This window comes from Luteibacter sp. CQ10, from assembly GCF_040900725.1.
GTDB lineage: Bacteria > Pseudomonadota > Gammaproteobacteria > Xanthomonadales > Rhodanobacteraceae > Luteibacter.
On sequence record NZ_JAEUYM010000001.1, the window covers coordinates 1922711 to 1980381 of the forward strand.

At 66.2% G+C, this 57671-nt stretch carries 49 protein-coding genes (2 of these 49 running past the window's edge); 29 read left to right on the forward strand and 20 right to left on the reverse strand.

Annotated features, from left to right (window positions below):
- Together JNG39_RS08525 and JNG39_RS08530 are read left to right on the forward strand one after the other, a co-directional pair.
- A protein-coding gene (locus JNG39_RS08525; protein ID WP_368310713.1) for a DUF6531 domain-containing protein crosses the window boundary here: on the forward strand, window positions 1–186 show its final stretch. 1407 nt of this gene lie to the left of the window's left edge; only the last 186 of its 1593 coding nucleotides appear in the window; its start codon lies off the left edge, out of view; it ends in the stop codon at window positions 184–186.
- 12 nt (window positions 187–198) lie between these two features.
- Window positions 199–3126 carry an RHS repeat-associated core domain-containing protein gene (locus tag JNG39_RS08530; protein WP_368310714.1) on the forward strand — a complete coding sequence of 976 codons (2928 nt, stop codon included), beginning with the start codon at window positions 199–201 and terminating at the stop codon, window positions 3124–3126.
- A gap of 1004 nt (window positions 3127–4130) precedes the next feature.
- On the opposite strand, the gene JNG39_RS08535 is transcribed toward JNG39_RS08530, so the two are convergent.
- On the reverse strand, window positions 4131–6239 hold the full coding sequence (locus tag JNG39_RS08535; protein ID WP_368310715.1) for a phosphocholine-specific phospholipase C: 2109 nt from the start codon (window positions 6237–6239) through the stop codon (window positions 4131–4133).
- Between the two features lie 2 nt (window positions 6240–6241).
- Window positions 6242–7033, reverse strand: a complete 792-nt coding sequence (gene hisN / locus JNG39_RS08540; RefSeq protein ID WP_368310716.1) for a histidinol-phosphatase — start codon at window positions 7031–7033, stop codon at window positions 6242–6244.
- Window positions 7034–7224: 191 nt separating this feature from the next.
- Here hisN and JNG39_RS08545 point away from each other — a divergent pair, with 191 nt between their 5' ends.
- The 6 genes from JNG39_RS08545 to JNG39_RS08570 all read left to right on the forward strand — a co-directional run bounded on the left by JNG39_RS08545 (window position 7225) and on the right by JNG39_RS08570 (window position 16738).
- A complete protein-coding gene (locus JNG39_RS08545; protein WP_368310717.1) occupies window positions 7225–8229 on the forward strand; it encodes an extracellular solute-binding protein in 1005 nt (334 codons plus the stop codon).
- 29 nt (window positions 8230–8258) lie between these two features.
- The gene (locus JNG39_RS08550; RefSeq protein ID WP_368310718.1) at window positions 8259–9260 is read left to right on the forward strand and encodes an ABC transporter ATP-binding protein; all 1002 of its coding nucleotides are present in this window, start codon (window positions 8259–8261) and stop codon (window positions 9258–9260) included.
- Window positions 9257–10912: an ABC transporter permease subunit gene (locus tag JNG39_RS08555; RefSeq protein ID WP_368310719.1), complete on the forward strand. Its 1656-nt coding sequence runs from the start codon at window positions 9257–9259 to the stop codon at window positions 10910–10912. The genes JNG39_RS08550 and JNG39_RS08555 overlap by 4 nt, the downstream gene beginning before the upstream one ends.
- Window positions 10902–11657 (forward strand): DeoR/GlpR family DNA-binding transcription regulator, encoded by a 756-nt coding sequence (locus JNG39_RS08560; RefSeq protein ID WP_368310720.1) that lies wholly within the window; start codon window positions 10902–10904, stop codon window positions 11655–11657. The genes JNG39_RS08555 and JNG39_RS08560 overlap by 11 nt, the downstream gene beginning before the upstream one ends.
- 90 nt (window positions 11658–11747) lie before the next feature.
- Window positions 11748–14765 (forward strand): TonB-dependent receptor plug domain-containing protein, encoded by a 3018-nt coding sequence (locus JNG39_RS08565; protein ID WP_368310721.1) that lies wholly within the window; start codon window positions 11748–11750, stop codon window positions 14763–14765.
- On the forward strand, window positions 14765–16738 hold the full coding sequence (locus JNG39_RS08570) for a CocE/NonD family hydrolase (RefSeq protein WP_368310722.1): 1974 nt from the start codon (window positions 14765–14767) through the stop codon (window positions 16736–16738). Before JNG39_RS08565 ends, JNG39_RS08570 begins: the two co-directional genes overlap by 1 nt.
- A gap of 85 nt (window positions 16739–16823) precedes the next feature.
- On the opposite strand, the gene JNG39_RS08575 is transcribed toward JNG39_RS08570, so the two are convergent.
- The 4 genes from JNG39_RS08575 to JNG39_RS08590 all read right to left on the reverse strand — a co-directional run bounded on the left by JNG39_RS08575 (window position 16824) and on the right by JNG39_RS08590 (window position 24231).
- Window positions 16824–17372 (reverse strand): hypothetical protein, encoded by a 549-nt coding sequence (locus JNG39_RS08575; protein ID WP_368310723.1) that lies wholly within the window; start codon window positions 17370–17372, stop codon window positions 16824–16826.
- A 2-nt stretch (window positions 17373–17374) separates the two neighbouring features.
- Window positions 17375–17947: a hypothetical protein gene (locus JNG39_RS08580; RefSeq protein WP_368310724.1), complete on the reverse strand. Its 573-nt coding sequence runs from the start codon at window positions 17945–17947 to the stop codon at window positions 17375–17377.
- A 294-nt stretch (window positions 17948–18241) separates the two neighbouring features.
- Window positions 18242–18796, reverse strand: coding sequence for a hypothetical protein (locus JNG39_RS08585; protein ID WP_368310725.1), 555 nt, complete (start codon window positions 18794–18796; stop codon window positions 18242–18244).
- 2 nt (window positions 18797–18798) lie between these two features.
- Entirely contained in the window at window positions 18799–24231 is a 5433-nt protein-coding gene (locus JNG39_RS08590) for an autotransporter outer membrane beta-barrel domain-containing protein (protein ID WP_368310726.1), read from the reverse strand.
- A gap of 336 nt (window positions 24232–24567) precedes the next feature.
- On the opposite strand from JNG39_RS08590, the gene asd reads away from it, so the two are divergent.
- Together asd and JNG39_RS08600 are read left to right on the forward strand one after the other, a co-directional pair.
- Complete coding sequence (asd, locus tag JNG39_RS08595) at window positions 24568–25419, forward strand: archaetidylserine decarboxylase (RefSeq protein ID WP_368310727.1); 852 nt, start codon at window positions 24568–24570, stop codon at window positions 25417–25419.
- A 135-nt stretch (window positions 25420–25554) separates the two neighbouring features.
- Window positions 25555–26001, forward strand: a complete 447-nt coding sequence (locus JNG39_RS08600) for a hypothetical protein (RefSeq protein WP_368310728.1) — start codon at window positions 25555–25557, stop codon at window positions 25999–26001.
- A gap of 6 nt (window positions 26002–26007) precedes the next feature.
- On the opposite strand, the gene JNG39_RS08605 is transcribed toward JNG39_RS08600, so the two are convergent.
- Window positions 26008–27537, reverse strand: coding sequence for a transglycosylase SLT domain-containing protein (locus tag JNG39_RS08605; RefSeq protein ID WP_368310729.1), 1530 nt, complete (start codon window positions 27535–27537; stop codon window positions 26008–26010).
- Window positions 27538–27676: 139 nt separating this feature from the next.
- On the opposite strand from JNG39_RS08605, the gene JNG39_RS08610 reads away from it, so the two are divergent.
- From JNG39_RS08610 to greB, 3 genes are read left to right on the forward strand one after another with little or no spacing between them, the layout of a single operon-like run.
- The gene (locus JNG39_RS08610; RefSeq protein ID WP_368310731.1) at window positions 27677–29176 is read left to right on the forward strand and encodes a helicase HerA-like domain-containing protein; all 1500 of its coding nucleotides are present in this window, start codon (window positions 27677–27679) and stop codon (window positions 29174–29176) included.
- Window positions 29173–30417: a hypothetical protein gene (locus JNG39_RS08615; RefSeq protein WP_368310732.1), complete on the forward strand. Its 1245-nt coding sequence runs from the start codon at window positions 29173–29175 to the stop codon at window positions 30415–30417. Before JNG39_RS08610 ends, JNG39_RS08615 begins: the two co-directional genes overlap by 4 nt.
- Window positions 30414–30914 carry a transcription elongation factor GreB gene (greB, locus tag JNG39_RS08620; protein ID WP_368310733.1) on the forward strand — a complete coding sequence of 167 codons (501 nt, stop codon included), beginning with the start codon at window positions 30414–30416 and terminating at the stop codon, window positions 30912–30914. The genes JNG39_RS08615 and greB overlap by 4 nt, the downstream gene beginning before the upstream one ends.
- Window positions 30915–30936: 22 nt before the next feature.
- Here greB and JNG39_RS08625 read toward each other — a convergent pair whose 3' ends face one another.
- Window positions 30937–34491 carry a transporter substrate-binding domain-containing protein gene (locus JNG39_RS08625; RefSeq protein ID WP_368310734.1) on the reverse strand — a complete coding sequence of 1185 codons (3555 nt, stop codon included), beginning with the start codon at window positions 34489–34491 and terminating at the stop codon, window positions 30937–30939.
- 84 nt (window positions 34492–34575) lie between these two features.
- On the opposite strand from JNG39_RS08625, the gene JNG39_RS08630 reads away from it, so the two are divergent.
- Window positions 34576–35211 (forward strand): response regulator, encoded by a 636-nt coding sequence (locus JNG39_RS08630; protein ID WP_368310735.1) that lies wholly within the window; start codon window positions 34576–34578, stop codon window positions 35209–35211.
- Between the two features lie 58 nt (window positions 35212–35269).
- Here the strand turns inward: JNG39_RS08630 and JNG39_RS08635 are convergent, their stop codons facing one another.
- From JNG39_RS08635 to JNG39_RS08645, 3 genes are all read right to left on the reverse strand, one after another.
- Window positions 35270–36061: a DUF3025 domain-containing protein gene (locus JNG39_RS08635; RefSeq protein ID WP_368310736.1), complete on the reverse strand. Its 792-nt coding sequence runs from the start codon at window positions 36059–36061 to the stop codon at window positions 35270–35272.
- 5 nt (window positions 36062–36066) lie between these two features.
- Window positions 36067–37389: a 30S ribosomal protein S12 methylthiotransferase RimO gene (rimO, locus tag JNG39_RS08640; RefSeq protein ID WP_368310737.1), complete on the reverse strand. Its 1323-nt coding sequence runs from the start codon at window positions 37387–37389 to the stop codon at window positions 36067–36069.
- A 198-nt stretch (window positions 37390–37587) separates the two neighbouring features.
- The gene (locus JNG39_RS08645; protein WP_368310738.1) at window positions 37588–37968 is read right to left on the reverse strand and encodes a UDP-N-acetylglucosamine-peptide N-acetylglucosaminyltransferase; all 381 of its coding nucleotides are present in this window, start codon (window positions 37966–37968) and stop codon (window positions 37588–37590) included.
- 143 nt (window positions 37969–38111) lie between these two features.
- Between JNG39_RS08645 and JNG39_RS08650 the strand changes: the two genes are divergently transcribed.
- From JNG39_RS08650 to JNG39_RS08670, 5 genes are all read left to right on the forward strand, one after another.
- Window positions 38112–38264, forward strand: coding sequence for a hypothetical protein (locus tag JNG39_RS08650; RefSeq protein WP_368310739.1), 153 nt, complete (start codon window positions 38112–38114; stop codon window positions 38262–38264).
- Window positions 38265–38360: 96 nt separating this feature from the next.
- A complete protein-coding gene (locus JNG39_RS08655; protein ID WP_368310740.1) occupies window positions 38361–39149 on the forward strand; it encodes a helix-turn-helix domain-containing protein in 789 nt (262 codons plus the stop codon).
- Between the two features lie 73 nt (window positions 39150–39222).
- On the forward strand, window positions 39223–39612 hold the full coding sequence (locus JNG39_RS08660; RefSeq protein ID WP_368310741.1) for a VOC family protein: 390 nt from the start codon (window positions 39223–39225) through the stop codon (window positions 39610–39612).
- 95 nt (window positions 39613–39707) lie between these two features.
- Window positions 39708–40379, forward strand: a complete 672-nt coding sequence (locus JNG39_RS08665; RefSeq protein WP_368310742.1) for a dienelactone hydrolase family protein — start codon at window positions 39708–39710, stop codon at window positions 40377–40379.
- Complete coding sequence (locus JNG39_RS08670; RefSeq protein WP_368310743.1) at window positions 40376–40792, forward strand: HIT domain-containing protein; 417 nt, start codon at window positions 40376–40378, stop codon at window positions 40790–40792. Before JNG39_RS08665 ends, JNG39_RS08670 begins: the two co-directional genes overlap by 4 nt.
- Window positions 40793–40988: 196 nt before the next feature.
- On the opposite strand, the gene JNG39_RS08675 is transcribed toward JNG39_RS08670, so the two are convergent.
- The 3 genes from JNG39_RS08675 to apbC form a co-directional block, all read right to left on the reverse strand.
- Window positions 40989–41495 carry a hypothetical protein gene (locus JNG39_RS08675; RefSeq protein WP_368310744.1) on the reverse strand — a complete coding sequence of 169 codons (507 nt, stop codon included), beginning with the start codon at window positions 41493–41495 and terminating at the stop codon, window positions 40989–40991.
- An 86-nt stretch (window positions 41496–41581) separates the two neighbouring features.
- Window positions 41582–42148, reverse strand: coding sequence for a dCTP deaminase (gene dcd / locus JNG39_RS08680; protein ID WP_368310745.1), 567 nt, complete (start codon window positions 42146–42148; stop codon window positions 41582–41584).
- A gap of 58 nt (window positions 42149–42206) precedes the next feature.
- Window positions 42207–43292 (reverse strand): iron-sulfur cluster carrier protein ApbC, encoded by a 1086-nt coding sequence (gene apbC, locus JNG39_RS08685; protein WP_368310746.1) that lies wholly within the window; start codon window positions 43290–43292, stop codon window positions 42207–42209.
- A gap of 165 nt (window positions 43293–43457) precedes the next feature.
- Here apbC and JNG39_RS08690 point away from each other — a divergent pair, with 165 nt between their 5' ends.
- The 4 genes from JNG39_RS08690 (at window position 43458) to nth (ending at window position 47444) form a co-directional block, all read left to right on the forward strand.
- Entirely contained in the window at window positions 43458–43904 is a 447-nt protein-coding gene (locus JNG39_RS08690; protein WP_368310747.1) for a DUF2147 domain-containing protein, read from the forward strand.
- Between the two features lie 158 nt (window positions 43905–44062).
- A complete protein-coding gene (gene metG / locus JNG39_RS08695) occupies window positions 44063–46174 on the forward strand; it encodes a methionine--tRNA ligase (RefSeq protein WP_368310748.1) in 2112 nt (703 codons plus the stop codon).
- Window positions 46175–46200: 26 nt separating this feature from the next.
- On the forward strand, window positions 46201–46809 hold the full coding sequence (locus JNG39_RS08700) for an RnfABCDGE type electron transport complex subunit B (protein WP_368310749.1): 609 nt from the start codon (window positions 46201–46203) through the stop codon (window positions 46807–46809).
- Complete coding sequence (gene nth / locus JNG39_RS08705) at window positions 46806–47444, forward strand: endonuclease III (RefSeq protein WP_368310750.1); 639 nt, start codon at window positions 46806–46808, stop codon at window positions 47442–47444. The genes JNG39_RS08700 and nth overlap by 4 nt, the downstream gene beginning before the upstream one ends.
- Before the next feature lie 108 nt (window positions 47445–47552).
- Here the strand turns inward: nth and JNG39_RS08710 are convergent, their stop codons facing one another.
- The 3 genes from JNG39_RS08710 to JNG39_RS08720 all read right to left on the reverse strand — a co-directional run bounded on the left by JNG39_RS08710 (window position 47553) and on the right by JNG39_RS08720 (window position 50243).
- The gene (locus tag JNG39_RS08710; RefSeq protein WP_368310751.1) at window positions 47553–49070 is read right to left on the reverse strand and encodes a SulP family inorganic anion transporter; all 1518 of its coding nucleotides are present in this window, start codon (window positions 49068–49070) and stop codon (window positions 47553–47555) included.
- 12 nt (window positions 49071–49082) lie between these two features.
- A complete protein-coding gene (locus JNG39_RS08715) occupies window positions 49083–49772 on the reverse strand; it encodes a carbonic anhydrase (RefSeq protein WP_368310752.1) in 690 nt (229 codons plus the stop codon).
- A 129-nt stretch (window positions 49773–49901) separates the two neighbouring features.
- Window positions 49902–50243 carry a hypothetical protein gene (locus tag JNG39_RS08720; protein WP_368310753.1) on the reverse strand — a complete coding sequence of 114 codons (342 nt, stop codon included), beginning with the start codon at window positions 50241–50243 and terminating at the stop codon, window positions 49902–49904.
- A 390-nt stretch (window positions 50244–50633) separates the two neighbouring features.
- Here JNG39_RS08720 and rnt point away from each other — a divergent pair, with 390 nt between their 5' ends.
- The 6 genes from rnt (at window position 50634) to phoU (ending at window position 56046) form a co-directional block, all read left to right on the forward strand.
- Window positions 50634–51293, forward strand: coding sequence for a ribonuclease T (rnt, locus tag JNG39_RS08725; RefSeq protein WP_368310754.1), 660 nt, complete (start codon window positions 50634–50636; stop codon window positions 51291–51293).
- Window positions 51294–51460: 167 nt separating this feature from the next.
- Window positions 51461–52462 carry a phosphate ABC transporter substrate-binding protein PstS gene (gene pstS / locus JNG39_RS08730; RefSeq protein ID WP_368310826.1) on the forward strand — a complete coding sequence of 334 codons (1002 nt, stop codon included), beginning with the start codon at window positions 51461–51463 and terminating at the stop codon, window positions 52460–52462.
- A 119-nt stretch (window positions 52463–52581) separates the two neighbouring features.
- Window positions 52582–53613 (forward strand): phosphate ABC transporter permease subunit PstC, encoded by a 1032-nt coding sequence (pstC, locus tag JNG39_RS08735; RefSeq protein WP_368310755.1) that lies wholly within the window; start codon window positions 52582–52584, stop codon window positions 53611–53613.
- Window positions 53613–54482, forward strand: a complete 870-nt coding sequence (gene pstA, locus JNG39_RS08740; RefSeq protein ID WP_368310756.1) for a phosphate ABC transporter permease PstA — start codon at window positions 53613–53615, stop codon at window positions 54480–54482. Before pstC ends, pstA begins: the two co-directional genes overlap by 1 nt.
- Window positions 54483–54564: 82 nt before the next feature.
- Complete coding sequence (pstB, locus tag JNG39_RS08745) at window positions 54565–55308, forward strand: phosphate ABC transporter ATP-binding protein PstB (protein WP_368310827.1); 744 nt, start codon at window positions 54565–54567, stop codon at window positions 55306–55308.
- 24 nt (window positions 55309–55332) lie between these two features.
- The gene (gene phoU / locus JNG39_RS08750; RefSeq protein WP_368310757.1) at window positions 55333–56046 is read left to right on the forward strand and encodes a phosphate signaling complex protein PhoU; all 714 of its coding nucleotides are present in this window, start codon (window positions 55333–55335) and stop codon (window positions 56044–56046) included.
- Between the two features lie 118 nt (window positions 56047–56164).
- On the opposite strand, the gene sugE is transcribed toward phoU, so the two are convergent.
- The 3 genes from sugE to rlmB all read right to left on the reverse strand — a co-directional run.
- Entirely contained in the window at window positions 56165–56482 is a 318-nt protein-coding gene (sugE, locus tag JNG39_RS08755) for a quaternary ammonium compound efflux SMR transporter SugE (RefSeq protein ID WP_368310758.1), read from the reverse strand.
- 237 nt (window positions 56483–56719) lie between these two features.
- Window positions 56720–56992: a hypothetical protein gene (locus tag JNG39_RS08760; RefSeq protein WP_368310759.1), complete on the reverse strand. Its 273-nt coding sequence runs from the start codon at window positions 56990–56992 to the stop codon at window positions 56720–56722.
- Window positions 56989–57671, reverse strand: partial view of a 23S rRNA (guanosine(2251)-2'-O)-methyltransferase RlmB gene (rlmB, locus tag JNG39_RS08765; protein WP_247367224.1) — the 3' portion only. The gene runs 64 nt beyond the window's last position; only the last 683 of its 747 coding nucleotides appear in the window; the start codon falls outside the window, past its right edge; the stop codon is at window positions 56989–56991. Before rlmB ends, JNG39_RS08760 begins: the two co-directional genes overlap by 4 nt.

Below are 57671 nucleotides of genomic sequence, written 5' to 3' on the forward strand. Positions count from 1 at the left end.
CAGCCCGGCGGCGTCGGTTGCGCCGCCTCGGCACGCGCCATCGAATACGACGACGGCGGCAATGTAGCGAAGCTCACCGACTTCGACGGCCGCGTGACGTCGTTCGCCCATGATGCCGACGGCCGCGAAACCGAGCGTACCGACGCCTTCGGCACGCCACAGGCTCGCACCACCCGCACCGAGTGACACGCGGACCTGATGAAGCCCACGAAGGTCACGCGACCGGGCCGGGAGGACCGCTTCACCTACAACGACCGCGGCCAGATCACCCACTACGAGGCTTGGGGTGCCGTCGATCCCACGCAGCCCAACGCTCCGCTGACGATCTCGCGCATCTGGCAGTTCACCTACGACACCGACGGCCGCCTGCTGCTCGAAGAAGGCCCCCGCAGCGATAGCGGCAAGCTCGGCACGTTGAACCGCTACACCTATCGCCCTTCCGATGCCACCAACTGCGCCAGCGGCCCGTGCGACTACCGCAAGGGCGACCTATGGAAGGTCGAAAACGCGCTGGGCCATGTCGACGAGGTGCTGCGTTACGACGGTGCCGGCCGTGTGCTCTCCCGCCGCAATGCCCTCGGCCTGACCACCACGTACCACTACGACGCCCGTGGCCGCGTCCTCGACATGACCGAAACCGCACCGGAAGGATGGGTCGGCAAATCCAGCTTCACCTACACCCCGCACGGCGAAGTCGATACGGCCACCGACGCCGACGGCGTCACCCTCCGCTTTACCTACGACGCCGCCCGCCGCCTCGTCTCGATCCACAACCCGTCGAACCACTGGCTCCGCTTCGGCTACGACGCCATGGACCGGGTCACCCGCGAGGAAAGCTACGACGGCTTCAACCAGCTACGCAGCCAGCTGATCCGCACGTACGATGCCCTGGGCCGGATCGCCGCCGAGCGAGACGGTTACGGCGTCGATACCACCTTCACCTACGACGAACTGGGTCGCCCCACCGGCATCACCGACGGCGACAAACGCCACAGCAGCACGGCCTACGACGCCCTCGGCCGCCTGCGCGAGCGCATCGGCGACACCGACGGCATCAAGGCGAAGGTGACAGCGAGCCACGATCCACTCGACCAATTGACCGGCATCGTCGATCCCAAGGGCCTGTCCACCGACTACCTCGTCACCGGCCTCGGCGACGTGGCCGCCACCACGAGCCCGGATACCGGTGAATCGGTGGACGAGCACGACGTGAACGGCCTCGTTATCCGCCACGAAGGCGCGGGCGACGTGGGCAGTTACGACCTCACCCGCGACGCGCTGGGTCGCCCCTTGCACGTGGCGTATCGTGATGCCGCGATGGACGTGCGCTACACCTACGACACGGCCGACGCCCAATGCCCGGCCAGCGAACGCCATGCCGCCGGCCTCTTGTCGAAGGCGATCACGGCCCAAGGCAACACGGTCTACTGCCACGACGCCCACGGCCGCCTGACCCGGAAGATCCAGACGTGGGGCAGCACGAGCACAGCGGTGGCCTACCGCTACACCGCCGCCGGGCGCCTGGCGGGCACGACGGTGGTCGGCGGCACGGGCGTGGATTACCGCTACGACAAGGACGGCGAGATGTCCGGCGTCGATGTCACCCCATCCGGCGGCACCACGACGCCACTCATCGGCAAGACTTTCTACCGGGCCTTCCAGATCGACAACTGGACTTACGGCAACGGTCGCCAGGTCATCACCAACCGTGACAAGAACGGCCGTCCCACCGTGTGGAACGACCAAAGGCCCGACGGCCTGTTCCTGTCGCTGCGCTACAGCCCCGGCGGCGAACTCACCACCTGGTACGGCCCGAGCCGCGGCTACCAGATCGGCTACGACGGCCTCGGCCGTCTCACCACCGTGTCCGATTTCGACACGTACAAAGAACTTCGTCGCTTCGACTACGACGCCACCGGCAACCGTACGGCCATGACCGAGGGCGCGATCACCGACCGCTACGTCTACGAACCGAACAGCCACCGGCTGACCACGCAGGACGGGAAGCTTCGCACCTACGATGCGCCAGGCAACACCACCGCCATCGGCAACCTGATGCTCACCTACGACGCCGCGGGACGCCTCGCCTCGGCCAGCGAGAACGGACGCCAGCGCGTCAGCTACGGTTACGACGGCGAAGGTCAACGCATTGTCCGCACCGAGACCGATAGCAACGCCACCACCATGTACCTGATCGACCCGGACGGCCGCTGGCTGGCTGACATCGACCGTACCGGCAAGGTCGTTCGCCAGGGCATATGGATGGGCGACATGCTGGTCGGCCTGATGGATGGAGGAACGCTTTACTACGTCGAGCCCGATCACCTCGGCACACCGCGTGTCATCGTCGATCCGGTGCGGAATGTGACCGTGTGGAAGTGGATGTCCAGCGACGATCCGTTTGGTACGAATGCACCCGAGGAAGACCCGGATGGCGATGGCGTGCGTATGGTTTTCGATCTGCGGTTCCCGGGGCAGCGGTACGACGCGATCACGGGGCTGCATGCCAATGGGGCGCGTGACTATGACCCCGAGAGCGCGAGGTACATCCAGAGCGATCCGGCTGGTTTGAGCGGAGGGATCAGCACTTATCTTTACGTCGGTGGCTCGCCACTCCTATACATCGATCCCCTGGGTCTCTGGAGATTCGGCGATCCGCTGCCTCAATACGTTGTCGATTTTTCCGCTGGATTCGGCGACACCATACTGTTCGGGCAAGGGCACAGAATTCGGAAGTGGCTCGGAACTGATGGAGAGGTTAACAGCTGCTCTTCGGCCTACAGCTATGGCGAATTGGCAGGCATTGGTGCCAGCACGGTCACCGGCCTGGCGGGCGGATTGCGCGCAGCCGGAAAGAAAGCTGTCGGTAGAGAGTTTTCCCACTGGATACCGAAAAGGCATGGCGGACCCCGCTCCATCTGGAATGGAAACTTTGTTACCACGAAAGTCCACGCGTTATCCGATCCATACCGATATCAATTCATGCCATCAACTTGGAAGAAAGCCAACCGCATGTACTCACGTCCCGTGCAACAATGGATAAGACTTCCTAATGTTTATAAGGGAATTGGCTCGGGTGCTGCATATGGCGTAGCGGGATCGGCACTAGACAACTACGGCAATTAATCGGAGAGCAGCCATGTGGCGCGAGCTTTTAGGCATCGAACGTTTGAGTCGGTTGGAACTTCGAATCTTGCGCGACGTCTGCGATCAACTGGACGACCCAGCGAAATCGATCGCTACCGACCAGTTGAATTCCATCAAGACTGTTCGACACAAGCCACGTCGCATGGGTGTCTACATTTACTTACGAGAATCAGCGCCCTCCTTGGTTGGAGCACTACCCTTACAGCTCGCCGACAAAGAAGAACTTATCCTTGCAGAGGTTCGCTCGACGATGGAGGGAACAAATCTAAGCGTCACTACAAGAGTATGGTGCGTCACCGGCACGATATTCGAGCTGGCTCATGAAGCACGGGGCCATGCTTTCATCAACTCTGTCAAGGATAACGACATAGACTCGCTTAATGTAATCGTACGAACTTTTCCTCAGCTTCGTGACATCCAAAAATCCAGGCCATGAATCCACGCAGTGCGGAAAGTCCTTTGGAACTACGTTCCGACGTGGGATGAGGCATAAATCCCTTTCGTCGCGACTGCGTAGGCCGGTGCCCACGCCAATCGCGTGAGCGAGCGGTAGCTCGGCATCGGCTTTCCCCACACGCCACCGCCACGCCGACAGCACCCCAACCACCCGCCCTGTCGGCCGCGGTAGGCGCCCGAGGGCCTCGGAGCGGAGAAGACCCCGAAGGGGCGACGGTCAGGATGAGCGTCGTTTTCCGCCGAGACAGGATGTCGAGTCGGAAAATCCCGCGCAGAGGCCCGTGCCCCGAAGGGGACGGGTGACGTGCGGCCGACAGGGCGGGTGGTTGGGGTGCTTGCCTCGGTCGGCACGCTTTCCGCGCCGGCATGGCGCGTCGGCACATGCACTCGCCTGGCGAGTGGGCCGATGTGACGGTGAGGTGCTGCAACGACCGAGGCGCTAGGCTCCTGCGTGCGCAGGAGCGACGTGAGGCGAAAATCATGCGGCGCGCCGTGGGCACAGGCCTGCGCCGGTGCGACGTGACGAGTTACGTGGGGCCCGGGTCGCTCGTGGAGGGTTTACCGTCTTCGTGGTGGCCAGCGAAGCGGCGCAGGTAGCGTGGGGACGTGGGCGTGGTGATGGCGATGTCGTACCAACCCGCGCTGGCGGTGAGATCAAGCCGCAGCGTGCTCGTCTGTGCGTTTGGCACGACGAGTTGCCGCGTATCGCCGTATGCATTGGCGATACGGCATGCCACGGGAACCTTGCCCGCATTGCTTACCGTCACCTCGACGGCGCGCTGCCCCGCTACACCACGTACCACCACGTCGAGGGTATCGTCGGCAAAACCACGCAAGGCGGCGAAATAACCGTTGGGGCCATGAATGCGCCTGTCGTAAGCGTCGCCCTTGGTTGCCAGCGACCACGCATCCTCGATCGTGTCGTTGGCCGTCACCGCGTAGCGGCGAGGCGGCGCATCACGATCGAGTCCGTCGTAGACAAGGAATGCCGCACCCAGCGTGCCGGTGTTGGCGAAGCCGATATGGCTCTTGCCACCGTCGAGCCGATGCTCGACCGTCCATGCGTAACCCAACGGTCGCGACGGCCGCGTACCCGGCTCCTGCTCCGGCATGCGTTGCGTCGGCGGCACGACGATGGGTGCCTTGCCCAGAAAACCGCCCGGCACGCCGATCTTCGGTACATCGGTGTCCATATGCCCGGCGAAATCGAAGCAACTGGTGAGATCGCCGCACACCGCCCGACGCCATTCGCTGATGTTCGGCTCATGCACGCCGAAACGCTTCTCGAGGAAGCGCAGCACCGAGGTATGGTCGAAGGTTTCCGAGCATACCCAGCCGCCACGCGTCCACGGCGAGACCACGATCATCGGCACGCGATTGCCCAGGCCCACGACCTGCTTCCCCTTCGGATCGGCACCGGGCACCACGGGCGACGAAATCCTCGGGTGCGCGTCGAGGTCGAGAACCTCGTCACCCAGGCTTTCGGCCAGCGACGCGGACACCATCCCGCCCTGCCCGTTCGCCAACGGCGGCGTGGGCGGTACGACGTGGTCGAAGAAGCCGTCGTTCTCGTCGTAGTTGAGGAACAGCACCGTGCGGCTCCACACCTTCGTGTTCGCCGTGAGCGCATCGAGTACGCGACGGATGTAGAAAGCGCCGTCGGAAGGCGATGCCTTGGGATGCTCGCTGTATTCGTAAGGCGCGACGATCCAGGTGACCTGTGGCAGGCGATCGTGGATCACGTCGTCGCGCAGGTCGCGCAAGGTGTGCGTGGATACGCCATTGCGCACCAGTGAACCCTTCGGATCGGCACCCTCCGCGACCTGGTAGGCGGCGAAGAATTCCAGCGAATTGTCGGTGTAGTTGTCGGTGGGCGAGCCCGGATCGCCCGTGCCGCCCTGGTAGACGCGCCACGTGACGCCCGCCTTTTCCAGGCGCTCGGGATAGGTCGTCCACGTGTAGCCGTTGCGCGTGCCCCGCTCTTCGGTGCCCGGGCCGTTGTCCTTCGTACCCAGCCGTCCGCTGGGATCGCAGGTGCCGCTCCACAGGTAGATGCGGTTGGGTGCCGTATCAGCCAGCACCGAGGCATGGTAGGCGTCGCAGACGGTGAACGCGTCGGCCAAGGCGTAGTGGAACGATGCATCCTCGCGGCGCAGGTGGCCCATGGTGAGCACGTCCTGCTTGTGTTCGATCCAGCGATCGTTGCGGCCGAGGTTCCAGGCTCCGTGACCACTGCTCCAGCCGTGGTCGGTGCCTTCGTGATGGTCGCCGCTGGCACGGGTGTCAAGATGGAAGGGATACACCCAGGCCACGTCGTCGGCGACGCCGCGGGCTTTCCAGTATTTGGTGTGCGTGGTCGCGACCGGCTGGCGCCAGACGGGATCGCCGTTGCCCAGCTCCAGCACGCGCGGATCGGCGAAGCCGCGCACGCCGCGCAGGTTGCCGAAGTAGTGATCGAACGAGCGATTCTCCTGCATGAGGATCACCACGTGCCCCACGTCGTCGAGCGTACCGGTGCGGCGGTCCGGCGCCGTGGCGAGCGCGCGGGCGATGCTCGCGGGAAAACCTTGGGCGATGAGCGACGCCGCCACCGTCGCGCCGGCGGCATGGAGGAAGCGGCGGCGTTCGATGTCCATGGTCAGTCCCGGGCGAGCGATTCGATCAAGGCCGCGTGCAGTTCCGGCGTGGCCGCGGCGACGACGCGCTTACCGCTGTTCAGTCCCACCGGGCGCCCTTCCCAGTCGGTGACGACGCCACCCGCGGCTTCCACCACCGGCGCGATGGCGAGGAAGTCGTAAGGCATGAGGTTGGACTCAATCACCGCATCGATGTGGCCCGAGGCGAGCATGCCGTAACCATAGCAGTCGCCGCCGAAGCGGCGCGCGTGCGCGGCGCGGCTGGTACGGTCGAAGCGCGCCCATTCGTCGGTGGTGAACATGTCCGGCGTGGTGGTGTAGAGCGTGGCCTCGGCGAGGGCACGGCACCGGCTCGTGCGGCAGCCTGCGCCGTTCATGGTGGTGCCCACGCCCGCATGGCCGATCCAGCGCTCGTTCAACGCGGGCATGTCGAGCACGCCGAGCACGGGCTTGCCGTTGCGAAGCAGGGCGATCAGCGTGCCCCACAGCGGCCAGCCGGAAATGAAGCTTCGCGTGCCGTCGATGGGGTCGATCGACCACACGTATTCCGCGTCGGTGTGCTCCGCGCCGTATTCCTCGCCGAGCACGCCGTGCATGGGCCATGCCGCCTCGATGCGTTCGCGCAGCATCGATTCGACGCCACGATCGACCTCGGTGACAGGGCTTTCGTCACCTTTCATCGATACGCTCATCGGCTGGCGAAATCGCGGCAGCGACAGCGCGCGGGCGCCGTCGGCGATAGCCGAGGCAAAGGCCTCGAACTCCTCCCGCCTTTCGGCGGACAACGCTCCCATCAAGGCGACACTCCCAGGCAAGAATCGTGCGCAATTAACTAGGGCACGTTTCGGATTGATGACAAAAATGAAAATTTTCCAGTGGACTCGGACGCCACAGGTTTGCAAATATACCCAAAACGCCACACACCTGGCGACACCTGCACCGCCGATTTTCGCAGTAACGACACGCCCGTACCGAGCAGCCGCCCATGCGTCCACAACGCCACATCGCCGCAAGCTTCCTGGCGCTCGCCCTGGCGTCGGGCGTGGCGCATGCCGGGTCCATCACGGTGTATTCGGCGCTGGAAAGCGATGAAATCGATACCTACCTCGCCGCGGCCCGCAGGGCCCTGCCCGATGTCGACATCCAGGTGCTACGCCTGTCCAGCGGCGATCTCGCCGCCCGGCTCGTCGCCGAATCGACCCAGCCGCGCAACGACGTGATCTGGGGCATGGCGGTCACCGACATGCTCGACCCACGCATTGCCGGCCTGCTCGCGCCGGTGCATGGCGGTGACATCGACCGCATGCCGGCCACCTTTCGCTCGCCGGATGCGCGCTGGTTCGCGCCGACCGGCTTCCTGGCCGCGCTGTGCGTGAATCGCCTGGCGCTGGCCGAAGCCGGCCTGCCGGTACCCACCACCTGGCGCGACCTGGCGTCGCCGGTCTACCGCGGGCAGATCGCCATGCCCGATCCGTCGTCGTCGGGCACCGGTTACATGGTGCTTTCCGCGCTCACCGCGAACGGCACCGACGAAAGGGCCATGAAGCGCATGGTGGACATCGCGGGCAACATCGGCCAGGTGACGCTGTCCGGCTCGGCGCCATGCAAGCTCGCGCGCATCGGCGAGTTTCCCATCGGCGTCTCGTTCGCGTTCGCGGCGATGCAGTCGATTCGCCAGGGCTACCCCATCGACATGGTGCTGCCCACCGATGGACGCATCTATGAACTCGAAGGCTCCGGCCTCATGGCGAAGTCGGCCAACCCGGCCGACGCCAGACGCTTCCTCGCATGGACCGCGTCGCCCGAGGCCGCCGCCCTGTACCGCGGCTACAAGGAAATCGTCGCCGCGCCCGGCAGCGTGCCCACGGCCGAACAGCAACGCGAAGGACTGCCCGCCGACCTCGTCTCCACGTTGCCCGTGCGCGATTTCGCCGCGGCGGCGCGCGAGCGAACGTCGCTCATCGCGCGCTTCAAGCGTCTGACGCGCTGACACGCCGGGCCCAGGGGACAAATAAGCGCATGCATCTTCGCATCGACAAGCTCGCCAAGGCGTGGAACGGACACGTGGTGCTCGACGGCGTGTCGTTCACCGCCGCGGAGAACGACTTCGTCTGCCTGCTCGGCCCCAGCGGCTGCGGCAAGACCACCCTGCTCCGCATCGTGGCCGGCCTGACGTCGGCCGACAGCGGCCAGGTCTGGCTCGACGGCCGCGACATCACCGCCCTGCCCGCGAGCGATCGACGGATGGGCCTGGTGTTCCAGTCGTATTCGCTGTTTCCCGACCGTACCGCCGCCGCGAACATCGCTTATCCCATGCACCTGCGCCGCCGGCCGGCCGCCGACATCGCGCATCGTGTCGACGAACTGCTGCGCCTGGTCGGCCTGGGTGAACTCGGCGCGCGGTATCCCGGCGAACTGTCCGGCGGTCAGCAGCAACGCGTGGCGCTGGCCCGCGCCCTCGCCGCCGAGCCGGAACTGCTGCTGCTCGACGAACCGCTGTCGGCGCTCGACCCGGCCCTTCGCACCCAGCTTCGCCTGGACATCCGCAAGGTGCAGCGGTCGCTCGGCATTCCCACCATCATGGTGACGCACGACCGCGACGAAGCCCTGTCCATGGCCGACACCATCGTGTGCATGAATCAGGGACGCATCGAACAGGTGGGGTCGCCGCGCGATCTCTACGAACGACCGCGCACGCGCTTCGTCGCCGACTTCATCGGCCGCGCCAACCTGCTGCCGACCGGCTTCGTGCGCGAGGTGCTGGCCGGTTTTCTCGAACGCCGGCCACCCGGCAACGAGGCAGCCTACGAACTCTGCCTGCGCCCCGAAGACCTCATCGTCACCGCCGATCCCCGCGGCGAGGCGGTGGTCGAGGACGTGACCTTCCTCGGCAACTGCGCACGCGCGTCGATCGCATGGCGCGGACGCCGCCTGCTTGCCGAATGGCCCGGCCACAGCACGTTGGGCCGGGGCGAAGCGGTCAACGTGGACGCCAGGCGCGGCGCATGGGTAAGCGCATGAGCGCCGTCGCCTCGACCCACGCCGTCGCGCGGCCGCGCCTGGGCGGCATCGTGCTGCTCGCCGTGCCGCTGGCCTTCCTGTGCCTGTTCTTCCTGCATCCGCTTCTTACCGTGCTCTGGCGCAGCGTCACCGACGCGCAGGGGCATATCACCTTCTCGAACTACGCGCGCCTCTTCGACGACCCCGGACTGCCGCGCGCCGCCTTGCACAGCCTCGCGATCGGCCTGTCGACCACGCTGGTGACGCTGGTTTTCGGCCTGGCACTGGCCATGGCGCTGCATCGCTCCCAGCTGCCCGGCAAGCCACTGATCCGGGCCGTGCTGCTCCTGCCGATGCTAGCGCCCTCCCTCGTGCTCGGCCTGGGGCTGGTCTGCCTGCTAGGACGTAACGGCCTGGTACATCGCCTGACGGGTTGGCCGACCGACATCTACGGCTTCTGGGGCCTGCTGATCGCGAACGCGCTGTACAGCCTGCCCCAGGTCGTGATCGTGCTGTCGGCCGCGCTCGAACGCACACCGGTACGGCATTACGACGCCGCCGCGTCGCTGGGCGCGGGCCATTGGCGCCAGTTCCTCGACGTGACGCTGCCCCAGCTCCGCTTCGCGCTGGCCGCCGCGGGTTTTCTCGTGTTCACCGAAACGCTCACCGACTTCGGCAGCGCCGTGGTGGTCGGCGGCAACTACCGTGTGCTCGCGATGGAGATCTACAGCGAGGTGGTGGGCCAGCTCGACTTTTCCATGGGCGCCACGCTCGGCGTGCTGCTGCTTCTGCCAGCGCTGCTTTCGGCGTGGCTGGGCCGGCTGGCGAAGCGTCGGCAGGACGGCGGTGAGGCCGTGGCGGGGCGCACCTTCTCACCGGCGCGGCACCCGATGCGCGATGTCGTGCTCGGCATCGTCGCCGTGGTCACGCTGCTGCCGATGTTCGCCACGGTCGCCACCGTGGCCTACGTGAGCCTCGTTCGCCTGTGGCCTTACGACCGCTCGCTCACGTTCGCCCATTACCTGGGCATGCACGACGGCTTCGGCCCGGTGGCCACGTCGCTGGGCGTGTCGCTGCTCGCCGCCGGCGTGGGCGTGGCGTTGATCTTCGCGCTGGCCGCCGGGTTGCGTTCCGCGCCGCCGCGCGTGGTACGTGCCGTGCAATTCCTCGCCACGCTGCCCGCCGCCGTGCCCGGCATGGTGCTCGGCCTGGGCTACGTGCTCGCTTTCAACCACGGGCCCTTGTCGGCCTGGCTGTACGGCAGCGCGGCCATCATCGCCGCCTGCTGTTTCTACCACTACCACGCCCAGGCCTTCCTCACGATGCAGGCCGGCATGCGCCGGGTGCCCGGTGCCCTGGAAGACGTGGTGTCCAGTCTTGGCGGCCGCACACGGCATGTGCTTCGCGATGCGATCCTGCCTTTCGCCGCACCGGCCACGATCGCCGGCTTCTTCTACCTGTTCATGCGCTCGATGGTGACCCTGTCCGGCGTGATCTTCCTCGTGACGCCCAGCCTCGGCCTCGCTTCGGTGAGCGTGATGCGGCTGGACGAGAACGGCTTCCTGGCGCAGGCCGCCGCCTACGCGATGTGCGTGGTGCTGGCCGCCGCGCTCGCCCTGGGCGCCATGCGCCTCGCCCTGCATCTGTTGAAGGACCGCCGCCATGTGGCATGAAGAACGGCATACCCGCATCCGCGACCTCCTGCGCAGCGACGGCAAGGTGTCCGTCGAGCGCATCGTGGCGGAGCTGGGCGTCTCCCGCGAAACCATCCGCCGCGACCTGCTCGAGCTGGCCGACCGCGGCGAGATCCGTCGCGTGCACGGCGGCGCGGTGCTCAGCGGCGACGAGCCGCCGATCGACGTGCGCCACGCCACCCGCGTGCGCGAGAAGCGCGCCATCGCGAAGAAGGTGTCGTCGCTGGTCGAGAGCGGCCAGACCATCTTCATGGACGCCGGCAGCACCATGACCGTCGTGGCCGAGGCATTGGCGGCGCGCAGCGGCCTCACCATCGTCACCAATTCGGTCGACGTGGCCGCGCGCTTCGCCGCACGCGACGACAACGAGGTGCGCCTGCTGGGCGGCCGCTTCGACGCGCGCATCGGCCGCACCCACGGTTCGGCCACCATCGCCGAGATCACCCGCTACCAGGCGCACCTGGCGATCCTCTCGCCCGTGGGCGTCGAGGCCGGCGTGGGGGCGAGCAGTTTCGAGCTGGAGGAAGCCGAAATCGCCCGCGCGATGTGTGCGAACGCGCGCAGCGTGGTGATCGCCGCCGACCATTCGAAGATCGGCGTGCGCAGCCGCATCGCGTGGTGCGCGCCCGAACGCATCGACGTGCTGGTCACCAATCCGCGATCCAAGAAAGCCCGATCCATCGCCGCCATCGCCAAGGCGATCGGCGCCATCGAATACGCCTGAAAAAACACACCGCGCCAGGAAGGCCGAAACCGCATCTCATTTCGATCGATCCAATCCTAAAAACCTTCGAAAGCCTTCCCGGAGCTTCCCATGCATTCCCGCCCTTCCCTACGACGGACCCTGTTGTGCGCCGCGGTCGCCGCGTCGCTTTCCGGCCTCGCCCACGGCCAGGCCACCACCGGCCGCATCAGCGGCCAGGCACCGGTGGCCGCCGGCGAAACCGTGCTCATCGAAGGCAGCAACGGCCTCACCCGTGAAGTGGGTGTCGACAGCCGCGGCCGTTACACGGCCGAGGCGCTGCCCCTGGCGACCTACAAGGTGTCGCTGAAGTCCGGCGGCAACGTCGTCGATTCGCGCGACAACGTCACCCTGCGCGTCGGCGCGACCACCGACGTGTCCTTCGACGCCGCCACCGCCGGCGCCGGCAACGCGCAGACGCTCGACGGCGTCACCGTGTCGGCCGCGGCGCTGCCCAAGATCGACGTCGCCTCCGTGGCCTCAAGCACCGTGATCACCTCGGCCGACCTGGCCCGCCTGCCGCTGGAGCGCTCCGCCGAAGGCATCGCGCTGCTCGCGCCGGGCGCCACCCGCGGCATTTCGAGCTTCAAGGGCGCGTTCGGCAATTCGCTGGTCTCGTTCGCCGGTTCGTCGGTCAGCGAGAACGCGTACTACGTCAACGGCTTCAACACCACCGATCCGCTCAGCGGCTTCGGCGGCGTCACGCTGCCCTACGGCGCCATCGACCAGCAGGAAATCCTCAGCGGCGGCTACTCGGCGATGTACGGCCGCTCCGACGGCGGCGTGATCAGCCAGGTGGGCAAGCGCGGCACCAACGAATGGCACTTCGGCGCCCAGGTGCTGTGGGAACCCGAATTCGCCCGTGCCGACGCCCGCGACGTGCGCTACGTGCACGGCAAGAATGCCGGCAACATCTGGCAGCGCAACGAGGACAACCGCGAATGGACCAGCACCGTCAGCGGTTACGCCGGCGGCCCGCTGGTGAAGGACACGCTGTATGCCTTCGTCGCCGTCGAGGCCGCGCGCTCCGAGGGCAACAACGTCGGCGACGCCAACCACGCGTACAACACCAAGTACACGTACAAGGACCCGAAGTGGTACGCCAAGGTCGACTGGAACATCAACGACAGCAACATCCTCGAGCTGACCGGCATCAACCAGACCCACCGTACCGAAGGCACCAAGTACAACTACGACTACGACACGCTGAGCACCGGTAGCTTCAGCAACGTCGACCAGACCGACAAGACCCACGCGCAGGTCTACATCGGCAAGTTCACCAGCTATATCACCGACGACCTGACCCTGACGGCCCTGTACGGCAAGTCGAAGCTCACCTACTACAACGAGCCCGCGCAGACCGGCGTGGTCGGTCCGTTCATCGGCGGCCTCGACCAGCAGAACCCGGCCATCACCGGCGGCACGCCGATCACCAACCACCAGACGCTCGATACGGTGGACAACCCGGATCACCAGTCCACCGTGCGCAACCTGCGCATCGACCTGAACTACAAGATCGGTTCGCACTCCATCACGGCCGGTATCGACAACCAGGACAACAAGGACTACGAGGACGGCACCACCATCGGCGGCGTCGGCTACGAGCTGTGGTATGGCCACCAGGATCCCCAGCTCAACGTGCTCGACAGCCCCCTCGTCGACAAGCCGGCGAACTATCCCGGCGGCGAAACCGGCTACATCGGCTGGTTCCGCCACTACAACACGCTCGCCACGGTGCGCGTGCAGCAGCGCGCGCAGTACATCATGGACGACTGGCAGGTGAACGACCGCCTGCTGCTCTCCCTGGGCCTGCGCAACGATCAGTTCACCAACTTCAATCCCTCCGGCCAGCCCTACCTGCGCCTGGGCAAGCCGCAGTGGGCCCCGCGCCTGGGCTTCAGCCTCGACGTGAGAGGCGATTCCACGCTGAAGGTCTACGGCAACCTGGGCCGCTACTACCTCGCCATGCCGGCCTCGGTGGCCCTGCGCACGTCGGCCGGCTCGCTGGCCGTCAACCAGTACTTCACCTATACCGGCATCGACGCCAACGGCCAGCCGACCGGCATCACCTACATCAAGTCGGCCACCGGCGGCGGCGTGTCGCCGAACAACGAATACGGCCAGGCGCCCGATCCCAAGACCGTCACCTCCAAGAACATCAAGTCGGAGTACCAGGATGAAGCCATCCTCGGCTTCGACCACCAGTTCGACCCGTCGTGGGTCTGGGGTGCCAAAGCCACGGTACGCAAGCTGCGCAACGCGTTGGACGACGTCTGCGACAACGGCACCATCAAGCGCGTTGCCCAGGCCGACGGCTACAATCTCGACGACCTCACGGTGACCGGCTGCTACCTGTCCAACCCGGGTCGCGCCAACGTCTATTCGCTGAAGAACGCCAACGGCGGCTACACCGACGTCACCGTCACCAACGACGACTTCGGCTTCAGCCACCTCAAGCGCAACTACTACGGCCTGGACATCTACCTCTCGCACCCGTTCGACGGCAAGTGGTCGGGCAAGGTCGACTACCTGTACTCGCGCAGCTACGGCAACACCGAGGGCCAGGTGCGTTCGGACACCAACCAGGGTTCCGTGGCCGCGTCGCGCGACTGGGACTATGCCTCGCTCATGGATTACGCCAACGGCTACCAGCCCAACGACCGCAAGCACCAGTTGAAGCTCTACGGCTCATACCAGATCGCGCCGGAGTGGATGGTGTCGGGCAACATCACGGTGCAGTCCGGCCGTCCGAAGGAGTGCCTGGGCCGCTACATCTCCAACGGCATGGAAACCGATCCGGCGGGTTACGGCTCGTACTACCATTTCTGCAACAACATGCCGTCGCGTCCGGGCGACGCCGGCCGCCAGCCGTGGCAGGAACTGGTCGACGTGAGCATCGAATACCGTCCGCTGTGGGCCGAACGCAAGCTCGCCTTCAGCGCGTCGATCTTCAACCTGCTCAACCAGCAGCGTCCGGACATCACCGACCCGGTGTCGGGCAGCAACAACGTCGTGGCCGACGGTTTCGAACGCGTCGGCGCCTACACCACGCCGCGTTACGCCCGCTTCGGCATCACCTACGACTTCTGATGAAAACCACGATGCGCACCTTGCTGCGAATCGGTGCCATCGCGCTCGCCGCCGGGGTCCTCGCGACCCCGGCGGTCGGCGACGAACGCACCTACCCGAACCTCCCGACGGAAATCCCGTCGCATTTCACGCCCACCAACCCCGGTTTCGACTACGAACGCCGCACCGTCGACATCCCCATGCGCGACGGCGTGAAGCTGCATACCGTCATCGTCGTGCCCAAGGGCGCGAAGCACGCGGGCATCCTGCTCACGCGCACGCCCTACGGCGCCGACGGCATGGGCCACCGCACCGACAGCCCGCACCTGGATACGATGCTGCGCGGCTACGACAACCCCGCCGACATCGTCGCGCAGGACGGCTACATCCGCGTCATCCAGGACATCCGCGGCAAGAATGGTTCCGAAGGCGACTTCGTGATGAACCGGCCGCCGATCGGCCACGGCAATCCCACGGACATCGACGAGTCGTCCGACATCTACGACACGATCGACTGGCTGGTGAAGAACGTGCCGGAATCGAACGGCAAGGTCGGCATCATCGGCATCTCCTACGACGGCTTCGAGGCGATGATCGCCACGATCCGCCCGCATCCCGCGCTCAAGGTAGCCGTGCCGATCAACCCCATGATCGACGGCTGGATGGGCGACGACTGGTTCCATCGCGGCGCCTTCCGCCAGCAGATGATCCCCTACATCTACGGCATGGTGAACTCGCGCCAAAGCAACATCGGCTGGACCACCGGCTACCGCGACGATTACGACCTCTACCTCAAAGGCGGTTCGGCCGGCGACATCGGTCGCGCGTACGGCATGGAGGCCCTCGGCTTCTGGCAAAAGGTACTCGCCCACCCCGCCTACGACAGCTTCTGGTCCGAGCAGGCGCTGGACAGGATCGCGGCGAAAGAGCCCATGACCGTGCCGACCATGCTCGTGCACAGCCTGTGGGACCAAGAAGACAACTACGGCGACATGGCCGTGTATCGTGCCCTCGCGCCGCGCGATCCGAACCACGAAAAGCTATGGCTGGTGCTGGGCCCCTGGCGCCACGCGAAAACCTGGGAGAACGCCAGCCGCATCGGCGCCATCGAACTGGGCAGCGACACGGGCAAGACGTTTCGCCAGACGATGCTCCGTCCGTTCCTCGCGCAGTATCTGAAGGACGGCGCGCCCAAGGCGGACATCGCCCCGGTCAACGCCTTCGTTACCGGCGAGAACACTTGGCGCAAGCTGGACACCTGGCCGTCGTCGTGTCGCGCGGGCTGCGCGCCGACGATGCAACGCTGGTACGTGCAGGCGGACGGCGGCTTCGGTACCGGCGAGCCCGTGAGCGGCAGCGACGATTACGTATCCGATCCGGCCAAGCCGGTGCCGTATCGCGTGCGTCCCATCCAGTCGTGGTCGCATGGCGTGGCCGATCGGGAAGACAGCTGGCCCGAGTGGCTGGTGGACGACCAACGTCAGTTCGCCACGCGCACCGACGTGCTCACGTACGAGTCTCCCGTGCTCGATCGTCCCCTGGGCGTGTCCGGCGAACCGCTCGTGCACCTGCTGGCATCCACCAGCGGCACCGACAGCGACTGGGTGGTGAAGCTCATCGACGTGTATCCCGATGAGGTGGAAGAAAAGCCATCGATGGGCGGATATGAGTTGCCGGTGGCGATGGAGATCTTCCGCGGGCGATACCGCCAGGGCTACGACAAGCCGATGGCCCTCACACCGGGCAAGCCGCTGGACTATCGTTTTCCCTTACCCACCGTAAACCACGTGTTTCAGCCGGGCCACCGCGTGATGGTGCAGATCCAGTCCAGTTGGTTCCCGCTGTACGACCGCAATCCGCAGACCTTCGTGCCGAACATCTTCAACGCGAAGCCCGGCGATTATCGCAAGGCGACGCAGCGAATCGTGCGCGACGGACGCCATGGCACGTGGATCGAGCTACCCGTCACGCAAGGATCGTCGAGCGAGCGTTAGTCAGCCCCCTGACATGAGGCGTACGGTCGCCGGCCAGTAAGCCAGGGTGCCATCCAGGCACCCTGGCTTGCCTCCGAGCGGCCGCTTACTTCAGTTCGATGTCGTCGAAACGGAAGGTGAGGTCTTCACCCACCGCGAAGAACTGGATGAACGACAGTTGCATGGACGATGGGCAGTGAGCGGTCACCTCGCCTCGATCGGGAAGCCACACGTCCACCGTATCGAAAGCTTCGGCGGACTGGCACGCAAGCGTCATGCGCTGCTTCTTCGGGCGATTGACCTCCACCTTGAAGTGGATACCGCTCGCCGGGCCTTTCGGTGTCAGCCAGAAACCGCCGTCATGCCACTGGGAGACGGGCTGGTATTCGGTGCGGACCACGAGATGATGGCCGTTCATGGACGACGCGGGTCCGCTCTCAATGGCCAGCATGGGGCGCTGGCCCTCGGGGTTGCCGTTGTAATAGCTGTCGATCGCCATGCTTGGCAGGTCGAGGGAAAGGGTCGGCGGCTGCGACGGGAGATTCTCGAAATTCTCGACGAGGCCGGCACCTGCGACACCCGATGGGACGCCCGCGGCGAGCGCAACGGCAGGCGTGCTGAAAGCGATGGCGGCGATGATCAGCAGGTTCTTCATGTTCACTCCTTGACGGGGGTACGGCTCAGGACCACGTTGTCGATGCGCACTTTGCCTTCACCGTCGGCATGCCTTGCGTAGACCTCGAAACTGTTCACCGTTTTACCGTCCGGGGCGACGAACTCGAAGTGGCCCGACGCGGCGTCCAGCGCGATCCAGCCGGTCGGCTGGCCACTGACGTGCGCGATGACGCTCGCATCGGTGCCTGGCGTCTTCGCGTAATCGAACGCGATCCGGGTGGCGTTCCTCACCGTGGAGTGAAACGACATCTGCCGCAGATCGTCGCCGGCGGCGACAAAGGCGGCGTGCCGCCCCGCGATCGGGCAATCCGCCGGATCGTTCGTCTCTTCGATCGTAAAGGTCTGGCCGACGGTGGACGGGATGATGATCTGGCCCGGCACGTACAGCGATTCGTAGGTGCCGGTCGCGACACCGTCGAACGTCGCGGCACCGGCAGATGGTGGCTCACAGGCGATGGCGGCCTGGGCTGCCACGGCACTCGCCAAGGCGAAAAGCGATCTCTTCATGAAGACTCCTTGATGGTTACTCGCATCGCCCGCTTGGCGATGCGACATCGAAGGTGCCGTCGGCGGCTGGACGCGGGCAAGCCATCGTCGTGACCGAAGCCGGTCGAATGACGATCTCCATGTTTCATCTCGGGACCCGACCCATCGCCACAGCTTGCCGCGGAGGCCATTTCATCGATCGCCTGTCGACAAACATTCCACACCGAATGTGTCGTTTTCGCTGAGACCGCATCGGCCACGCACCGACCCGCGCTTACGACACTTCTCAACGCAGCGACGTGGATGGGGTGCCACACGTCGAGGCGCGACGCTTGCGTCCAACGAAACGATCAGGCATCGCGCTTACTGTCCCGCCAAAGCCCGGTCCAGCCACAACACGATGTTGTCGATGCGCAGCACGCCGCCTTCGTAGGTGGTTTGCAGGGTGATTTCCCGCACCGTCTCTCCCTCCGGTGCGCGGCAGCGAAAGCTGCCCATGTTCACCGCCCTGCCCGTCCATGAGGCTTCGACGTGTCCGTTGCTGAAGGTGCAGCCGATGTGCGCCGCCTTGTCGCCGGGAACTTCTACCCAGTAATCGAACGAGACGACGCCGCTACGCAAGGGCGGAGCGAGCACGATCGACGCGCGATTGGACGATTTGCCCACGCCAGGTCGCAGCGCGAGATAGTTTCCGGCCATCGGGTCCATGTTGGCCGACGCGCGTTCGACGTAAAGGAAGGGACCACGGGCCGACGCGATCACCTTGAAATGCCCGGCGGGGTCGATGACGGTGGCCTTCTGCTGACCCTGGGAGAGCGTATCGAACCCGATCACCAAGGGTATCGCCGTCCCTGGCTGCTGCGCGGCGACGGGCGCCGCCAGCAGGGATGCGAAGGCGAACGCGAATGTCCGCGACATCGTCAGAAATCCCAACGCAGGCCTACGTTCGCCGACCAGCCGCGCGCGCCGGGATCGCCGAGACGGGTCTGCCAATCCGCTTCGCCGTAGATCGCCAGGCGGTTGCGCGTGGTATACGTGCCGCCCAAGCCCAGTTCGACGGCCCGTCCGAACGTGCCTCCGGCGAAGTCCTGCGAGAACGCATACCCCTCCGCACCCACCGCCACGCCACTTCCACCGCCCCAGCCTTGCAGGTAGTTCAGGCGGGCATACGGCGTGATCGTCGACTCGCTTTTCGTGAGCCAGCTGCGATCCAGGCGCAAGCCCGCCCGGCCGATGGTCTGGTCGAAGGCGTCGTAGTGGGTGGTGACCCGATCCAGGTCCACCTGGTCGGTCAGGCCGATGTGCTGGCGAATCACTTGCAACTGAGGCTCCAGGCGCCAGCCATCCAGGCGCAGCGGGTACCCTGTTTCCAGCGACGCGGTCCAGCCGGATCCGCGCACGCGTGCGACATCTTTCGCCCGGGCCGTATCGACATCGCCCGTATGACGGTCGCCCTGCACGATGGCATCGACGTAGAAGCCGTTGGCATGCTGCCAGGTCAGCATCATGGCGATGGCGTTCGTGTCGAGCTTCGCGTGGCTGTATCCGTCGGCGGCCTTGGGGTCGATGCGCGTGGTGCCATGGGTATAGGCCAGCCCTGCGCGCAACGTGTTGCGATCGTCGCCGGTATCGAGGATGTTCATGCCCACCTGCACGGCGCGGGTGTCCACGTCGAAGTCGTATCCGTAGTCGCGGAACGAGCGATCGGTGGCGTAGCTGTAGTCGCCCGCGATGTAGCGCACGAACGGTTCACCGCCCAGGCCGGGCGATCCCTCTTCCATGTCGCGGATCTCGCCGAGGCGGCGATGCAGGTTGTCGATGGTGCGGTAGTTCGCCAGCGCCAGCGCGGAGGGCGACACGATGTAGGCAGGCACCTGCGGCACCACGGCGGCGCGCGCGTTCACCGCCGCCAGCGGACCGCTGGGGGGCGGGGGCGCCACGTACGCTTGTCCCGGGGGTGGCGTGGCCGCGGGCGTGTCGGTGGTGGGCGGTGGACAGGGTCCGTCGCAAACCAGCACGTTGGCCAGCCGGTAATCCCAGAAACCGTTGCCGCCACCCGGCACGACGCGCTGGCCCGCGTCGCTGGAGCCGGGCTGGAAGGCGTAGAGGCCGTATTGCCAGGGTCCGAAGGCCACGTAACCGCCATCCACGCGGAACGCGCCGCCCGAGGACGCACCCGCCACCTGCACGACGGAGATGCCTTCCACGGCATCGACATAGCCGTTGCGGTTGGTGTCGGTGAGACCTCCCGCACTGGCCGCGGCAGCGGTGATGTCGAGCGCGGTCTCGCCCGTCGCGTTGCCTTGCACCAGCAGGCGATCGGTCATCTGCGCGCCGAGCGGGCCGCCTTCGTCGAGCGCCGTCACGAGCTTCAAGCGTCCCGGGCCGCCCTCGTAATCGCCATCCACGGTCAGCACGTTGCCGGGCGAACCCGCGCCGTTGGTGAGGTCGATCGTGCCCGCGTTGGTGACCTTCGCCGCGCCCGTCGTGGTGGCCGAGATGACCGGATGCACGCCATTGCCGGCGAACAGCGTCGACGACGCGTCGATGTTCACCTCGCTGCCGGCGAGCGTCAGGTCGTCCGTCAGCGTGAACCCCGCGCCGTTCGCGAGATTGAAGCGGTTCCAGCCGACCACGCGGATGCCCTTGGCGAAATCGTCGTTCGCGAAACTGCCGCCGCGCGCCTGCGTGCCGTCAAGGGTCAGCGTGTTGTCGCCGCCGTTGCCCGCGAGCAGGTGGTACGTGCTCGACGTATCGACCTTTCCCACCGTCGCCGTGTTGGTCGTACCGTCGCCCATGGTAAGCCCGCCGTCGAACGTGCCGCCGGTCCACGAGAACGTATCGTTGCCGCCGCCCGTGGCGACCTCACCGCGCACGTCGCCGCCGGACAGCGTCACGGCATCGTTGCCCGCGCTACCGCGCACGGCCTGCGTGGCGGGACCGGATGCGAGCACGGAACCGGTGTTGGTGAACGTGGTGCCTCCACCGTTGGACAGATCGACCACGGGCGACACGGTGCTGGCGGACCTGAGCACGCCGGCATTCGTGACCGACGTCGCGGTTCCCGCGATCAGTGCCGAGCCGCCGGCAGCATGGAGAATGTCCACCGATGCCGTGGTGGTCACCGTCCCGGTCGTCAGGGCCTGGATGCCCGACGCACCCGCGCCGTTACCGTGCACGACGAAACCCGGGCCGATGTCGAGGTCGCCGGCGGCCGGGCTGCCGTCCGCTTTCCGGAACGCGTAGCCCACGCCCGCGCCATCCACCTCGAACGTCGCCGTGGATGCCGGATCGATCGCCGTCGCCGTGCGCAGGCCCGCACCGTCGCCCACGCGCAACGTCGCTCCCGTCAACGTGATGGCACCGGTCTCGGCCGCGTTCTCGATAGCGTTGCCCGTGCCCAGCGTGGTGATCGTGGTGCCGTTGGCCACGAGCGACGCAGCGCCGGTATCCAGCAATACGCCGTGCGCCGTGCCGCGCGTGACGATCGCCGAATCGCCGCTGCCGAGCATGAGGCCCGCGCCGCCCACCAGTTGCACGCCGGCCACGCCGTCGTCCACCGTAATCGTACCCGCCGGGTTGAGGCGCTGCGTTCCCGCGCCCTCCACCCGCACGCCCGTGCCGCTTCCCACATGGATCGAGGCGTTGTTGGCGAACGTGCCTCCCGAGCGCAACAGGGCACCGGTGGCGCCCGGGCCGCTGAGATCGACGGCCGCGTTGTTGGTGGCCGCCGCGTTGCTCTCGACGAGGAAGGCCGTGGCGTTCGCGCCGGTCAGGCCGACGGTGCCCGCATTGAGCAGCGAGGCGCCATGGCGGGCAATGAAACCGGTCACGCCCGTCGCCGACGAGTTCAATGTGGCCAAGCTGGTCAGCGAGGTGGATCGCGCGATCGACCCCGTGTCGGCGCCCGTCAGCGCGTGCTTCTGACCATCGACGATGCCCGCCACGGCACCCTGCCCGGTCAGGCGCATCGTGGTGGCCGCGTCGATCGTGCCCATCGCGCCGCCCTCGACGATCACGCCCTGCGCGCCGGCACCCGATACGGCGATGCCGGCGTCGCGCGTGTTGACGACCGAGCCCGCGCCGCTGCCGAGCACGCCGACGGCCTGCGCCCCGGATACGCTCATGGTCAGGCCCGTGCCGTCGAAGTCGGCGCCGGAGTCCACACGAAACAAGGTGGACTGTGGCGTCGAGACATCGAGCGCGGAACCGCCGAGCACGTTGATGTGCGCGTCGTTGCCGAATGCGTAGAAGCCGATCTGCTTCGTGCCGCCGGTGAATCGCGGCGCCGCGCCGGCGGCCACGTTCACGGTAGCGCGTCCGCGCGCGTGGATGCCGATGGCACCGTCGCCGAGCAGGTTCACGCTGCCCTGCACCTCGGCCTGCGCCGTGGCGGCGCCCTGCCCTTCGGCCCACACGCCGAAGTTGCGCGTGCCGCTGGCCGGGTCCGCGCCGCCCGCCACGTTGATCGTGCCGGTATTGCGCACGAGCGAGGCGACGCCCGCCGTGGAAAGCGCCTTGATGCCCACGCCGTTGACGCCACCGAGGTTGATCGTGCCGCTGTTGACCACGTTGCCCAAGGCACCGCCGTTCTGCACCAGGATGCCGTCGTTTTCGCGCGGCACCGTGGCGGCGCGTCCGTTGATGTCGATGGTGCCGGCGTTGTCCACGTCGGCACCGGGCGATGCCACGAACAGGGCCGCGGCGTTCTGCACCAGGCTGCCGATGGTGATGTTGCCCAGGTTGCGTACCGTGCCTCCGCCCGCCACGTTGACGCCGGTGGTGAGCGTGCCCTGGTTGATGCCGATATCGGGCGTGTTCTGGCCGACCGTGTCCTGCGGGCCTCGCCCGATGTAGATCGCTCCCCCCACGGCGTTGGTGAAGCGGGCGGATGGATCGGCGAGGTAGATGCCATCCATCGAGCCGTTCGAGCGCGATCCGGTCACGCCCACGTTCACGCTGCCGGCGTTGGTGGCCACGGCGTTCGCACCCAACCGGATGCCCGTCGACTTGCCCGCGCCGTTGGCCGCACCGGTGGCGAGGTTCAGCACGCCGTTGTTGGTGAAGTCGCTGCCGTCCTGCACGTCGACCACGTTGGAACCGAAGGTACCGGACGGGATCTCGATCACGGTGGAACTGCCGAAGAAGTTGCCGTTGATCACGCCGTTGTTGGTGCCGTGGCTGGCCGATGCGAGTACCAGCGCCGAACCGTCACCCGAACTGTGCTGCGCCGCGAGCGTCCCTTCGATGGTCGCGGTGGCGCCCTGCTCCGCACGCACCGCGCCATGGTTGGCGTTGACCACCTCCAGCAGCGCGCCGCTCGCGACGGTGCCGGAGGCGTTCGCGCCCACCAGGTGCATCGCGATGCGGTCGCCGATCGGTTGCGCCACTTCGTCCGGCGGGCTATCGGCGGTGATGCCGTAGGTCACGGTTTCCGTGCTCGACGAGTAGGCCTGCGCGAAGAGCGCGGGGTATCGCGCCGGATCGAGGTTGCCCGTTCGCAACTGCGAAATCAGGAAATCGTTGTAGGAGCGCAGCGACGCCGAATCGGTCACGTTGAATCCGTGTGCCACGCCGTCGGCCGTGGTAACGCTCAGGGCACCGCCGTAATGCGCCACCGAGGTCACGTTGAACGACTTGGGCTGGGTGGGATCGCCCACTTCGCCGACAAAGGTAATGCGGTTCTGCGAACGCCAGTCGAGCACGCTGGCGGCACCGCCCGTGCCGTCGGCGTAGAACAGCGAGGTCTGCTTGGCGGCCATCGTCCAGCCGTTGGTACTTGCCGTGGAACCCGCGCCAGCCGTGCCGATGTCGATGTTCAACGTGCCGCCGCCGGCGGTCACCGTACCCACGCGCGCATCGATGTACTGCTGCCCGTTGACGTTGACGATGTCGGGTAGCACGGTGTCGTCGGAGAAGGCCGCGAGGTCGACGAGGTTGGCCGAGTTGTAGGTGGATACGACGCGGTTGCCGCCGGTGATCGGATCGGGCACCGCCACGCCGAAATTCATCTGGCCGGGATTGAGGCGCGCGGCACTCAACCATTCGGCGCCGGTGAGGATCAATCCTCGCGATTTGAGCGAGCCCACCGTGGTATCGCGCGACCCGCTGTCGCCGGCCGCGAATTGCTGCGGGCCGGTCAACGTCACCGCGCCGCCCGCGGCGACGACCTGTTGGCCGACCTCGGCATCGTTGATGAGGGGATCGTAGGACTGCAGGGTGACCTGCTGCGCTTTTGCGGTAGGCAAGGCCGCCAGGGCCGTGAGGATGGCCAGGCACAGAACACGACAGGAGAACCGCACATCGCGTCCCTCCTCTTGCGGAAGGGCGGACAAGGCAAGCGACTGCTTCATGAGTGATGACCCCGAGTAGCGCCATCCTCCCTGACGGCATGACGCTCTGCGACGGCGAACCCCTGCTTTCGCGCCGCCCGGCGAACTCGGGCCCTGCCTTGTCCGGAGGCGGGCCACTTCGTGACGCTTACTATCGGCTGGTGCGTGAAGAAAACGTACAAGCAAACGTCGGTCTACGATCTTCTTCGGCGGCGTCAGTTCGCGCTCGAGCGTCACCACGGTGGCGCGCTTTCCGCGAGCAGGTCATCCATTTCGGCAACGTGTCCGTAACCCGGCGATTCGCCTGCGGAAGCCCGACCGTCGGACATCGCATGACCTTGCCCTATACTCCGGCCAATGAAAGCCAACGTCCTGCTGCAATACGTCCTCCCGCATCGCTTCCTCTCGCGGATCGTCTACCAGGCCACCCGCTGGGAGTGGGCGCCCTGGAAGAACTTCCTGATCCGGGAGATCGTGCAGCGCTATGACGTGGACATGAGCCAGGCCGCCCAGCCGGACCCGCTGGCCTATCAGCACTTCAATGCGTTCTTCACGCGCAAGCTGAAGGCGGGCGCGCGCTCGCCGGCCGACACCAACCCGAACACGCTCCTATGTCCCGCGGACGGTCGCATCAGCCAGTCGGGGCGTATCCGCGACGGTCGCATCTTCCAGGCCAAGGGCCAGGAGTTCACGGCGGCCGAGTTGCTGGGCGACGAGGCCGCGGCCGCGCCGTTCCGCAACGGCAGTTTCGTCACCATCTATCTGTCTCCGCGCGACTATCACCGCGTGCACATGCCGCTGGACGGCGAGCTGGAAGGCACCACGCACGTGCCGGGCCGCATCTTCAGCGTGGCGCCGTTCGCGGTGGAAGCCATTCCGCGCCTGTTCGCCCGCAACGAGCGCCTGGTGTGCCGTTTCCGCGGAGAACATGGTCCGTTCGTCTCGGTGATGGTCGGCGCCATCCTCGTGTCCAGCGTGGCCACGGTATGGGACGGCCTGGCCATCCCGCCCTATGCGTCCGACATCCGCCGCGTCGATTGCCGCGACCGACACGTGACGCTCGAACGCTTCGCCGAGATGGCCCGCTTCAACATGGGCTCCACCGTGATCCTGCTGCTGCCCGAGGGCTACGTGCTCGACGACCTGGCGCCCCAGCAACAGGTGCTGGTCGGTCAACGACTTGGGCGCTGGAGTGACGCAACTACGTGACGATTATCGTCACAATGTGACGCGAGCGACTTACATTCGCCACGAACCGGGGGTATGCTGCGCCCCTTCGCTACCTCTTTCGGGGGAGGGGGCGAGAGCCGTACCGAGAAGCATCCGTACTAGGGGAAATGGTCCATGCGTCTGGTCACCCATCTGATCGCGCTCAACCGCGAGATCCGCCTCCGTCGTCAGCTGGCCGACATCGAGCGCGTCGTGCTCGATCTCCCCGTGCGTGCGCATGCCGATCTGCAGCAGCTGGTTCGCCGTGAAATGGAACAGGCCGCCGCGTGCGATTTCCCCCACCTCTACGGCACCCCGCCGGAAGAGCGTTACAGCACCTACGGCCACGGCCCGGATATCGGCCTGGCCAAGGCGCGCTCCGAAAACCCGCTCATCGCCACGCGTGGCGTGGCCCTTTGGATCGCCTCGGTCTACCACGAGACGCTGGATTCCCGCCGTCCCGGCATGGAAGAGCTCCATCGGCAGATCCTTCGCCTGATGCGGCAGATCAAGGAGCTTTCGGCATCCGAGCGCCGCGAAGCCCATGCCGACTGGGTGGGGTCCAGCCGCGCGGCGATCTGATCCGCATCATCGACAGACGGGCACCCTGAGCGACTGCCCCACCTTGAGCTGGTGCCCCTTGAGGCCATTCATCTTCGCGATGTCTTCCACATCGGCGCAGCTGCTCTTGCGCGCGATGCTCACCAGCGTGTCGCCGCGCCGCACCGTATAGCTCTTCGAGCCGGAACCTGAAGGCTTCGCGCCACCGGCGGCGGACGATCCGTTGGCGAGCGCGGCCGACGTGGCGGCCGGCGGCGGGGGCGCGATGATCTTCACCGCATTGTGGAGGTCACTGGCGAGGATGGGCCAGGGGCCATCGGCACAGGCCGAGGCATAGGCTTTTTCGAGCTGCCTGGGCACCTCCAGGCGCGTGCCCACGGGCTGGCTCATCTGCGGGTCGAGCCGCGGGTTGAGGTTGCGCAGCGTGCGGAACCAGCCCTCGGGCATCCCTTCGGCCGAGCCCAGACACACCGTGAGTTCGGAGATGGAGGCGGGACGCTTGAGCACGATCTGGCCGGGTTCACCGTCGATCTTCGGCCATTTCAGGTGATAGCTGTCAGGATGCAGGAACAGCCACGCCGCCGCGAGCACCATCGGCACGTAGTCGCGCGTCTCGGCGGACATCTGCCCGTAGATCTGCGGATCGTAGAAGCCCGCGCCCGGGCTGGAGGCGGCGATACGGCGCATGCGGCCCTCGCCGCCGTTGTAGGCGGCCAGGGTGAGTTCGAGGTTGTTGTTGAACGCGGCGAGCTGTTCGTCGATGTACTCGGCGTTGGCTTGCGCGGCCATGGTCGGATCGAAGCGCTCGTCGAATCCGTCGACGCTGGACAGGCCGAAACGCAGGCCCGTGGCGTACATGAACTGCAAGGGTCCCGATGCCCCCGAGCGCGACACGGCATGCACCTTGCCGCCGGACTCCTTGGCCATGATGCCGAACAGGAGGGCCTCGGGAAGATCGGCCTTCTGATAGGCCGGCCACATCTTGTAGCGCATCATCTGGTAGTTGACGTAGGCGTCCATGAGGTTCGGGCGAAGCTGGGTCAGCCACATCTCCAGCGCCGCCTTCACGGGACCGTTCATCACCATCATGTCGGCGAATTTCTGTCCCTTCAGCAGGGTGACGCTACGCTGCGCCTGCGGCAGCGTCCCGACCGCCACCGAACCCGCCGCATCGCCGGGCTGTGCGCCGACCTCGGCGCCCTGCTCGGTGTCGTCGGCGTCCTCGCCCTCGATGAAGCTGCCGTCCTTCAGGCGCAGCAGGCGATCGAACACGGCCGCGAAGCGCTGCGGATCGCAGCCGGGCGTAAGGCCGCAGCGGGCCGAGGCATCCTTGAGCTGGTCGAGCGACCGCTTGCGGGTCTGCGCGGCCTGCGGGGTGTCGCCACGACGGGCCTGTTTGATCGAATCCTCGTAGCCCTTGCTCGCCTGGTTCATCCGGTCGTACAAGGCATTGACCTGCGGGGTGACCGGCCCGGACTTCGTGCCACCACCGGAGGCGCAGCCGGCCAGGATCGCCAGGGGCAGGAAAACGACGGAACGGGGAACGCGAAAGGGCATGCTCGTGGCTCGGCCAGGTCGGACAATGCCCGCCACGTTAATCCGCACCCCCTTGCAACTCAAGCGGTTCTTAGCCGATTTTCTCCGCATACGCATATCGTTGCGTACACTTGTTCAGGACTTTCTTAAGGAGCCAGCCATGCCGGGCATATTGATTGGACGCGACGACGAGGCCGCCGTCGAACTGGATTCGCGGTACGGCAACCGTCACGGCATGATCGCCGGCGCCACCGGCACGGGCAAATCGGTCTCGCTGATGCTGCTGGCCGAGGGCTTCTCGCGCCTGGGCGTGCCCTGCTTCCTCGCCGACGCCAAGGGTGACCTCGCCGGGCTGTCGCAGGCGGCGGGCGCACCCTCGGAAAAACTGAAGGCCCGCCTGGACAAGCTCGGACTGGGCAGCTGGAAGCCGCAGGCCAACCCCGTGGTGTTCTGGGACATCTACGGCAAGCTCGGCCACCCCGTGCGCGCCACGGTCTCGGAGATGGGCCCCACCCTGCTCTCGCGCATCCTCGAACTCAACGACACGCAGGAAGGCGTGCTCGAGGTGGTATTTCGCGTGGCCGACGACGAAGGCCTGCTGCTGCTCGACCTCGGCGACCTGCGGGCCATGCTCGGCTTCGCCGCCGAGCATGCCAAGGACATCTCATCGCGCTACGGTCTGATCAGTTCACAGAGCGTGGCGGCCATCCAGCGCTCGCTGCTCAAGCTCGAACAGGACGGCGCCGATGCCTTCTTCGGCGAACCCGCGCTGGAGCTGGCCGACCTGATGCGACAGGACATGAGCGGCCGCGGCGTGATCAACGTGCTGGCCGCCGACACCCTCATCCTCAAGCCGCGGCTGTATTCCACCTTCCTGCTCTGGCTGCTGTCGGAGCTGTTCGAGCAACTGCCCGAGGTGGGCGACCTCGACGTGCCCAAGCTGGTGTTCTTCTTCGACGAGGCGCACCTGCTCTTCGACGACGCCCCGCCCGCGCTGCGCCAGCGCGTGGAACAGGTGGTGCGACTGATCCGCAGCAAGGGCGTAGGCGTGTACTTCTGCTCGCAGAACCCCGATGACGTGCCTGGCGAGATCCTCGGACAGCTGGGCAACCGCGTGCAGCACGCGTTGCGGGCATTCACGCCCCGCGACCAGAAGGCCGTCAAGGCGGCGGCCGAAACCTTTGCGCGCAATCCGCGCCTGGACGTGGCCGAGATCATCGGCACGCTGGGCACGGGCGAAGCGCTGGCCTCGACGCTGGGCGACGGCGGCGTGCCCTCGCCCGTGCGCAAGGTGCTGGTGGCCACGCCCGAGTGCCGCATCGGCACCATCACCGCCGAGGAACGCGCCACGGTACGCTCGCGCTCGCCGGTGGGCGGCAAGTACGACACGATGATCAACCGCGAATCGGCCGAGGAACGCCTGGCCGCGCGCGCCAGCGAGAAGATCGATGCCGACGCACCGCCGGTGAAACGCGAAGGCAAGGCCGTCGAAAGCGGCTGGGCCGATGGCCTGCGCGATGCCGTGCTCGGCACGTCGCGTCGGCAGGGCATGCTGGAAGCTGCCGCCAAGTCGATGATCCGTGCCGCCGGCACCCGCGCCGGGCAGCAGATCGTGCGCGGCATCCTCGGCGGCATCTTCGGCGGAAAACGCCGATCGTGAGGCTCGCGCTCGCCGATGCCGCCACGCCGTTCGGCGAACGTATCCGCACGGGTTTTCGCTATCCGCTGCGCGGATCGGCTCCGGTGACGATCGTGGCCGTCACGCTGTTCGAGGCGATCGCGTTCTTTCCCAACGCGCGCCTGATCATCACGGGCATCGGCTGGGTGGCGATCTACGCCTATGCCTTCGGCTGCCTGCGCCGTACGGCCGACGGTTACGCCGATCCGCCGGAACTGGCGCTGGAATCGGGCGACCGCGCGGGCATGGCACTGGTGCTGATCCAGCTCACCGGCAATGCCCTGGCGGTGCTGGCGACGATCTTCTTCGGGATTCCCGGCTTCCTCGTCGCCGTGGCGTTCGCTTTCGTGCTGCCGGCGATCACCATGTCGCTCACCTTCGACGGCGTGCTGACGGCGCTCAATCCGCTCACGTGGTTCGCGGTGATCGCGCGACTGGGCGGCCAGTACATGGCACTGTTCGCCGTGGTGGTGGTCACCAGCCTCCTGCAGAGCGGCGCGCAATACGCCATGAGCGAGCACGGTCCCCACTTCCTGGGGATGCTCGCCTACTTCGCCGTGGCCAACTACCTCACCGTCTACAATTTCCACCTGATGGGCGCACTGATCCACCACCGGCACGACGACCTCGGCCACCGTCCGGAATCCGAGGCGCTGGCCCGTGCGCTGCAACCCGACGATGACGACGCCTTGCTCAGGCACGTGAACCGCATCGCCGAAGACGACGTCGAGGCCGCCACCGGCATCCTCACCGAGCGACTGCGCGAGGGCCTCGCCCCCGCGCCGCTGCACCAGCGTTATCGCGAATTGCTGCGCGCGCAGGCACGCACGCCCGAATTGGGAGTGCATGCGCAGATATGGATCTCGGCGCTGGTCGTCGGCGGCGAAACGCGACGCGCGCTGGGCGTGGTGCGCGATGCCCTGGATAGCGATCCCGTCTTTCTTCCGGATGCGCCGGCGACGTGCGGCACGCTGGCCGACACCGCCGCACACGGCGGCATGACACGTCTGGCGCTGCACCTGGCCTTGGGCTACCTGCATACCTGGCCCGGCGATGCCGGCGCACCGAATTACGGCCTGCTCGCCGTTCGCATGTACGACCGTCTGGGTGAGGCCTCCCAGGCAGCCCTGCTCGCCCGCGCGCTGCTGCGCGACTATCCGGAGCATCCCGTGGCATCCGATCTGGAAGCACGACTCGATACGCTCGGCGGGAGGACCTCGTGAGTCGCTGGCGTCCTCCCTCCCCCTCGTCCACCGCGATCATCACGCGTGACGGTTTCGAACGGCTCAAGGCCGAACTCGACCACCTATGGCACACGGTCCGTCCCGAGGTGGTCAAGGCCCTAGCGGCCGCGGCGGCCGAAGGCGATCGCTCGGAGAATGCCGAGTACATCTACCGAAAGAAGCAGCTCGGCGAGATCGATCGCCGGGCACGCTACCTCAGCAAGCGCATTCCGTCGCTCAAGGTGGTGGAGGCGGCACCCTCGCAGCGCGATGCGGTGTTCTTCGGCGCCACGATGGAACTCGAGAACGTGGATACCGGGGAGACGGTGCGCTATCGCATCGTGGGGCCCGACGAGACCGATGCACGGCAGGGATGGATCAGTGTCGATTCCCCCCTGGCCCGGGCGGTGCTGAAGAAACGCGTGGACGATGAGTTCGAGGCGGAACTGCCGGGCGGACGGGTACGGTTCGCGGTGCTTTCCGTGGATTACGCCTGATCGCGTCAACGACGTCGTCGTCTCAGCGGGGGTCCTCTCCAAGCCGGTTCGCGAACCGCTCGAGGCCGTCGGTGAAGGCCCGCACCGACGCCGCGAATGCCTCTACCTCCTGGACATCCAACGCCGCGCCGTCCCGCAGCGCCCTTTCCAACCGCTCGCCCTCCATCGCCACTGCCGAGGTGCCGAACACGTTCACCCCGCCAAGCACGTGATGGATCCACCCGGCGGCCTCCTTCGCGTCGGCGCGTTCGAGCACGTGCGGCAAGCGCTCCAATGCTTCCCGCGTGGCACCCGTACCGGCGCGCATCACGCTGACCACGTTGTCGTCCGAGCCGAAGGCCCGGCGCATGCGGGGCATGTCGATCGTGGGCAACGGCGGCTCCTGCCGGTGCAACCAGCGCTCGACGGTGGCATGGAACGTTTCCAGGCGAATCGGCTTGCTCAGGAGGTCGTCCATGCCCGCGGCGAGGCAGACGTCGCGCTGGTCGGCGCGGGCATCGGCCGTCATGGCGATGATGGGAAGCCTCGTCGCGCCACCCGCCTCGCGGCGCCGCACCTCGCGCGCCACTTCATAACCGTCCATTCGCGGCATGTGGCAATCCACCAGCAGCAGATCGTAGCGGCCTTGCGCGAGGGCTTTGAGGGCGGCGATGCCGTCGTCGACCACGTCGCATTCGTAGCCACGCAGACCCAGTTGAATGCGCACCAGCTCCTGGTTCACCGGATGGTCCTCGGCCAGCAGGATGCGCGCCTCAGGATGACCCGGCCGATCGCCAAGGGCAGGTACCGGTACCGCCGCGGGAACCGGCGGCGCGTCCGCCACGGGGAGTTCGATCGTGACGGTGACCCGCGTGCCGCGCCCGGGCTCGCTGTCGATGGCGATATGCCCGCCCATGCGTTCCACGAGCCGGCGCGATATCGCCAAGCCCAGGCCGGTGCCCCCGAAACGCCGCGTGGTGGACGATTCGGCCTGGCTGAACGGTGCGAAGACATGGCGCAGCTTCGCCGCATGGATGCCGATCCCCGTGTCGCTCACGGTGATCGAGAGGCGCTGCCGGGTGCCGAGGTCTTCAGCGACCGCTACCGCGACGACGACCTCGCCCTCGGCGGTGAATTTGATGGCATTGCCCAGCAGGTTGAGCAACACCTGACGCAGCCGGCCGTCGTCGATCAGCAAGGCGGGGGCCAGCGCGTCATCGAGGCACACGTCGATCCGCAGGCCCTTGCCCTGCGCCTGGCCGAGCATGATCGCGACCGCGCCCTCGACGATGGCCCGGAGGTCGGCGGGACGCGGGTCCAGCGCCAGATGCCCCGCCTCGATCTTGGAAAAGTCGAGCACGTCGTCGAGGATGTGCAGCAAGGCCTCCGCCGAATGCTCGATGGTGGCCACCATGCGCCGCTGCGCGTCGTCGAGCCGCGTCTGCTCCAGTACGTCGAGCAAGCCGATCACGCCGTTCATCGGCGTGCGGATCTCGTGGCTGATCGTGGCGAGGAAGTCGCTTTTCGCGCGCGTCGCCGCTTCGGCTTCGTCACGCGCATGGGCAAGATGCCGGGCGGCGAGTTCCTGGGCGGTCACGTCGACCCAGTAACCGTTCCAATGCACGGTTCCGTCCGCGGCCGCCAGCACGACGGCGTCGGAACTGAGGTAACGCACGCGTCCTCCCACCTTGGCCCGGACGGTCACGTGCAAGGGCGTCAATTCGCGCGCCGAACGCTCGAAAGCCTCATGCATGCGCGCGCGCTCCTCCGCCTGCACCGGCACGCGCAGGGATTCGCCGCCACCGAAGAACTGGCCCGGCTCGACGCCGAGGATGCTGTGCGGGTTGCCGCCCACGTAAGTCATCGCGTACGAGCCGTCGGTACCGCGCACGGCCTCGTAGACCACCGCCGGTACGTGGGCCGTCACCTCGGCCAGGCGCCGCTCCGTATGCTCGCGCCGACGCGTTTCCCGGCGCAGGTTGAGGTAGGCGTAGCTGATCGCGATGAGTGAAAGCAGCAGGAGGGCGACGAACGGCGCCACGCGCCCGGCGATCTCGCGCCACGTGGGGCCGACGACGTAGTGCGAGGCAAACCAGGTGTTGCGGATCTCCTGCTGGCGATGCGTCGACAGGTTCACCAGCACGCGGTTGACCAGCGGCAGCAGCTGCGGGGCGAGATCCCGGCGCACGCCGACGGCGATCGCCTCGTTCTCTCCCGTGGGCGCCGCCACCTTCAGTCGCCCGAGGTAGTGACCGCGTATGAGGTAGTCGATCGAGGCCAGGTTGCCGACGAAGGCATCGCCCTCGCCCGCCGCGAGCCGTTGCAGGCCCTCGGCCTCGGTGGGCACGCCGATCGCGCGCACGCCGGAAATGCCCTCCAGCAGATTCCGGATGGGCGCGCGCGACGTATTGCCGAAGACGGCCTTGCCCGAGAGGTCGTCTTTGCCGGCCAAGGTGGGCGAGCCTTCGCGCGTGACGATCATGATCGGGAAGTCGAGGTAAGGCACGCTGGCTTCCAGATCGGGCAGCGTGACGCTCTGCGGGTTGATCGCACTGACGAGGTCGACCTCGCCGCGCTTCACACGCGCCACGGTGCCCGTCCAGTCGTCGCTGGGCACCTGGACGACCCTCAAGCCCAGCTCCGCGGCAATCTCCCTGACGTAATCCAGCGCCAGTCCTTCCGCTTCGCCCTGTTCGGTGAAGAGGCTGAAGGGCACGTAGCTGGGGTCCACGCCCAATCGCAGGGGCGGCAGGTCATGCAGCCACGCCTTCTCCTTTTCGCTGAGCGGGATGCCGCCCAGGCGTGGACGCGGCGCGATGTCCCTTCCCACCCAGCGGGCGCGCAAACGGCCATGGTCGGCCGCAGTGAGTTCACCCAGCGCGTGGTCGATCGCGCGGCCGATGGGTGCCCGGCTCTCCGGCACGGCGAAGGCCAGGGCGCTGATGGGCAGTGCCAGGGGCGCCCCCACCGAGAGTTCATCGCCGAGCCCCTGGCGAAAGACGAACTCCCGTGCCGAATAGGGGTTATCGAGGTACGCGATCACGTCGCCCGAGCGCACGCGTGCCAGCGCCTCGGCGGTGGACCGGGTCTCCACCAGGGTGGTGTCGGGCAATTCACGCCGCAACGCCGTGATGTCGAAATAGCCAGCGTGCACGGCAAGCCGCTTGCCGCGCAGATCGCCCGGCCGGTGGATGGGCGGCCCATCGTTGCGCTCCACCAGGGCGGGTAGCGATTCGAAGTAGGTCGCGCCCACCCGTATGCCCGGCATGCCCTGCTCCATGGGCGTCACGGTCGTGGCCACGTCGACATCGCCCCGGGACAGGGCCTGGAGCAGCGCCGGCCAGTCGGGGTAGGCTCGCGTCTGCAGCGTCACACCCAGCTGCTTCGCGATCTCTTTGAGATAATTCGGACCCAGGCCTTCCAGATCGCCGTCGTGAAGATCCTCGAAAGGAGGATAACCTTCGCGGTAGGTGCCCACCGTCCAGACGGGATGTTTTCTCAACCATTCGGCGTCCTGCGCCGACAGCGGTCCTTCCGGCAGCGCCCAGACCCCTCGCGGCAATATCAGCAGAATGAACAGCAGGAGGGCTCTGAGCACGTCGCGGGCTTCGTCAAGGCAACCTTAAGGGCATAATCGGCCGGAATTCGACACGCCGCAAATGTAAGCAAGGAGAATGCAGGCATGCCACTCAAAGTCATTCTGGCAGACGATCACCCGCTCGTTCTGGTCGGAGGTACCCTGGCGCTAAGGAATGCGCATATCGACGTCGTCGGCGAGGCCAAAAACGCCGAAGAACTGCTCACGCTGCTGAAAACCACACCATGCGACGTGGTGATTACGGATTTTCTCATGCCCAGCGAACGTGAGGACGACGGTCTCGTCCTGATCGATCGGCTGGCCAAGGAGCATCCCGACGTGGCCATCGTCGTCCTCACGATGATCAACCGGGCCGCCGCGCTCAATTCCATGCTCAAGAAAGGGGCGCGCGGCATCGTCGACAAGCGGGCATCGATGGACGAACTGGCCGTGGCCGCGAAAGCCGTGCACACGGGCGAAACCTATCTCAGCGACACCCTGCTCGACATCCTCAACGAGGCCGACGAAAACTCCGTGGCCATGCCCGGCACCCCGCTGTCGCTGCGGGAAACGGAAGTACTCAAGGCGTTCGTCAATGGCAAGTCGTTGCAGGAAATCGCCGATTCCGAAGGCAAGTCGGTAAAAACCATCAGCCGGCAGAAACGCGATGCCATGCGCAAACTGGGCGTGAACCACGACAGCCTGCTGAAGGACACCGCGCGCGACCTCGGCTTGATCTGACCCTCCCTACCGCCACCGCACCGGCGCAGGCCGGTGCCCGGCGCGAGGCGTACACCTCTTATCGCAAGGGCTCCGGGTACACCCGCCCCACCCTCAACGGCTGAAAGCACGGCGCCTCCGCATAGAACGCCTCATCGGCCGTGCGCTCGTGCCAGCCGGGCACACCCGACACAGGCAACGGCCGCAATTCCTGCGGATCGTTGAGGATCGCGCCCGAGGCGATCGCCTCGGCGCATCGCGCCACCGCGTCGCATTCACCCATCACTACCAGCGCCTTGCCCACCAGGAGTTTGTCGGGCGTGAGCGCATGCTCCAGCAAGGCGTGGCCGAAGATCTCCACGCGGGCCTCGCCGCTCATCCACGCCGCGCGATGCGTCCAGAAGAGCGCGTGCCAGTCGTGCGCATTCCATGCGTCGAGCATCGCCTTGTCACGCAGGGACACCACGATGCCCGCCTCGTCGAAATGCGTGAGGGCGCATTGCGCCCGCGACCGTTCGCGCGGTCCCATCCGTTCGATCTCGGCCATCTGCCGCGCGTTGAGTGCACGCTTCAGGGCACCGTAGCGAACCCATATGAGTGCGTTGAACAGATCGTGCCAGTTGTCCGGCCGCGTGGCGATGCGCCCTTGCCGCGCGATGCGCTCTTCATAGTGCAGGCCGTCGGCCAACAGGTCGCGGTCCTGCGCCACGAAGCGCACATCGGCATGATGGGGAAGCAGGTCGTTGAGGCGTTGCACCTCCGGCCATGTGTCGCCCTCGAGCAGCGATGCGAACGCCGACCAATGGGAAAGCGGCGGTGACGCCAGCACGCCACGATCGAACGCATCGCGTGCCGGCGCCACGTAACGCATGACGCTTACGCCAGGCGACCGTACAGGTCGTGCGCGTCGGCCTCTTCGACCAGCACGTCGACGAACTGGCCCGGCTTCAGCAGCTGGCCGTCGTCGATGCGCACGGCACCGTCGATTTCCGGCGCGTCGGCGCTGGATCGGCCCCACGCACCGTCGGCGTCGATCTCGTCGACCAACACCTTGATCGTCTTGCCGACCTTGCGCTGCAGCTTCGCGGCGGAAATTTCCGCCTGCACCGCCATGAACTGCTCGAGGCGGTCTTCCTTCAACTCTTCGTCCACCTGGCCCGGCAGCTCGTTGGCCTTGGCTCCATCCACCGGCGAATAGGCGAACGCGCCCACGCGATCGAGTTCGGCTTCGCGCAGGAAGTCGAGCAGCTCGTTGAACTCGGCGTCGGTCTCGCCCGGGAAGCCCACGATGAAGGTGCTGCGGATCGTGAGGTCGGGCACCTGGCGGCGCCAGTTCTGGATGCGCTCGAGGGTCTTGTCGACATTGCCCGGACGCTTCATCAGCTTGAGGATGCGCGGGCTGGCGTGCTGGAACGGGATGTCGAGGTAGGGAAGGATCTTTCCCTCGGCCATCAGCGGCATCACTTCGTCGACGTGCGGATACGGATAGACGTAATGCAGGCGCGTCCACACGCCCAACTCGGCGAGGCCTTCGCACAGTTCGGTCATGCGCGTGCGGTAGGACTTGCCGCGCCATTCGCGTTCGGCGTAGCGCACGTCGACACCGTAGGCGCTGGTGTCCTGCGAGATCACCAAGAGCTCCTTCACGCCACCCTTGACGAGCTTCTCGGCCTCGATGAGCACCTGGTCGACCGGACGGCTGACGAGGTCGCCGCGCATCGACGGGATGATGCAGAAGCTGCAGCGGTGGTTGCAGCCTTCGGAAATCTTCAGGTACGCGTAGTGCTTCGGCGTGAGTTTCACGCCCGTATCGGGCACGAGGTCGAGGAACTTGTTGCGCGCCGGCGGGAGGGCCTTGTGCACCGCGCTCATGACCGAGGCGTAATCCTGCGGCCCCGTGATGGCGAGCACGTCGGGATAGCTCTCGCGGATCAGCTCCTCGCGCTTGCCCAGGCAGCCGGTGACGATGACCTTGCCGTTCTCATGCAGCGCCTCGCCGATGGCGTCGAGCGACTCCTGCACGGCCGAGTCGATGAAGCCGCAGGTGTTGACCACCACCGCGTCGGCGGCGTCGTAGCTGGGCACGATCTCGTAGCCCTCGACCTTGAGCTGGGTGAGGATGCGTTCGGAGTCCACCAAGGCCTTCGGGCAGCCAAGCGAAACGAATCCGATCTTCTGGGTCTGAGCGGCCTGGGACATATGCCGTGGGTACCGGGGGTGAGAAACCGGCCATTATACCCGTTATTCGGAAAACCGAATTTTACCCTGCTTTAATTCTTTCCGGCGACCATCGCCCTGCGAAAGCCAGCTCATCGTATCGGGCATGGAAGGCCTTGCAATCTCACCTCCATGCTTCAGCCGCCTTGGGGCCATGGCCCCTCGATGCGAGCGTTTCAGCTACATCGCCTGCGGATCGAAGTAGGCCTCCCAAGTCACGGGATTGCGTTCAAAATGCGCGCCCTTGTCAAGGGCGGCTCGGGCATCTTCCATAGCCTCACTGTCAAGCATGGCGACGTAAAGATTGAAAAAGGTATTTCTATCGGTTGAACCCATATGCACAGCCTGCTCCAGGTATTCCCGTGCCTGTGCATAAAGGTGGAGGTCACATAGCACAGCCCCGAGGCAGGTCAGGACAACCACGTCATTCCGATCAGCCTCCAAAGTAGCCTCGAGTATCGCTCGAGCCTCTTGAAGGGGCTGATAGGACATCGGGCTACGCCACGCCAGCTTCCAAAGCGTTCGCGCTGAAGTGACGCAGTCCGAGGCTTGATCATCCATATCTTCATTCCGTTGGTGCGTAAGAGTCGCCGAATACTGACAGCGTAAAGTTCGGCATAAGCCGCAGGCCGTCCCGAGATCGATAGTAACCGACCATCCCGCTGCACCAGCAAACTTACTTTGAACACAAGAACGATTGGCAGATGATCGACGGATGGGATACACCGACGTTCTATTTTTTGAAAGACGGGAATGTCGAGAAGAAGCTGGTAGGGTGGCCCAAGGATGGCCATAAGGCTGAGTTCCTGGAAGACGCTGCCGCCGTCGGCCTGGCTTCCCAGGTGATCGAAAAGTAAGAAAACGACGCCCGGAATACCGGCCGGTGTCACGACGGAACGCTTTGCGTCGATCGTATCGTGAGCTGAGCGCCGTTATGCGGCAGACTCTCGCGCATGCCATGGCCATCGGATTACCAGGAACGACTTCTCCCGCTCCGTCTGTCGGAGGCGATCGAAGCCGAGTGGGCGTTCACGGCGTCCACTGAAGGCACGCACGTCGTGCTTCCGGATGGCCGGATGGATCTCATCCTCGCCTTTCGAAGCGACGACGGAGGCGGACTGTCTCGCGCGAACGTGCTGATCGTGGGGCCCGCCCGACGCTGGGCTGATGTTCCGGTAGCGATCGGCGACCGCTTCCTGGGCGTGCGCTTCCGGCCGGGCTGGGGCGGACCGTGCCTCGGCGTTGACCCCGCATCGTTGCAAGACCGCGCGCTGGCCGGCCACGAAGCCGAAGCCGTGCTCGGTGCGGACGGCGGCGCGATCCACGCGGCTCGAACGCCTTCGGCGCTGATGACGGCATTGAGCGACATCGCGCATCGTCGAGCGGCCTCCGCGCACGCGCCCGTCGCGACGGTCCGGCGCGCACTCACCGTCATCCAGGCCGCCGGCGGACGCCTGCGCCTGGATGAGGTCGCCCGTCTCGTGGGTGTGCCGGAACGGACGTTGAGGCGCCAGCTGACCCTTGCGGTAGGACTGTCGTTCAAGGCGTTTTCGTCGGTGCTGCGTTTTCAGCGCGCCATGCGGCTGCTCACCGATGGCCCCGCACCGCTCGATCCGGCCGATGCGGCCATCGAAAGCGGCTATAGCGATCAGGCCCACATGATTCGCGAGTTCCGACGCCATGGTGGCTTCACCCCCGGTAGCCGCCCTGCCCTGGTCCTGGTCGGCATGTCGGTCGAATGAACTGGCCGATTTCTTCAAGCGGGGCCGGACGAGCGTCCCTACGCTGCACCTCCATCACCACGGGGGAAATACGATGCGCCTTGGCTATACGATCATCTACGTGCAGGACGTCGCTGCGACGGTGGCGTTCTACGAACGCGCCTTCGGCCTGCAACGCCGCTTCGTCCACGAGAGCGGCCTCTACGCCGAAATGGCGACCGGCGAGACCACGCTCGGCTTCGCTGGCGAATCGATGGCGGAAGTCAACGGTGTGACCATCCGTCCGAACGGCCGAAACGAGCTCCCGGCCGGCTTCGAGATTTGCCTGGTGACCGAGGCACCCGAGCAGAGTTACGACCAGGCCGTCGCGGCAGGCGCGCTGCCCGTCAAGGGCGTCGAGGCCAAGCCCTGGGGCCAGCGCGTCGGCTACGTGCGGGATCTCAATGGATGCCTGGTCGAAATCTGCTCGCCGATGGAGGGGTGAGGCGTTCGCCTGGGCGGGACGATATCCGCCACGATCTTGCGACGAGGGTTGCGTTAACCTTGACCGATTATTCTCATCATCCTTGGAGACGCATCATGGGCCGTACCTTGATCCTCGACACCTCCCGCCCGACGGAAAGCATGGACGCCTATCTCGCCGAGCCCTCCGGCACGCCCAAGGGCGGCATCGTCGTCATCCAGGAGATCTTCGGCGTCAACGCTCATATCCGCAGCGTGGCCGACCGCTTCGCCGCCGAGGGTTACGTGGCCATCGCGCCTGCCCTGTTCGATCCGGTGGAAAAGGGTGTGGAGCTGGGCTACGACCAGGAGGGCATGACCAAGGGCGTGAAGCTGATCTCCGAGCTGGGGCTGAAGCGTCCCACCGATGACGTGGCGATCGTCGCCGGCTACCTGGCCGACAACTACAAGGTGAAGGTGGGCACGGTGGGCTACTGCTGGGGCGGCACGGTGGCCCTGCTGGCCGCCTTGCGCCTGGGCCTGCCCTCGTCGAGCTACTACGGCGCGCGCAACGTGCCCTTCCTGTCCGAACCGGCCAAGGCCAACGTGATCTTCCACTTCGGCGAGCGCGATCACGGCATTCCGCCGGAGATGGTCGAAAAGCATCGCGAACTGAAGCCGGAAATGGACACCTGGGTGTATCCGGCCGACCACGGTTTCAACTGCGACGTGCGCGCCAGCTACGACGAGCCCAGCGCGAAGCTCGCCTGGGAGCGCACCCTCGCCTTCTTCGCCCGCGAACTGGCGTGAGCCCAACGTTCGAACTCGATCCACGGCTCGCCGGCGACACCGTCGTCGTCGGCGACCTGCCGCTGTGTCGCGTGCTGCTGATGCGCGACCGCCGCTTCGCCTGGCTGGTGCTGGTGCCTCGACAGGCGGGGCGCGTGGAAGTCGCCGACCTGTCCGAAGACGATCGCGCACGGCTATGGCGCGAGGTGGACCTCGCCGGGGCGGCCCTGCGCCAGGTGGCGCCCTGCGACAAGCTCAACGTCGGCGCGCTGGGGAACATCGTGCGGCAGTTGCACGTGCACGTGGTGGCGCGGGTCGAAGGGGATGCCGCGTGGCCGGGGCCGGTATGGGGGGCCGGTCGGTCGGAGCCTTATTCCCGTGCGGAGCTGGACGAAAGGGTGGAAGCGCTCCGAACAGCCCTCAGCCTGTCCTGACCCCTCACGTCGTTCCTGCGAAAAGCAGGAACCCAGCGCCTTGCGTCCGGGCAGGCGGAAGAGCCGCCTCGCCTTCTCGCGAAAACCGTATTCAACGCACTGGGTTCCCGCGTGCGCGGGCACGACGTGCGGTTGGAAACAGGGAGTCGGCATCCCTAAAAAAATCGCCGACCCAGGGCCGGCGATTGTCGTTCGATCAGTAACCCTGTTGCTGCTGGCCCTGCTGCACATCGTAGGCGCCGCTGGACGCCTCCTTGCCCTGCATGCGGTCGGGCAGCGTGGACTTCTGTGGCGTGTCTTCCAGCGTGCGCGCATCCTTCTCGACGGCGTTCAGGCGAACCAGTTCGCCCTTCTTGTCGTAATACACGGCGAAACCGTAGTCGAGGGCCATGCGGGCCATGAAGCCCAGGTGCGCGTCACGCACCTTGGAATCGTCGCTGGGGATCAGGAGCACCGTCTTGGGCAGCTTGCCCTGGTCCTTCAGGTAGGCGAAGTGGCTGCCGGTGTCGGCGGCGGAAAGCACCGCGCCGTCGACCACGAACTGGCCGCTCTTGTAGGCCTTCAAGGTGTAGTCGAACTGGCCCTGCGAGCTGGCGACGTGGTCGTCCTTCGATACGCCACGATGGCAACCGGCAAGCACCAGCAGGCTGGCGAGGAAGATCGCCGCGACGGCGCGGGTCATCAGGGTGGAAGCTCGGATCATGCGGTGTCTCCGTGGATCGGTGGGGCCTGGAAAAAGCCGAGTCTACCGCGCGCGCGTGTCGCGCGCGGCTGCGACGTGAAAGGCGTTCAGGTGCTCGGCAGCGTGACGCCGCGCTGGCCCTGGTACTTGCCGCGGCGGTCGGCGTAGGACACGTCGCAGACCTCGTCGGATTCGAGGAACAGCATCTGTGCCACGCCCTCGTTGGCGTAGATTTTTGCGGGCAGCGGCGTGGTGTTGGAGAACTCCAGCGTCACGTGGCCTTCCCACTCGGGCTCCAGCGGCGTCACGTTCACGATGATGCCGCAGCGCGCGTAGGTGCTCTTGCCCAGGCAGATGGTGAGCACGTTGCGCGGGATGCGGAAGTACTCCACGGTGCGCGCCAGCGCGAACGAATTCGGCGGGATGATGCACACGTCGGACTTGACGTCGACGAAGCTGCGCTCGTCGAAGGCCTTGGGGTCGACGATGGTGGAATTGATGTTGGTGAACACCTTGAACTCGTCGGCGCAACGCACGTCGTAGCCGTAGCTCGACGTGCCGTAGGACACGAGGCGGTGGCCGTCGCGCTCCTTGACCTGGCCGTGCGCGAACGGCTCGATCATGCCGTGCTGGTCGGCCATGCGGCGGATCCACTTGTCGGATTTGATGCTCACTTACGATCTCCCTCGCTTGAGGCGGGAAAAATATAGGAACGCCGGGAAACCTGCCACTTCAGGTGTTCTGGATGACGATCTTGGGGAAGGAAATGGCCTTGTTGCGCGCCTGCAGCGAGAGCTTCGCCGCCGTGGAACGGGCGATGGCCCGATAGCGCGCCGCGAGGTCGGATTCGGGAATGGCCGCCACGGTGGGTTTGCCGCCGTCGGCCTGCTCGCGGATGCGGATGTCCAGCGGCAGGTCGCCGAGATAGGCGATATCGGCTTCGGCCGCCATGCGCGCGCCGCCGCCCTGCCCGAAGATGTGTTCCTCGTGGCCGCAGTTCGAGCAGATGTGGGTGGCCATGTTCTCCACCACGCCGAGCACGGGCACCTCCACCTTGCGGAACATGCCGAGCGCCTTGCGGGCGTCGAGCAGGGCGATGTCCTGCGGGGTGGTAACGATGACCGCGCCGGAAACCGGCACCTTCTGGGAGAGCGTGAGCTGGATGTCGCCGGTGCCCGGCGGCAGGTCGATCACGAGGTAATCCAGGCCATCCCAACGGGTGTCGGTGAGCAACTGCATCAGGGCCTGGGTGACCATCGGGCCACGCCAGATCATGGGCGTGTCGTCGTCGATCAGCACGCCGATGGACATGGCCTGCAGGCCGTGCGCCCGCATCGGCTCGATGCTCTTGCCGTCCGGCGAGACCGGCTTGCCGGCCAGGCCCAGCATGCGCGGCTGGCTGGGGCCGTAGATGTCGGCGTCGAGGATGCCCACCGTGGCGCCCTCGGCGGCCAGCGCCAGCGCGAGGTTCACCGACACCGTCGACTTGCCCACGCCGCCCTTGCCGGACGCCACCGCGATGATGTTCTTCACTCCCGGCAGGGGCGCCAGTTGCCCTTGCACCTTGTGGGCATGGATGCGCCAGCTCACCGAGACGGCGGCCGCGGCGATGCCCGGCTCGGCCTCGAGGGCCTGCCGGGTCTCGGTGGCAGCCTGCTCCACGTAACCGGCGGCCGGATAGCCCAGCTGGATATCCACCGACACGCGGTCGCCGTCCACCCCGACGGCGCGGATCGAGGCGCCGAGTGGCTGACCGGAATGAGGGTCGATGACGCGGTCGAGAACGCCGCGCACGAGGGTTTCGCTGGCCTGGTTCATGGGAAGTCGTACGAAAAATCCAAGATCGCCCATTATGACAGCCAAACGCCCCGACCGCCGGAAACGGGCCGCCCGGACGGGGCTTGGCGCGATGCAGCTTGACGGCCCCTCCGTCCGTTCGTCAGGCTCGCGCCATACCTGACCGTATGGGGAGACCGCACGTCCATGAAAACCCTGATCCGCACCACGCTCGCCCTCGCCCTGGTGGCGGGCGCCCTCCCCGCCCTGGCCTCCACCGACAGTCCGGTGGGGAAGTGGAAGACCATCGACGACTCCACCCACGAGGTGAAGTCGATCGTGGAGATCACCGACAACGGCGGCGTGCTCGAGGGCAAGGTGCTCCAGGTGCTCAAGTCGGAGCACGGCCCGCACCCCACGTGCGACAAGTGCGAGGGTGAGCGCAAGGGCAAGCCCATCGAGGGCATGACCATCATGTGGGGCCTCAAGAAAGACGGCGACGAATGGTCCGGCGGCCAGATCCTCGATCCGGCCAAGGGCAAGATCTACAAGGTCACCCTCAAGCTGGAGGACGGCGGCAAGAAGCTCGACGTGCACGGCTACATCGGCTTCTCGCTGATCGGGCGCAGCCAGGAGTGGGTGCGCGCCGAATGACCGCTCGCCCTGGGCGGAGGTAAGCCGATCCCCACCCCTCGGTACTGGTCCGTCTAGCGAAGGGGTGGGCGCCGATCGTACCGGCGAAGGGCGCCGCATCGCGGCGCATCCTTCCACCCATGCCATAATCCCCGGTCCTACAGCCGACCGTGCGAATCATGGCCCGCCGCATCCTCGTCACCAACGCCCTCCCCTACGCCAACGGCCCGCTGCACCTGGGCCACATGCTCGGCTACATCGAGGCCGACATCTGGGCGCGGGCGCAGCGCATGCAAGGCCATGAGGTCTGGTACGTCGCCGGTGAGGACGCCCACGGTACGCCGATCATGCTGGCCGCCGAAAAGGCCGGAAAGACGTCCGAGCAGTATATCGACGACATCCGCGCCGGCCACGAGGCCGACTTCACCGGCTTCCATTTCAGCTACGACCAGTACCACACCACCCACTCGCCGGAAAACCGCGAACTCGCCACGGCAATCTATCTGCGCCTGCGCGAGGGCGGTTACATCGCCCGCCGCGACATCCAGCAGCTGTACGATCCCGCGCGCGACATGTTCCTGCCCGACCGCTACATCAAGGGCACCTGTCCCAATTGCGGCACGCCCGACCAGTACGGCGACAACTGCGAGAATTGCGGTGCCACCTACGCGCCGACCGATCTCGTCAACCCGTACTCGGTGATGTCGGGCGCCACGCCCGAGCTTCGCGATTCGGAGCACTACTTTTTCGAGCTGGGCAAGTTCGAGGCCCTGTTACGCGACTGGTTCGCCGGCAAGTTCACCGACGGCAAGCCCACGGCCGACAGCAGCGTGGCCGCCAAGCTCGCCGAGTGGATCGACGGCGGCCTGCGCGACTGGGACATTTCCCGCGACGCGCCCTATTTCGGCTTTCCCATTCCCGACGCGCCGGGCAAGTTCTTCTACGTATGGCTCGACGCGCCGATCGGCTACCTCGCGTCGTTCAAAGCCTTGTGCGATCGCAAGGGACTGGCCTTCGACGATTTCCTCGGTGCCGACAGCACGGCCGAGATGCACCATTTCATCGGCAAGGACATCATCAACTTCCATGGCCTGTTCTGGCCGGCGATGTTGCACGGCGCCGGCCTGCGCGTACCCACGGCGCTGCACGTCAACGGTTACCTGACCGTCAACGGCGCGAAGATGTCCAAGTCGCGCGGCACCTTCATCCAGGCACGTACCTACCTGGACTCGGGCCTGGACCCCGAAGCGTTGCGCTATTACTTCGCCACCATGCTCGGCCCGACGCCGGTCGACGTCGACCTCGACCTGAAATCGTTCGAAGAGCGGGTGAACTCGCACCTGGTGGGCAAGTGGGCCAACATCGCCAGCCGCACGGCGGGCTTCCTGCACGCCCACTTCGGTGGCACGCTCGCGGCACGCTTCGACGATGAAGCCACCGCGCTGTGGAACGACCTGCTCGCCCAGTACGAGGGCATCGAAGCCCTCTACGAGGCCGACGAATACGCCGAGGTCACCCGCCGTTTCGTCGCCATGGCCGACGCCGTCAACGGCTACATCGCCGCGAAGGCCCCGTGGGTGATCGCAAAAGACGACGCCCGTCGCGACGAACTGCGACAGGTGTGCACGTTCGCCATCAACGCCTTCCGTTTGTTGTCGGGCCTGCTCAAGCCCATCCTGCCGTCCACGGTCGCCGCCGCCGAAGCCTTTCTCGGCGCGCCGATCGTGAACTTCGCCGACGCCCGTCGCGAACTGTTCGGCCACACCGTCAACGCCTTTTCGCCGCTGTTCGGCCGTCTCGATCCGAAGAAGATCGAAGCCATGGTCGAGGCCTCGAAGGAATCGCTCTCGCCCGCCGAGCAGGCCCGCGAGGTGGCGGCGGCCAACACCAAGACATCGAAAAAAGCCAAAGAAGCACCCAAGCCCATGAATGACGCCGCCGCTCCCGCCATCGACACCGCCACCATCTCCATCGACGACTTCGCCAAGCTCGACCTGCGCATCGGCAAGGTGTTGGCCTGCGAATTCGTCGAAGGATCGGACAAGCTCCTGCGCTTCGAACTCGACGCCGGCTCCCTGGGCAAGCGCCAGATCTTCTCGGGCATCCGCGCCGCCTACGGCGAGCCGGAGAAGCTGGTGGGCCGCAACGTCGTGTTCATCGCCAACCTCGCTCCGCGCAAGATGCGTTTCGGCGTGTCCGAGGGCATGATCCTTTCCGCCGGCGACGGCGGTTCGGACCTGTTCCTCCTCGATGCCGACCAGGGCGCGGCGGCGGGCGCCACCGTCCGCTGATCGGTGCCGCCGGCAACGCGACAGCCATGACGCCAACGCTCGCCGACCGCATCGACGACCTGCTTCCGCAGACCCAATGCGAGCAGTGCGGCTTCCACGGGTGCCGCCCTTACGCCGATGCCATCGCCGCCAACGAGGCGGAGATCAACCGCTGCCCGCCGGGCGGCGCGCTCGGCATCGCCCGCCTGGCCGCCCTGCTCGGCCGCCCGCCACTGCCGCTGGACACCACGCGCGGCGTGGAGAAACCGCGCGCGCTCGCCCGCATCGTCGAGGCCGATTGCATCGGTTGCACCAAATGCATCCAGGCCTGTCCCGTCGACGCCATCGTCGGGGCAGCGAAGCTCATGCATACGGTGATGAGCGACCTCTGCACCGGGTGCGAGCTTTGCGTGCCCGCCTGCCCGGTGGACTGCATCACGCTCGATCCCATGCCGCTGGCCCAAGTGGACGATCGCCGACATGCGGAGGCGGCGCGTCGTCATTTCCAGCGCCGCGAAGCACGACTCGCGCGCGAGCGCGAAGCACGCGAACGCCAGCTCGCCGCGAGCAAGCGCGATGTCGGCGCACCGGCCGCCCGCAACGCCGTGCTCGAAGCCCTTGCTCGCGCCAAGGCGAAGAAAAAGGACAGCCCGTGAAGAAGGCCGACGTGGTCGAGATGTTCAGCCGCCTGCGCGAACTGAACCCGCATCCGAAGACCGAACTGGAATACACCACGCCCTTCGAACTGCTGGCCGCCGTGGCGCTGTCGGCGCAGGCCACCGACGTGGGCGTGAACAAGGCCACGCGAAAGCTGTTTCCCGTGGCCAATACGCCGCAGAAGATCCTCACGCTCGGCCTGGAAAAGCTCAAGAGCCATATCAGCACGATCGGCCTCTACAACAACAAGGCGAAAAACCTCATCGCCATGAGCCAGATCCTCGTCGACCGCTACGATGGCGAGGTGCCGCGGACGCGCGAGGCGCTGGAAGAACTGCCCGGGGTCGGCCGCAAGACGGCCAACGTGGTGCTCAACACGGCGTTCGGGCTGCCCACCATCGCGGTGGATACGCATATCTTCCGGGTATCCAACCGCACGGGCCTCGCTCCGGGTCCGGACGTGCGCAAGGTCGAAGACAAGCTGGAAAAAGTGATCCCGAAGGAATTCATCCAGGATGCGCATCACTGGTTGATCCTACACGGGCGCTACGTGTGCAAGGCGCGCAAACCGGATTGCCCGCAGTGCGTGATCGCCGATCTGTGTGCCTACAAGCATAAGACCAAGGCGGACTGAGGCCGGCTTGGTTCGCCGATGCGATCGGCTCCCACCCCTTCGGCAGCAGGGTCTCCGCAAGCAACCTGCCTACCGAAGGGGTGGGAGCCGATCGTATCGGCGAAGCTCTTAAGCGGGTTTCTGCGAACCCTCCACCCGCCTTCCCAGCTCCTGCCAATCCACGATCAGCTCGCAACCGCGCTTGGACGCGTTACGCCCCCACTCGCGCAGCAGTTCCAGCGAGGCCTGGTCGACGTGGTGCAACCGATCCATGACCACGCTCAAACGCGTATTCGGCGGCACGGCCTCCAGCTTGCGCGCCATGCTCGGCACCTTCAGGAAGGTGGCCGAACCTTCCAGGTGCAGCGTGGCCTGGCCCGGTTCGTCATGGTGCAGAACGTCCATCTTCAGCTTCGAAGAGAGCAGCGCCAGGCGCAGCAGCGACAGGCCGAAGCCGACGATCACACCGGTGAGCAGGTCGGTGGCGACGATGGCGACCGTCGTGGCGACATACACCGCCGCAGTGCCCTTGCCATAGGCTGCCAAGTCCTTGATCTGCTTCGGGTTTACCATCTTCACGCCGGTGAAAACCAGGATGCCCGCCAGGCACGAGACCGGCGTCATCCGCATCAGCCACGGCAGCAACATGACGAAGGCGAGCAACCACGCACCGTGGAAGATGGTGGCCATGCGCGTGGCCGAGCCGGCCTGCACGTTGGCGGCACTACGCACGATTACGCCGGTCATCGGCAGCGCGCCGAGGAAGCCGCAGATCATGTTGCCGACACCTTGCGCCGCCAGTTCGCGATCGAAGTTGGTGCGCACGCCATCGTGCATGCGATCCACCGCCGCCGCCGAGAGGAGGGTTTCCGCGCTGGCGATGAAGGCGAAGGTCGCCGCCGCCACGAGCAGGGTGGAATCGAACAAGCCGAACAGGCTACCCATGTTCGGCAGGCTCACCGCCGAGAACAGGTTGGACGGCACGTCGACGCGCTTGACGTCGAGCGCGCCGAACTGCGCGAGCGCGGTCATCGCCACCACCGCGAGCAGCGCGCCGGGTACGAAACGCAGCTTCGCCGGACGAAGCTTTTCCCAGCCGAGCATGATCGCGATGGTGCCCAGGCCGATCATCATCGCGGCGGGCATCTGCCCTTCGGCAAAGCCCGTCACCGATTCCCATGCCGCCGCCGGCAGGGCAGCGAAGTTTTCGAGGCCGCGGGCCTTGGGGATCGCGTCGAGCAACACGTGCGACTGCGAGGCGACGATGAGGATGCCAATGCCCGACAACATGCCGGCCACGACCGCGGGCGACGTCATGCGGAACCAAACGCCCACCTTGCAGAAGCCGGCTACCAGCTGGATCAGGCCGGCGAGCAATACCACCGGGCCGAGGGCGGCCACGCCGTGCTCACGCACCAGCTCGAACACCAGCACCGCCAGGCCCGCCGCCGGCCCGCTGACCTGCAGCGGCGAACCGGCGATGACGCCCACCACGATGCCGCCGACGATGCCGGTGATGAGACCGGCACTGGGCGGCAAGCCCGAGGCGATGGCAATACCCATGCAGAGCGGCAGGGCGACAAGAAAGACGACCACCGATCCCAGGAGGTCGCGGCCAAAGAGGCCTTGGGAAAAATAGGCACGCATCGTCGGGATTCCTTAGGCCGCGCTCGCCACCGTCTGGCGCACGGAGAACCGCGCGTGCGGCGTGGCATCGGGTGCCGTCGCGACATCCGCGCCGAGCGGACGGAAGCCACCCTCCAGCGGATCGAAGGCCGTGATTTCGGTGCGCGCGAAGTCGTAGATCCATCCGTGGATGCGCAGGCTGCCGTTGGCCATGGCGGCGGCCACCGCCGGAAGGGTGCGCAAGTGCTCGAGCTGGCCCACCACGTTTTCCTCGGTGAGGTAACGCAGGCCTTCTTCGCCGAGGATCGTCGGGCGGTTTTCCGCCACCACGTAGCGCGCCACGTCGGCGTGCTTGAGCCATTGTTCCACCGAGGGCTTGCCCTTGAGCGCCGCCGGGTTCTGCAAGGCTTTCATCGCACCGCAGTCGGAATGCCCGCAGATCACGATGTGCTTCACCTTCAGCGCGGTCACCGCGTATTCGATGGCGGCGACCACGCCGCTCACGTGCTGCGCATAGGGCGGCACGATATTGCCCACGTTGCGGTAGACGAACAGTTCGCCCGGCTGGGCCGAAAACATGAGTTCGGGCATCACGCGCGAGTCGGCGCAGGTGATGAACATGGTGTGCGGCGTCTGGCCGGAGGCGAGGCGCGCGAACAGCTCGCGCTGGTCGTCGGTCATTTCACGGCGAAAACGGTCGAAACCCTGGATGAGGCGTTCCATGATGGTGTTCTCTCTTTGGGGAGGTGAATCGTCGGGTACGGGCACGGGAGCCCGTGGCGTGACCGGTGGGCCGGTCGCGACGCGTAGAAGCGCGGTGCGGACATTGGCGGCGCCGTGGCGCCGCGTCGATCAGGCGATCGGAGGGCGCAGGTCGAGATGAAGCCGATGCGCGACGCTGGCCGGCTCATGGCCGGACGGACGCGACGGCACCGAGCGCGGCACGGTCACGGCGTGGTGGGGAGGCACGTCGAACGTGTCGTCGAGGCTCGTGGTGTTGTCTTCGAGCGACGGCAAAGAGGCCGGATCGGCCTCGTCGTGATCTGACTCGGCCGCGACCTGCTGGATGACGGACATGCCGTCGTTTACGTCGCACGGCATCGCACGGACGCCCGCGCAGGCCACGAACAACGCCGCGATCACGAGAACCATGATCGCGAGGCGGCGTTGGAAGCTGGCGAGGACGCTATGCATGCGACCGAACCTACGCAGCACATGTGACGGTTGCAAGCGGTGCGCGGCATGGAATTCATGTTCCGTGGCGACCGGCTCACGAAAACGTGACGTACCAAGGAGTTTTGGTGTCCGGGGGCCACGGCGGCACGCATGTCCGTTCAGATACGGACGTCCGGACGCCCATCGCAATATTGAGATAATTCCGAAAAGCTATGCGTAATCGGTCGCGTGTGCCGTCCTCGGCATCGACCCGACCTTTCCGCCGGCTTTCCGCCAGCCATCGTCGAGCCGCCGCTCGCCGCGGCGATACGGCGGGATTTTTTCACGTTCATGCGCCGTTTTTGCCGAAGGCATCGGTATGTCGCCCCATGGACCCACGCTCGCCGGCACCGCTGGTATCCTTGGCGCATGGATACGACGAGCAATAGCACCGCCACCACCATGGCTGCGCGGTTCCGGGGGTTTCTGCCCGTTATCGTGGATGTGGAAACCGGCGGTTTCGACGCCGAACGCGACGCCCTGCTGGAGATCGCGGTGGTGGCCGTCCGGATGGAGCCCTCGGGCCTGCTCGTGCCCGAACCGGCCGTGTCGGCCAACGTCGAGCCCTTTCCCGGGGCCAACATCGACCCCCGCTCCCTCGAGATCACGGGCATCGACCCCGATCATCCCTTCCGCGGCGCCCTGCCCGAGCGCCAGGCACTCGACCACGTATTCCATGCGGTACGCGAGGCGGTGAAGCTCTCCGAGTGCCAGCGCGCCGTGCTGGTGGGCCACAACGCGGCCTTCGACCTGGCGTTCCTCAATGCCGCCGTGCGCCGCGTCGGCCACAAGCGCAACCCCTTCCATCCCTTCAGCTGCTTCGACACCGCCACCCTCGGGGGGCTGGCCTACGGGCAGACGGTGCTCAGCAAGGCGGCCATCGCCGCCGGCATCGCGTTCGATACGAAAGAAGCCCATTCGGCCATCTACGATGCCGAGCGCACGGCCGAGCTGTTTTGCGAAATCGTCAATCGCTGGCGTCGCCTGGAGCTGGCCGAGGGCGAAATCGGCACCTCCCTGGCCCTGTGAGCCCATTCGTAACCTCCTGAATATGACAGCAAAAAGGCGGCTGTCATATGGTTGAAACATTCAACACATTTCATTGCAACACGGCAGGACTGGAATACCGCCCCGGGCGGAGTTCCGCCTGACAATCTTCCATCGAGGATCACTCCGTGTTCACACGCAAACTCCGCATGGCCGCGCTGGTCGCCGCTTCGCTGTTCGGCATGGGCGCCGCCCAGGCCACCGATATCACCGGCGCCGGTTCGAGCTTCGTCTACCCCGTGCTGTCCAAGTGGGCCGCCAAGTACGCCGAAGCCACCGGCAACAAGATCAACTACCAGTCCGTCGGTTCGGGTGCGGGTATCGCGCAGATCAAGGAAGGCACCATCGACTTTGGCGCGTCCGATGCCCCGATGAGCGGTGACGACCTCGCCAAGTTCGGCCTGGGCCAGTTCCCGAGCGTGGTGGGCGGCATCGTGCCGGTGGTGAACCTCCCGGGCGTGACGTCGGGCAAGATCAAGCTGACCGGCCCCCTCCTCGCCGACATCTTCATGGGCAAGATCAACAAATGGAGCGATCCGGCCATCGCCGCCGTGAACCCGGGCCTGAAAATTCCCGACAACAAGATCACCGTCGTGCACCGTTCGGACGGTTCGGGCACTTCGTTCAACTTCACCAACTACCTGGCGAAGGTCAGCCCGGAGTGGGCCTCCAAGGTGAAGTTCGGCACGGCCGTCGAGTGGCCGGCCGGCGTGGGTGGCAAGGGTAACGAGGGCGTCGCCCAGTACGTGCGCCAGATTCCCGGCTCGATCGGTTACGTCGAATACGCCTACGCGAAGAAGAACGCCATTTCCTACGCGCAGATGCAGAACGCCGCCGGCAAGTGGGTGGAGCCGACCGCCGAGACCTTCGGTGCCGCCGCCGCCACCGCCGACTGGGCTTCGGCCAAGGACTTCAACGTCATCATGACGAATGCCCCGGGCGAACAGGCGTGGCCGATCACGGCGACCACCTGGATCATCATGTACAAGAAGTCGAAGAACCCGTCGCACAGCAAGGTGGCATTCGATTTCTTCAAATATGCCCTCGAGAAGGGGCAGCCGGAAGCTACCGAGCTCGACTACGTCGCCCTGCCCGACTCGCTGGTCAAGAAGATCGAAGGCTATTGGGCGTCGGATCTGGGTAACAAGTAATTCGCGATGCGACCGGCCGGATGAAACATAACCGGTCCAGAGTATCGTCCAGGGGGGCCGCCGTTCCCGAAAGGAACGGCGGCCCATAGTTTGCCAAGGCCCGGGAAACAGCACTCATCATGCATGCCACCGCCAGCAACGCCGGAACGGGCGCCGATCGTGCCCACGAAGCGTCACGCAACGCGAAGGACTCGCGCAACGACATCCTCTTCGGAGGGGTGCTCAAGGCCTGCGCCCTGCTCGTCCTCGCCGCCCTCGTGGGTGCTGCCGGTTCCACGCTGTGGCTCGGCTCGGATGCCTTCCACACCTTCGGCTGGGGCTTCCTCACCAGCGCCGCGTGGGATCCCAGCAACGACCAGTACGGCGCCCTGGTGCCCATCATGGGCACCGTCGGCACCGCTCTCATCGCCCTGGTGGTCGCCGTGCCGATCAGCTTCGGCATCGCCCTCTTCCTCACCGAGATCGCGCCGCAGTGGCTGCGCGGACCGGTCGCCTCGGCCATCGAACTGCTGGCCGGCATCCCCTCGATCATCTACGGCATGTGGGGTCTCTTCGTCTTCGCCCCGTTCGTCGCCGCGCACATCAAGCCCTGGCTGATGAACCACTTCAGCGCCGACCCGCCCGACGGGCAGGTGTCGTGGCTGGTGCAGCACGTGCCGTTCGTCGCGAAGTTCTTCGCCAGCGAATATCCCTTCTTCGGCGCCGGCGTACTCACCGCGGGCCTGGTGCTGGCGGTGATGATCATTCCGTTCATCTCCTCGGTGATGCGCGAGGTGTTCCAGACCGTGCCCACGCGGCTCAAGGAGTCGGCCTATGCGCTGGGCTCCAGCACGTGGGAAGTGGTGTGGGACATCGTGGTGCCCTACACCCGCACCGCCGTCATCGGCGGCGTGTTCCTCGGCCTCGGCCGCGCGCTGGGCGAGACCATGGCCGTGGCCTTCGTGCTCGGCAATACCTTCAAGTTCTCCTGGTCGATGCTGGAAACGGGCAGCTCCATCGCCTCCACCATCGCCAACCAGTTCGGCGAAGCCCAGGGCCTGCAGCGATCGGCGCTGATGGCGTTGGCCTTCCTGCTCTTCGTGGTGACCTTCATCGTGCTGCTCATCGCCCGCCTCATGCTTCGACGCATGGCCACGAAGGAGGGCCGCTGATGTCCGCTTCCCTCTACACCAGGCGCCGCGTGAAAAACGTGGTGGCGATGGCCTGCAGCATCCTCGCCACCGCCATCGGCCTGTTCTTCCTGGTCTGGATCCTCTGGGAGACGCTGAGCCAGGGCATTTCGGCCATCAAGCCGTCGCTGTTCACCAAGATCACGGCCTACCGCGAGGAAGGCGGCCTGGCCAACGCCATGGTCGGCAGCCTGATCCTCAACGTCCTCGGCATCCTGATCGCCACGCCCATCGGCGTGGCCGCGGGCACCTGGCTGGCGGAATACTCGCGGCGCTCGCGCCTGGGCCCGACCATCCGTTTCCTCAACGACATCCTGTTGTCGGCACCGTCCATCGTGCTGGGCCTGTTCGTCTATACCATCGTGGTGCTGCCGTCGAAGTACCTGTCCAATGGCGAGGTCACCTTCTCGGGCGTCGCCGGCGGTGTCGCCCTGGCCTTGATCGCCCTGCCCGTCATCGTGCGCACCACCGACGAAATGCTGCGCCTGGTACCGGGCACGCTGCGCGAAGCCGCGCTATCGCTGGGCGTGCCGCAGTGGAAGCTCACCTTGCAGATTCTCGTGCGCTCGGCGCGCTCGGGCATCGTCACCGGCGTGCTCCTGGCCCTGGCCCGTATCAGCGGCGAAACCGCGCCGCTGCTGTTCACGGCCTTCGGCAACAACTTCATGACCTTCAACCCCCTCGACAAGATGCCGAGCCTGCCGCAGGTTATCTACGAATACACGAAAGACCCCAGCCCGGACATCAACACCCTGGCCTGGGCCGGTGCGTTCGTGCTGACCATGTTCGTTCTGGCGCTCAGCCTGATCGCCCGCTTCGCCTTCTCGCGCTCCAAGGTGTCCAATGACTAACATGAACGAAGTCGCTTCCCAGCCGGGCTTCGGCACCTCGCCGCACGCCGCGACCGCCGACCTCGGCCAGGTTCCCGCGAAGATGACCGTGCGCGACCTGAACTTCTACTACGGCGAGTTCCATGCGCTGAAGCACATCGCGCTTGACGTGCCGGAGAAGAAGGTCACCGCCATCATCGGACCGTCGGGCTGCGGCAAGTCCACGCTGCTGCGCATCTTCAACCGCATCTACGCCATCTACCCCGGCCTGCGCGCCGAGGGCGAGATCGTGCTCGACGGCGAGAACATCCTCGATCCGAAGTACTCGCTCAACCGCCTGCGCAGCAAGGTAGGCATGGTGTTCCAGAAGCCCGTGCCGTTCCCGATGACCATCTTCGAGAACGTGGCCTACGGCATCCGCCACCACGAAAAGCTCAACCGCTCGCAGATGGAAGATCGCGTCGAACAGGCCCTGCGCGGCGCGGCGCTGTGGGACGAGGTGAAGGACAAGCTCAAGCAGAGCGCGCTCGGCCTCTCCGGCGGCCAGCAGCAGCGCCTGTGCATCGCCCGCGGCATCGCGCTCAAGCCCGAGGTGCTGCTGCTCGACGAACCCACCTCCGCGCTCGATCCCATCGCCACCAGCCGCATCGAGCAGCTCGTGGAAGAACTCAAGAAAGACTTCACGATCGTCATCGTCACGCACAACATGCAGCAGGCGGCGCGTTGCTCCGACATGACCGCCTTCATGTACATGGGCGAGCTGATCGAGTTCGACAAGACCGAAAAAATCTTCACGAAGCCGGACAAGAAGCAGACCGAAGACTACATCACCGGCCGTTTCGGCTAAGCCCCCTTCTTTGCGAGGCATGCGATGAACACTCCGCACCAGCACATCATCAAGAGCTACGACGACGAGCTCAAGCGCCTGACCGGCGAGATCGTGAGGATGGGCGAGCTGGCCGTGGCCCAGCTCGAAGCCGCGATCGACGTGGTGCAGCGCCGCGACGAGCGCGCCGCCCAGCGCGTGGTCGACAACGACGACGCCCTCGACGCGCTCGAACACGACATCAGCCAGGACGTGGTGCGCCTGCTGGCCCTGCGCGCGCCCATCGCCGGCGACCTGCGCAACGTCTTCGCCGCCCTGCGCATCGCCGCCGACATCGAGCGCATCGGCGATTACGCCGCCAACGTGGCCAAGCGTTCCATCCCGCTCAGCCGCGTCGCGCCGATCGCCGCCGCCGGCGGCCTGGCCAACCTCGCCGAACTGGCCGCCGAGCAGCTTCGCCATGTGCTCAAGGCGTATCACGACCAGGACGCCGAGGCGGCCTACGAGGTGTGGAAGTCCGACGCCGAGCTGGACGAGGCGTATACGGTGGTGTTCCGCGCCCTCCTCACCTACATGATGGAAGACCCGCGCAACATCACGCCGTGCACCCACCTGCTGTTCATGGCGAAGAACATCGAGCGCATCGGCGACCATGCCACCAACATCGCGGAAAACGTGTGGTTCGTCGTGCACGGCGAACCGCTCGTGGCGCCGCGCATGAAGCGTGACGAGACGGCCAATCCGGATTTCAACAAGTAGGGCGTACGCGATCGCACGCCTTCGCCCGGTAGGAGCCGCTTCAGCGGCGATCAGCGTCCGCTACGTAGCTACGCGTGATCGCCGCTGAAGCGGCTCCTACCACGCAGGGCTTGGCAACTCAGGTGGCCGTAAGCTTCAGGCCGACGGTACCGGCCACGATCAGGCCGACGCACACCAGCCGCAACGGCTGCGCGGACTCGCCAAACAGCGCGATGCCCAGCGTCACCGCACCGACCGCGCCGATACCCGTCCACACCGCATACGCGGTACCCAGCGGCAGTTTTTTCGTCGCCATGGCGAGCAGCACGATGCTGATCACCATCGCGGCGCCTGTGAGCACGCTCGGCACGAGCCGGGTAAACCCCTCGGTGTATTTCAGGCCAACGGCCCAGGCGACCTCGAACAGGCCGGCCACGAAGAGAATGAGCCAATACATGGTTCGTTTCCGTCAGGAGCGGGGTCGTCCCCGCGAATGACGTGCGCCATGGGGCCGTCCCCATGGGCGGGTGGCATTGCGCCAACCCGTCACCATCTTAGCGGGGCCACCTGACCCGGGTGTAACCGCCTTACCGCTTCGTCGGGTTTTCGCCGATGCGATCGGCTCCCACCCCTTCGGTAGGAAGCTCCCTGCCGAAGGGGTAGGAGCCGATCGCATCGGCGAAACACGGTTGCCTCAGGGCACGATTTCCGCCGCCCGCCTCGCCCGCACCCCGCGCACGATCCCATACACGCTGATCAGGAACCACGCCAGCTCCTGCAGGAAGGCCGAGAGATTGAACATGCCGAAGATCAGCGACAGCAGGATGCCGAAGGCGCCCACCAGGTTCATCACCTGGTAGGGATAGCCCTGCCCCGACAGCTTGTGCGCCTGAAGCAGGAAAAACGCCACCAACACCAGCGCCACGCCGATCAGGCCGGCCCAGTCATGCCAGAACAGGTTGTTCATCGCTTGGCTCCTCGTTGCCGCAAGGCCTCGAACAACACCACGCCGGTCGCCACGGACACGTTGAGGCTCTCCATGTTGCCCGGCATCGGGATCTTCGCCACGAAATCGCAGGTCTCGCGCGTGAGGTGGCGCATGCCGTCGCCTTCGCTGCCCAGCACCAGGGCCACCGGCCCCTTCAGGTCGACGTCGTAGAGAGACTGCTCGGTATCGCCCGCCAGGCCGGTGATCCACACGCCCGCATCCTTCAACGCGCGAAGGGCGCGCGCCAGGTTGGTCACGGCCAGCATCGGCACGAGATCCGCGCCTCCCGCCGAGGCGCGACGCACGGTGGGCGTGATGCCCACCGCGCGATCCTTGGGCACGATCACCGCCGTCACCTTCGCCGCCGCGGCGCTGCGCAGGCAGGCACCGAGGTTGTGCGGATCGGTGACGCCATCGAGCACCAGCACCAGCGCATCGGAACCGGCGGCTTCGAGCAGCCCTTCCAGATCGCGCTCGTCCTTGAGCGGCGGCGTCTCGTAGCGGGCGATCACGCCCTGGTGACGCGGTTCGCCACCGATGCGCTCGAGGTTGTCCTTGCCTACCGACTTCACCTGGATACCGCGCTTACGCGCCTGCGCGGCGATGTCGTTCACACGCGCGTTCTTCGAGTTCTGCTCGATGAGTACTTCACGGACTC

Coding starts and splice junctions, on each gene's coding strand:
- JNG39_RS08530 (WP_368310714.1), top strand. CDS start 199: ATGAAGCCCACGAAGGTCACGCGACCGGGCCGGGAGGACCGCTTCACC.
- JNG39_RS08535 (WP_368310715.1), bottom strand. CDS start 6,239: ATGGACATCGAACGCCGCCGCTTCCTCCATGCCGCCGGCGCGACGGTG.
- hisN (WP_368310716.1), bottom strand. CDS start 7,033: ATGGGAGCGTTGTCCGCCGAAAGGCGGGAGGAGTTCGAGGCCTTTGCC.
- JNG39_RS08545 (WP_368310717.1), top strand. CDS start 7,225: ATGCGTCCACAACGCCACATCGCCGCAAGCTTCCTGGCGCTCGCCCTG.
- JNG39_RS08550 (WP_368310718.1), top strand. CDS start 8,259: ATGCATCTTCGCATCGACAAGCTCGCCAAGGCGTGGAACGGACACGTG.
- JNG39_RS08555 (WP_368310719.1), top strand. CDS start 9,257: ATGAGCGCCGTCGCCTCGACCCACGCCGTCGCGCGGCCGCGCCTGGGC.
- JNG39_RS08560 (WP_368310720.1), top strand. CDS start 10,902: ATGTGGCATGAAGAACGGCATACCCGCATCCGCGACCTCCTGCGCAGC.
- JNG39_RS08565 (WP_368310721.1), top strand. CDS start 11,748: ATGCATTCCCGCCCTTCCCTACGACGGACCCTGTTGTGCGCCGCGGTC.
- JNG39_RS08570 (WP_368310722.1), top strand. CDS start 14,765: ATGAAAACCACGATGCGCACCTTGCTGCGAATCGGTGCCATCGCGCTC.
- JNG39_RS08575 (WP_368310723.1), bottom strand. CDS start 17,372: ATGAAGAACCTGCTGATCATCGCCGCCATCGCTTTCAGCACGCCTGCC.
- JNG39_RS08580 (WP_368310724.1), bottom strand. CDS start 17,947: ATGTCGCATCGCCAAGCGGGCGATGCGAGTAACCATCAAGGAGTCTTC.
- JNG39_RS08585 (WP_368310725.1), bottom strand. CDS start 18,796: ATGTCGCGGACATTCGCGTTCGCCTTCGCATCCCTGCTGGCGGCGCCC.
- JNG39_RS08590 (WP_368310726.1), bottom strand. CDS start 24,231: ATGAAGCAGTCGCTTGCCTTGTCCGCCCTTCCGCAAGAGGAGGGACGC.
- asd (WP_368310727.1), top strand. CDS start 24,568: ATGAAAGCCAACGTCCTGCTGCAATACGTCCTCCCGCATCGCTTCCTC.
- JNG39_RS08600 (WP_368310728.1), top strand. CDS start 25,555: ATGCGTCTGGTCACCCATCTGATCGCGCTCAACCGCGAGATCCGCCTC.
- JNG39_RS08605 (WP_368310729.1), bottom strand. CDS start 27,537: ATGCCCTTTCGCGTTCCCCGTTCCGTCGTTTTCCTGCCCCTGGCGATC.
- JNG39_RS08610 (WP_368310731.1), top strand. CDS start 27,677: ATGCCGGGCATATTGATTGGACGCGACGACGAGGCCGCCGTCGAACTG.
- JNG39_RS08630 (WP_368310735.1), top strand. CDS start 34,576: ATGCCACTCAAAGTCATTCTGGCAGACGATCACCCGCTCGTTCTGGTC.
- JNG39_RS08635 (WP_368310736.1), bottom strand. CDS start 36,061: ATGCGTTACGTGGCGCCGGCACGCGATGCGTTCGATCGTGGCGTGCTG.
- rimO (WP_368310737.1), bottom strand. CDS start 37,389: ATGTCCCAGGCCGCTCAGACCCAGAAGATCGGATTCGTTTCGCTTGGC.
- JNG39_RS08645 (WP_368310738.1), bottom strand. CDS start 37,968: ATGGATGATCAAGCCTCGGACTGCGTCACTTCAGCGCGAACGCTTTGG.
- JNG39_RS08650 (WP_368310739.1), top strand. CDS start 38,112: ATGATCGACGGATGGGATACACCGACGTTCTATTTTTTGAAAGACGGG.
- JNG39_RS08655 (WP_368310740.1), top strand. CDS start 38,361: ATGCCATGGCCATCGGATTACCAGGAACGACTTCTCCCGCTCCGTCTG.
- JNG39_RS08660 (WP_368310741.1), top strand. CDS start 39,223: ATGCGCCTTGGCTATACGATCATCTACGTGCAGGACGTCGCTGCGACG.
- JNG39_RS08665 (WP_368310742.1), top strand. CDS start 39,708: ATGGGCCGTACCTTGATCCTCGACACCTCCCGCCCGACGGAAAGCATG.
- JNG39_RS08675 (WP_368310744.1), bottom strand. CDS start 41,495: ATGATCCGAGCTTCCACCCTGATGACCCGCGCCGTCGCGGCGATCTTC.
- apbC (WP_368310746.1), bottom strand. CDS start 43,292: ATGAACCAGGCCAGCGAAACCCTCGTGCGCGGCGTTCTCGACCGCGTC.
- JNG39_RS08690 (WP_368310747.1), top strand. CDS start 43,458: ATGAAAACCCTGATCCGCACCACGCTCGCCCTCGCCCTGGTGGCGGGC.
- metG (WP_368310748.1), top strand. CDS start 44,063: ATGGCCCGCCGCATCCTCGTCACCAACGCCCTCCCCTACGCCAACGGC.
- JNG39_RS08700 (WP_368310749.1), top strand. CDS start 46,201: ATGACGCCAACGCTCGCCGACCGCATCGACGACCTGCTTCCGCAGACC.
- JNG39_RS08710 (WP_368310751.1), bottom strand. CDS start 49,070: ATGCGTGCCTATTTTTCCCAAGGCCTCTTTGGCCGCGACCTCCTGGGA.
- JNG39_RS08715 (WP_368310752.1), bottom strand. CDS start 49,772: ATGGAACGCCTCATCCAGGGTTTCGACCGTTTTCGCCGTGAAATGACC.
- JNG39_RS08720 (WP_368310753.1), bottom strand. CDS start 50,243: ATGCATAGCGTCCTCGCCAGCTTCCAACGCCGCCTCGCGATCATGGTT.
- rnt (WP_368310754.1), top strand. CDS start 50,634: ATGGATACGACGAGCAATAGCACCGCCACCACCATGGCTGCGCGGTTC.
- pstS (WP_368310826.1), top strand. CDS start 51,461: ATGGCCGCGCTGGTCGCCGCTTCGCTGTTCGGCATGGGCGCCGCCCAG.
- pstC (WP_368310755.1), top strand. CDS start 52,582: ATGCATGCCACCGCCAGCAACGCCGGAACGGGCGCCGATCGTGCCCAC.
- pstA (WP_368310756.1), top strand. CDS start 53,613: ATGTCCGCTTCCCTCTACACCAGGCGCCGCGTGAAAAACGTGGTGGCG.
- pstB (WP_368310827.1), top strand. CDS start 54,565: ATGACCGTGCGCGACCTGAACTTCTACTACGGCGAGTTCCATGCGCTG.
- phoU (WP_368310757.1), top strand. CDS start 55,333: ATGAACACTCCGCACCAGCACATCATCAAGAGCTACGACGACGAGCTC.
- sugE (WP_368310758.1), bottom strand. CDS start 56,482: ATGTATTGGCTCATTCTCTTCGTGGCCGGCCTGTTCGAGGTCGCCTGG.
- JNG39_RS08760 (WP_368310759.1), bottom strand. CDS start 56,992: ATGAACAACCTGTTCTGGCATGACTGGGCCGGCCTGATCGGCGTGGCG.